The sequence below is a fragment of the Zobellia uliginosa genome, assembly GCF_900156625.1.
Taxonomy (GTDB): Bacteria; Bacteroidota; Bacteroidia; order Flavobacteriales; family Flavobacteriaceae; genus Zobellia; species Zobellia uliginosa.
This window is the reverse complement of record NZ_FTOB01000006.1, coordinates 1-55045: the sequence shown is the minus strand read 5'-3', so window position 1 is coordinate 55045 and position 55045 is coordinate 1. Positions and strand designations below refer to the sequence as shown.

The following is a 55045-nucleotide window of genomic DNA, read 5'->3' as shown; positions in this document are numbered from 1 at the left end:
TCTGCATTTCCTCTTCGGTAAATGGATCTTTGGGTAGCTTACTTTCGTCAATGGTCTCGTCTTTTCGGCTTAGCTCGTGCTCTTTTTTAATCTTTAAGCTTGAAAGGGAGAGTCCTGATACCCTTTTGCCGCCGATATTGAGTTTTTTTGCCGGAGGTGTTTCCGCTTGGGCCCCGGTTTCGGGCTTAGGCTCTGCCACTGCGGCCGAGCTTGGAACTTCTTTTGGGCTTTCTTGGGGGCGATAGTGGGCTTGTTCTTCCTTGTGCTTTGCTTCTGCGGGGGTAGGGGATGCTGCTGGCGATTGTTCTTGAGCAGTGCTTTCCCCAGGAGTTTTTTGCAGGGCATTGTTATTGTTTCCTTTAAAAAAAGAAGCGGGAGCGATAAAGTCAGGACTAGGGCCTGTTAAGACGTTGTGTTCAGAATTTTTTTTTTCAGCCTCAAAATCAATAGAAGCTAGTTTCATCAAGGTAAGTTCTACCAGTAGCCGCTGGTTCTTACTGGTCTTGTACTTGAGGTCGCAATCGTTGGCAATGTTCAAGGCTTGCAATAGAAAACCGTTGGAGGTCTTCTTTGATTGCTCTAGATAGTTCTGTTTGGCTACGTCGCCAACTTCTAGCAGGTTTATGGTGTCTTGGTGTTGGCATACCATAAGGTCCCTGAAATGCGATGCAAGGCCGCTGATAAAGTGATGGCCGTCAAAACCTAGTGACAAGGTTTTGTTGAACAAAAGCAATAATTGGGGAATGTTGTGTTCTAAAATCAAATCGGTTGCCGAGAAATAGGTGTCGTAGTCAAGAACGTTAAGGTTTTCTGTAACGGCTTTTCTGGTCAATTCCTTTCCTGAAAAACTAACGACCCTGTCAAAAATGGAGAGGGCATCCCTCATGGCACCGTCCGCTTTTTGGGCTATAATGTGCAAAGCGTCGTCATCAGCAACAATGCCTTGGTTTTCGGCTATGTATTTTAGGTATTCGGCGGCGTCTTTGACGGTAATTCGCTTGAAATCAAAAATTTGACAACGCGAAAGTATCGTAGGTATGATTTTGTGCTTCTCGGTGGTCGCCAAAATAAAAATGGCGTGCTTTGGTGGCTCTTCCAAGGTTTTTAGAAAAGCGTTGAAAGCCGATTGCGAGAGCATATGCACCTCATCGATGATATATACTTTGTATTTGCCGACTTGGGGCGGGATACGTACCTGGTCGATAAGGTTACGGATATCGTCTACCGAGTTGTTCGAAGCGGCATCGAGTTCAAAAATATTGAAGGCAAAATCTTCACCTTCACGTTCGGTACCATCTGAATTGATCTGTTTGGCCAAAATACGCGCACAGGTAGTTTTACCAACTCCCCTGGGGCCACAGAATAAAAGGGCCTGTGCCAAATGATTGTGTTCAATGGCATTGGTAAGGGTATTGGTAATGGCCTGTTGTCCCACAACATCCCTAAATGTCTGGGGTCTATATTTACGTGCCGATACAATAAAGGGTTCCAAAAGAAACTACGGTTTAGAATTTACGTTCACTCGAATGTGCAAATATAAAAATAGGATTGGTAAGAGGGTTTTATTTCGACAAGATAAAGTCTTTATTTATCAACAATTGTTCTAATTTTGCGGGTTGAGCAGGTCACCTTATCGCTGCCGTAAAAACGGGAGAGGAAAGTCCGGACACCATAGTGCAGCATAGCGGGTAACGCCCGTCGTCCGTTTAACGGAAAGGACAAGTGCAGCAGAAAGTATGTACAGGTAATGCTGTAGTGAAACCAGGTAAACTCTATGCGGTGAAACGCCATGTAAATCGGTACTTGAGGGTTGCACGCCCGAGCCGAAGGGTAGGCGGTTAGAGGCCAGCAGTAATGTTGGTACTAGATAAATGATAGGGAAGTCCCTAGGGACTTAACAGAATCCGGCTTATGGCCTGCTTTTTTATTTTTTTAGCTCAGAGGGTGACTGGTTCGGGCCAGGCAAAAAAGCTAAAAATGCTACCTCCGTACTTTCGTTTTTCCACAAAATGTTCAAGATGCGATAAGTCCATGTGGTTCGAGTGCTCAATGATGAGTAGCCCGTTATCTAACAATAGTCCGTTTTCGAATACCTTTTGGGGAATTTTTTCAAAAGACTCTATGGGAAGGCCGTAAGGAGGGTCGGCAAATATAATCGTTGCTTTTTCACGTGATTTTTCAAGATAGGTAAAAACATCGCTTTTAAATGCGGCAATGCCCATCTCAAGGGCGTCGGAGGTGTCGTTAATGAATTTTACACAGCCATAATCGGCATCTACCGCGCTTATGTTTTTGGTGCCCCGGGAGGCGAATTCATAGCTGATATTTCCGGTGCCCGAAAAAAGATCTACTACGGTGAGCTCGTCAAAATAATAGCGGTTGTTCAAAATGTTGAATAGGGCCTCCTTGGCCATATCCGTGGTGGGGCGAACCGGAAGTTTCTTGGGAGCGCTTATTCGCTTGCCCTTATGTGTGCCTGAAATGATGCGCATTAAAAAGCGTTTATAACGGTGAAATCTATGGTCTCTTCTTTAGGGTTTAAGTGAGGCTGCTCAGAGAAGGAGGGATAAAATATCGAGACGTTCTTTGCGTAATTGTAGCAAAGCGTGTAGATGTCATCGCCTTCTTCAATCTGGCCGAAAAGTTTTATGAAAACGGACTCGGTATCGAGTTCAAGTTGCTCTAAGGTAAAAAGCAGGTAGTATAAAAAATCTTCTTTGGTGATGAAGGTAAAACTGTTGTAGAGTAAAAGTTTCTTTCCGGAGATTATGGTAACGTCCATCTGTTGTTCCGAGATAAGAACGTAACATGTGGGCTCTTTAGAGGTAATATGGCTGTTCATTAGTGATTCCACCAATACAGTTCCGTTATGCTTAAAAGTAAATTCACCGAAAAGGTCGTAAATATAATTGTTGATATTTACAAAAGGAACATAGACGTTAATGATATCAAAGCTATCGAGTTCATCATAGGCCAGGTGGTCATTGGCCAGTATTTTGGTGTTGAACTTTAGGTAGTTGGCCAGTTCTTCTTCGTTGAACAAGGGTTTCGGAACTAGGCTAAAGAGGTTGTTGCGGTGTACTACCACAACTTCTGAATACCGGTTTTGTTCTATTTTGTGGGAGGAGAAAAGAAGCTTTAGGCGTTTTAATGCCTCATAGGGCGTCAATCTTTTGGCAAAGACTACGCTCTCGGCACTTACAATGGAATTTTCTACAGTATTGAGGATACAAAAAGAAAGTCCATTCAAGCTAACTTGAATGGACAGTTTTTTGAAATCTTCCACTAGTTCTCCAGTGTTATTTTTTGTCTCCTTTTTTATCATATATAGGGGGCCAGTTTCCGTTGGTACTGACTTCGTCTAAAGATCCAACTTTGATATAAGGTCCGTTTACTTCTTCAACACCAACCTCGGCTTTTTCTTTCTTAAGGAGGGTTTCAGGCTGGTCATACAATACAACAGCCTTGTCAACCTTAGCTTCAAAAACAGGGGCTTTGTAATTTCCTTTAGTAAGAATCGAAGCTTTCATTTCGAATTTCTCACCACCTTTTGCAAAAGGTACTTCCATTAGGGTTTTGTAGCGGTTGTCACTTTTGAAAAGTGAGTCTTTAACCGATACCGTACCTAGGGTGTCTATAATTCTCACTTCTCTAAGCATATCGATGCCGTAAGTCTTATCGAATTCCATATAAGATGAATCTCTCTGCTGGGTAATGGTATAATGAGCAGTATCGATAAACTTAATCAAACTGTTAAAGTCGTTAGCGTATTTTCTGTTGACTGTTTTGTAGGCCTCCTGCGCATTTTTAATGTCTTTCAATTTGGCGATAACCTGCCCGAAACGTTCTTCCTTCACTTTATTGAATTCGATGGGCCCTGTAACTGATTGGTATATAAGATATCCCAAACCTATACAAGCTATCCACAGTACAATTTGAATTATGGTCTTCATTTCTTAAGTGTTAATTATATTTTAGTGGTTGTCACAAATCTACAATTTTTTTTCAATCGCAAAAGTTTTTCGCCCAAAAATCCTGTTTATATTTGAGGTCTATGACAATGTTGACCGATGCATCTTTTTATAAAATTCTCAAGGAAAAATTTCCACACGAACCTACGCTGAAGCAGGCTATAGCCTTAGAAAAGTTGGCCATCTTTATACTTTCAAAGCGAAAGGAGGACGTATTCCTTCTAAAAGGCTTTGCGGGTACGGGTAAAACCACCCTTGTCGGAACCTTGGTCAACAGCCTTTGGAAAACCACCATGAAAGCCGTACTTATGGCCCCGACGGGACGTGCGGCCAAGGTAATGTCGAACTACGCCAATACGCAATCCTTTACGATCCATAGAAAGATCTACTTCCCTAAGAAACAGGGGGGTGGGGGAATACAGTTTGTCTTGGCGCCCAACAAGCACCGCAATACCATATTTATCGTCGATGAGGCGTCTATGATACCCGATGCACCCACCGATTCAAAGCTCTTTGAAAACGGTTCTTTGTTAGATGACCTGATACAGTTTGTGTATTCGGGACATAACTGTAAGCTTATTTTAATCGGTGATACCGCCCAATTGCCACCGGTGCACTTAGATTTGAGTCCGGCCTTGGATCCCGATAAACTGGCCTTAAATTATAATAAGGAAGTCATACGATTGGAACTTGACGAGGTGGTGCGCCAGGCTGAAAATTCCGGGATTTTGGTTAACGCCACCCTGCTTCGTGAGCAATTACAAGGAAGTTTCTTTGAAAATTTTCAATTTCACCTCGATACCTACAAGGATATCGTCAGGCTCGTTGATGGATATGAAATACAGGAAGCCATTGACAACAGTTATTCGGAAAACGGAAAGGAAGAGACCGCATTTATCGTGCGCTCCAACAAAAGGGCCAACCTCTATAATGAAAACATCCGCAGTCGGATCTTGTTTCTAGAGAACGAGTTGGCCGTGGGTGATTATATGATGGTGGTCAAGAACAACTATTTTTGGCTGAGTCCGAATACGGAGGCGGGTTTTATTGCCAATGGGGATATCATAGAGGTGCTCGAGATCTTTGCCATTAAAGAACTGTACGGCTTTCGATTTGCCGAAGTGAAGGTGCAAATGGTAGATTATCCCAATCAAAAACCTTTTGAAACGGTACTTCTGTTAGATACCATAAAGGCCGAAACGCCCTCATTGCCCTATGAAGAAGGCAATAGGTTGTATCAGGAGGTAATGAAGGACTACGCCAACGAAAGTTCAAAGTACAAGAAGTTTTTGGGAGTAAAGAATAATAAGTATTTTAATGCGCTACAGGTCAAGTTTTCCTATGCCATCACCTGTCATAAATCACAGGGAGGGCAGTGGAATACGGTTTTCGTGGAGCAGCCCTACTTGCCGAACGGTGTGGATAAAGAGTATTTGCGCTGGTTGTATACCGCCGTAACAAGGGCCAAAAAACAATTGTACCTTATCGGATTTAAGGATGATTTTTTTGTTGATTCGGAATAGGCTAAATTCGTATAGGTAAAGGGCTAGTTTTAAATCGGTTTGCCGCTGAAGGGGAGGCCTGGACTTAACGGGGCGAATGGCGGAATGAAATAATTTTAGTTGAGATGACATCAGATACCATTATCAGTATATTTTTAGGGGTAGGCTTGGCCGCTTCGGTTGGCTTTCGTGTATTCTTGCCGCTTTTCGCATTGAGTCTGGCCTCCTACACAGGAGTCTGGGAGTTGAACGAGAGCTGGCAGTGGATCGGTAGTTTAGCGGCTTTGATTACGCTGGGCGTAGCCACCTTAGTAGAAATTTTCGCCTATTTTATCCCTTGGGTAGATAATGTTTTAGATAGCTTTGCGGTACCTTTGGCCGCTATTGCGGGTACGGCAGTAATGGTGTCTACCGTAGCGGATCTTGACCCTGTGGTTACCTGGTCTTTGGCCATAATAGCCGGTGGTGGCACCGCTACGGCCATTAAAGGGGCAGGGGCGACCAGTAGATTGGCTTCAACGGCTACCACCGGAGGATTGGGAAATCCCTTGGTTTCGACCGTAGAGACGGGTACCGCCTTGGTCGTGACCACGGCCTCTATATTCGCCCCGATCTTGGCCGCGTTTTTGGTGGTTATCATTTTAGCATTGATTTTTAGGATCTATAGAAAACTAAGGCCTAGGATAAAAAGATAGATACTGTTTGAACACTAACCTCATGCAAACGGATGTTTTGGCCGTGGGTATGAAGTAAAAAAATATGTAGTTAACGATAATACTATAGTAAAGTGAAAATAATAGCCATGATACCGGCGCGTTATGCGGCATCGCGATTTCCGGCAAAGTTGATGCAAGACCTTTCGGGTAAGCCGGTTATATTACGAACTTATGAAGCTGCGGTTAAAACCGGACTCTTCGACGAGGTGTTCGTTGTAACCGATAGCGATGTTATTTACAACACCATAATAAGTGCCGGGGGCCAAGCCTTAATGAGCCAAAAAGAGCACGACTGTGGTAGTGACCGTATTGCTGAGGCCGTTACCCATATGGACGTTGATATCATTGTCAATGTTCAGGGGGATGAACCTTTTACCGATCGAGAGAGCCTGGCAGGGGTCTTGGAAGTGTTTAAGCAGGACCCCGATGAAGAAATCGACTTGGCTTCGTTAATGGTGCGTATTACCGATGCAGGGGAAATAAGCAACCCGAATACGGTCAAGGTTATAGTTGACAACCGAAATTTTGCATTGTATTTTTCGCGTTCGCCTATTCCTTATCCTAGAAATAAGGATATAGAGAGCATATATTATAAGCACAAAGGTATCTATGCCTTTAGAAAACGTGCCTTGATGGACTTCCAAAGGTTGCCAATGCTGCCCTTGGAAGCCATAGAAAAGATAGAGGCCATACGTTACTTGGAGTATGGTAAAAAAATAAAAATGGTGGAAACTACGGTTTCCGGAATAGAAATCGATACCCCTGAAGATTTGAAAAGAGCACAACAGGCATGGAAGTAGACTATAGTAATATTAAGGTCGTCGGTTTTGATGCCGATGATACGCTATGGGTGAATGAAACCTATTTTAGGGAGGCCGAAACAAAGTTTGGCAAGCTTCTCGAAGGGTACGAAACCATGAATACCATTGATCAAGAGTTGTTCAGAATGGAAATCAAAAACCTAGAGCTTTACGGTTATGGGGTTAAGGGATTTATGCTTTCAATGGTAGAGTCGGCATTGGAGCTGTCGAACAATAGGGTTTCGCAGGCAACGATCGGCGAAATCTTGAATATTGGTAAAGAGATGTTAAGGCAACCTGTAGAATTGTTAGACGGTGTAAGGGAAGTTTTACGTAAATTGAGCGTAAATTATCGGTTAATAGTATTGACCAAAGGAGACTTATTGGATCAAGAACGTAAACTGGAACGATCGGGACTTTCCGAATTTTTTCAACATGTAGAGGTTTTGAGCGATAAAAAAGAAGAAAACTATCTACATTTGTTGAACCATTTGCAGATTGATGTAAACGAATTTCTTATGATTGGAAACTCTTTGAAATCAGATGTTCTTCCCCTTGTGAATATTGGGGCCCAGGCGGTTCATGTTCCTTTTCATACCACCTGGCAGCATGAAGAGGTCAAAGTAGATGAGGATGATTATAAATATCTGAAAATAAATAGATTGACGGATATTTTGGGGTATTTGAAATAAGACTATGGAGGTTAGAAAAGATATGGGCCACAAGCCCGAAACAATTAGTGTGAATACTGAATACAAGAATTTTCCAATGGTACCCAGGGTGGTATTCGGAAGGGGGAGTTTTAATCAATTGGGAGCTATTTTAATGCCGAGAAGGAAGCATTCCGAAGCACCGTTTATTTTTTTGGTCGATGATGTTTTTGAGAATACCGAATTGGCGAAAAGAATCCCTTTGATTTTTAATGATCAGATTATTTTTATTTCGGCGGAAGAAGAGCCGAAAACGACCCAAGTAGATGTCTTGGTCGATAAGATAAAGGCCGAATTCGGGGATCTGCCCTCTGGTATCGTCGGAATCGGTGGCGGAACATTGCTTGACTTGGCAAAGGCCGTGGCCATCTTGCTGACCAACAAAGGGAGTTCTTCTGATTATCAAGGTTGGGACCTGGTTCACAAACCTGCCGTATTCCATGTCGGAATACCTACCATAAGCGGTACCGGTGCCGAGGTTTCTAGAACTACCGTACTCTTGGGGCCCGAAAAAAAATTAGGAATCAACTCCGACCATACCACTTTCGACCAAGTGCTTTTAGATCCCGATTTGACCCAAGGGGTCAGCAAAGAGCAGTGGTTCTATACGGGTATGGATTGTTATATCCATTGTATAGAGTCATTGACAGGAACTTACCTGAACGCCTTTAGCCAAAGTTATGGTGAAAAGGCCTTAGAGCTCTGCAAAGAGGTTTATTTGGGGAGTTTGTCCCCAGAAGAGTCGCGCGATAAATTAATGATGGCATCATGGCACGGGGGTATGAGCATAGCTTATTCACAGGTGGGTGTGGCCCATGCCATGAGTTACGGTCTCGGCTATTTGTTGGGGGTTAAACATGGTATTGGCAATTGTTTGGTGTTTCAACACTTGGAGGAGTTTTATCCTCAAGGCGTTGCCCTTTTTCACGAAATGAGACAAAAGCATGGTATTGCATTGCCGCAAGGGGTTTGTGCCAACCTAAGTGATGCCGATTTTGAGACAATGATTTCCGTGGCCATGAATATGGTTCCCTTATGGGAAAACGCCTTAGGTAAGAACTGGAGGGAAACCATTACTCCTGAAAAGTTGAGGTCTATTTATGAAAAAATATAACTTTCCTATCGCTTAAAGGAAAGTGGTCGGGCATTTTGATGCCTATCCGTTGTTTTCTTTAATTTAAAGTTTCCTCTATGCAAAGATTGGCCCGTTTTATTTATTTCAAGCTGATGGGCTGGAAGATGGTCGGCAAATTTCCAGGTCATTTAGATAAGTTTGTCATTGCCGTCGTTCCACATACCAGTTATGTCGATTTTTTTCTCGGCTTGTTGATACGGGAAATATGGAATGAATCCATCAATTTTGTAGGTAAAAAAAGTCTCTTTGCCTTTCCTTTCGGTTTTATATTTAGGAAGCTGGGAGGAGAGCCCATTGATCGTAGTAAGAATAACGATATGGTTTCGGCCACGGTAAAGGTATTTCAAGAGCGGAAGAAGTTTAGGTTGACCATTGCTCCTGAAGGTACCCGCAAAAAAGTGGATAAATGGAAAACGGGGTTCTATTATATCGCCAAAGGCGCCCAAGTGCCCGTTGTGCTGGTGGCCTTCGATTTCGGTAAAAAACAGGTCAAGATTTCAGAACCTTTGTATACTACCGATGATAAAGACGCCGACTTTAAAGTCTACGAAGCTTTTTTTAAAGGTGTAGTCGGAAAGATACCACGGCAGCCATAAGTTGTGCTAAGGAAGAAAAGTTTTTTGCATCGTAGAAACTTAGGTTTACCCTATTAAAAAAGCGGCCCAATAGGCCGCTTTTTTAATGTGTGAAATAACTTTCGTTATCGAATGCTATTCTTGCATCGTATGGTAGACGTTCTGAACGTCGTCGTCTTCCTCTATTTTTTCTAAAAGTTTCTCAACATCGGCAGCTTCTTCCTCTGAAAGTTGCTTGGTTACTTGTGGAATGCGCTCGAATCCTGAGGATAAGATTTCAATTTCCCTGTTTTCCAGTTCTTTTTGAATGGCTCCAAAGCTTTCAAAAGGGGCATAGATCAAAATACCGTCATCATCTACAAAAACCTCTTCCGCTCCAAAGTCAATAAGTTCCAGTTCCAGTTCTTCGGGGTCGATACCCTCTGCAGGGATTCTAAAATTACAAGTGTGGTCGAACATAAATTCTACAGAGCCCGATGTGCCCAAGCTTCCATCGCATTTATTGAAATAACTCCTGATGTTGGCAACGGTGCGGGTATTGTTGTCGGTAGCGGTCTCGATGAGTATGGCTATACCATGGGGTGCGTAACCTTCGAAGAGTACCTCTTTATAATCGCCTAGACTCTTATCGGAGGCTCTTTTAATGGCGCGCTCAATATTGTCCTTGGGCATGTTTACCGACTTGGCGTTCTGGATGACCGCCCTAAGTCTTGAGTTGGAGTCCGGATCCGGTCCTCCTTCTTTTACAGCTATTACAATATCCTTTCCTATACGAGTAAAGGCCTTTGACATAGCTGACCATCGCTTCATTTTACGTGCTTTTCGAAACTCAAAAGCTCTTCCCATAATCTGTAACTAAATATTTGTTGAAGGTAGCAAATTTAATAAAATTGACAACGGTTGCAAGTACTTGGCCCTCACCATTTCAAAAGAAGTTTGCATAAGCGGCGTTTTTGGACCGTACAGGAATATTATTTTGCCAAATAGGGCTACCTTTTATTCACTTTCAATAATCGCTTCAATACTATGCGCCAACTTAAAATCTTTTTCCGTAAGACCTCCTACATCGTGGGTGTTCAGCCGAATATGCAATGAGTTGTAAACGTTGCTCCAGTCGGGGTGGTGCCCTTGGGCCTCGCATTCAAAGGCAATACGGGTCATTACCGAAAAAGTTTCTTTAAAGTCCTTGAATTCGAAGGAGGTTTCAATGGCGCCATTGGCGTAATCCCAACCGTCAAGCTTGGCAAGTTGACTTTCGATTTCTTGTTCAGATAATTTTTTCATAGGTGTGTTGCTGTATTTGCGTGGTTACAAAAACCTGAAATTAATCATTTCAAATTTCTTCGGGGATAAAATACACCCTTATTGTGAGTTCTAGCGCATCACATGGTGGTCTATTACATCTTGATAGCTAAACTGTAGGTTTTTAGGGAGTTTGTTGTCTCGAGGCAATACGGCGAGATATCGTTCGTCGTTAGTAGTGAATACCCGCTTGTAGATTGGGGTGAAATCACCGATGCGCTCTACGATTTCTTTTGTGAAGTCTTCGTGGTGCACAAGGTCGTTACTGCCAAGATGAAAGATTCCCCTTTTATTTCTGTTGATGAGGTAATGGATCTGCTGGGTGAGTTTGTCGTCATTGGTTACGTTCAAGACCAGATTGGGAAAAACTTCAACAGGGGCATTGTCCCAAATGTATCTTTTAATATCCTTTACCCGTGGAGAGCTATTTCCGAAAACCATGGGTATACGCAGTATGCCCATTTTTTTTTGGGGAAGCCTAAGGAGCATATTTTCGATCTTGATCTTCAGTCGTCCGTATACACTCTCCGAAAGCGTTTTATCATGCTCGTAGGAAGGGTATTTGCTATAGGCGTCAAACACATTGGCGGAAGAGAGGAAGTATAGACAACAATCGTTTTCCTTTACGTATTCGACAAGGTGTCGATGGGCCACGATTTGAGATGCAAAATTTCCCCTGACGGCCGATACGATTACTTTTGGGCGTACCTTTTCGAGAATTTCATGAACATCATCCTCTTCCATATTGTATTTGAAGAACTGCTTGTTGCCTTCAAATGATCGTCTGGCCGAATTATACGTGCCGTAGGTGTCAAAATAGTTGCATAGCTCTTTGTATATGGCATGGCCCAAAAAACCACTGGCTCCTAAAATGAGAATTTTTTTACTTCCGTCGTCCATCTTTCTCCCCTCTCTTATGTGTCTGTGCCGCTTATCCTTTGTAAAAAGGCGGCTTTACAATAGTGGCCGGTACCGCATTTTTTCTGATTTGAATGTGTATTTTACTGCCTGCTTCGGCAAATACGCTAGGGACGTAACCTAGACCTATACCCTTGCCCAGCGAAGGGGACATGGTACCAGAGGTTACAACGCCAATGGTCTTTCCTTGTCCGTCCACTATGTCGTACCCCTGTCTTGGTATCCCTCTTTCGTCAAGTTCAAATCCGATCAACTTGCGTTCTGGGGCATGCGCCTTTATTTTGGCCAAGGCTTCGCTGTTTACAAAATCTTTGGTGAACTTGGTGATCCAGCCCAATCCAGCTTCAAAGGGAGAGGTGCTGTCGTCAATATCGTTACCGTACAGGCAATAGCCCATTTCAAGACGTAGGGTGTCACGTGCGGCAAGACCTATGGGTTTGATGTCGTAGGCGGCTCCTGCTTCAAAAACCTTGTCCCATACTTGCTGTACCTCGCTGTTCTTGCAATAAATTTCAAATCCGCCCGATCCGGTATAGCCGGTAGCCGAAATAATGACATTGTCGATTCCCGCGAAATCGCCCACCACAAAATTGTAGAACTTGATGCTGGCCAAATCGACCGATGTCAGCGATTGCATCGCTTCAACGGCTTTAGGCCCTTGGATGGCCAAAAGTGAAAATTCGTCAGAAATATTGCGCATGGTAGCACCTATTTCTTCATTGTATTTTGAGATATGTGCCCAATCTTTGTCAATGTTCGAAGCGTTGACTACCAAAAGGTAGGTTTCTTCTTTTATGCGATACACGATAAGATCATCGACAATCCCTCCTGTTTCATTCGGGAGGCAGCTGTATTGCGCTTTTCCAAGGGTAAGTTTAGAGGCATCGTTAGACGATACTTTTTGAATAAGGTCTAGGGCTTTCGGGCCCTCGATCAAAAACTCTCCCATATGGGAAACATCAAAAACACCCACAGCTTTGCGAACGGTCTCGTGTTCTACATTTATGCCTTCATAAGAAACAGGCATATTGTATCCGGCAAAGGGTACCATTTTTGCGCCTAAGGCTTCATGGGTCTGGGTCAACGCAGTATTTTTCATCGTACTTCTCTTTTTAGGCTTACAAAGCTATTGAAATATTTAACTATTGTATAATTGCGGTTTGATATGTTTTGCATAATCTTTGTAAATTACCCGGTGCATTGTTTCAAAGCGAAAAGATCAAACCTCTAAAAAAAATAAAATGGTAAGACTACTTTATGTAATGGTAGCGATATGTATGGCTCCTTTGTCCAGTATGGCCCAAGATGAACCTTCCGATTTCCTTTCGGCCGATTTTCACAAGAACAGAAGGGAAGCGGTCCGAAAAATGATGCCCGCCAATAGTGTGGCCGTTTTTTTTGCCAACGCTGTTAGAAATCGCGCCAATGACGTAGATTACGTCTACCATCAAGATCCCAATTTTTATTACTTGACGGGCTATAAGGAGCCGAATTCGGTCTTGCTTATTTTTTCGGAAGATCAAAAAGATGCCAATGGAGGGGTGTACAACGAAATGCTTTACGTACAGGAGCGTGACCCGAGGGCCGAGCAATGGAACGGAAAGCGTTTGGGAATAGAAGGGGCTAAAAGTAAATTGGGTTTCAAATCGGTCTTTAACGGTAGTGCGTTCAAACAAGCGGCCGTCGATTTTCAAAAGTTCGATAAGGTGCTGTTCTTTGATTTTAAGAACGATTATCGCGATTCAAGTGACGGGGCTGACCTCTTTGATTTGATACAGGCCTTTAAGGAGAAAACCAATTACCCGGCTGACTACGATGGTTCTAAAGAGCGGTTTTATTCGATGATCACAGCTACCGATGTTGAGAACAGTGCCAATGTGGCCCAAGTATTGGGGCGTTATTTGAACCGGGACGAAAAGTTACGGGAAGATGAACTTTTAAGCGGATTTGTAAATGCCGGGGACGATGAGTTACGAAATGAAATAAAGCAAAAGGTTTCCCTAAAGCTCGATGCCCATAATTTGGATTCCTCAACACTGGGCGAGATTATGGCGACTTTACGCGAGACCAAACTTGAGGAAGAAATGATGCTTTTGAAAAAAGCCATAGAAATTTCGGCAGTGGGGCAGGTAGAGGTGATGAAGGCCATGCACCCGAACATGTCGGAAACCGAAATCCAAGGGGTGCACGAATACGTCTATAAGAAATACGGTGCGGAATACGAAGGCTACCCTTCTATTGTAGGAGGGGGCAATAATGGATGTATTTTGCATTACATTGAAAACAATAAACCTCAGGTAGGCAATGATTTGGTGTTGATGGACCTAGGGGCCGAATACCGTGGGTACACGGCCGATGTTACCCGAACCATACCGGCTAACGGAAAGTTTACCAAGGAACAAAAACAGATATACAATATTGTATACGAAGCTCAGGAAGCGGGTATTAAGGCCAGTGTGGTCGGTGCCCCTTTCCAGGCCCCGGGGCAAGCCGCGAGCAAAGTGGTCGCCGAAGGTCTGTTGAAACTGGGTATTATTAAAAAGGAAGAAGAGGCCCGTATTTATTTCCCCCATGGTACTTCGCATTATTTAGGCTTAGATGTACATGATGCCGGAACCTATAGGCCTTTTCAGGAAAATACGGTAATTACGGTAGAGCCGGGTATCTATATTCCCGAAGGAAGTGATTGTGATGAAAAATGGTGGGGCATAGCGGTACGGATAGAAGATGATATCCTAATAACGAAAGACGGGCCGATAAACCTGTCGGCCATGGCACCGAGAAAGGCGGAGGACATAGAAAAAGTTATGAAGCAACCGAGTCCGTTGGACAAATTTGAGCTTCCCAAATTGAATTAATAAAAAGCCCCTAAAATTATTTAGGGGCTTTTTTATTATCGGTTCAATAGGTATTGTTTGAGCTCGTCGTATTCCTTTATGAAAATGGACTTCTTTTCTTTGTCCATCACCTGTTTGATCTGTTCGGGAATATCGACTGAACGGCCAATGGTGTCTTCCACTACATCTAAAAATTTTACGGGGTGTGCGGTTTCTAAAAAGATACCGTAGCAATCGGGGTGGGTTTCTTGGTATTTCTTCAACCCTAAATAACCGACAGCCCCATGGGGATCTGCAATGTAACCACTTTTGGCGTATACTTTTTTCATGGTTTCCCTAGTTTCCGCATCGGAGAAGGCGTACGAAGAAAGGTTTTCCTTTAACGCTTCAAAATTATCTTGGTACAAATGTCTGATGCGAATGAAATTACTTGGGTCGCCCACATCCATGGCATTTGAGATGGTCGGTGTAGAGGGCTTGGGGGCGTATTCCTTCGTTCTCATGAACTCGGGTACGGTATCGTTGACGTTGGTGGCGGCAATAAAGTGTTTTACGGGCATACCTAAACGTTGGGCTACCATACCGGCACAGATGTTTCCGAAGTTGCCACTGGGGATGGAGAAAACAATCTCCTTTCCCTTTGCTTTTGCCTGTTTGTAGGCGAACAGAAAATAGAACAATTGGGGCAGCCAGCGCGCTACATTGATAGAGTTGGCCGATGTCAGTTGCATTTTTTCCAGAAGGTCTCCGTCTATGAAAGCGGTCTTTACCATTTTCTGACAGTCGTCAAAGGTACCGTCTACTCTAAGGGCGGTTATATTTTGACCTAAGGTGGTCAGCTGTCGTTCTTGAATATCGCTTACTTTTCCGTTCGGGTATAAAATGACTACACGAACGCCTTCGACACCTAAAAAACCATTGGCTACGGCACCGCCGGTGTCACCTGAAGTGGCTACCAATACCGTTACATCTTGCTTTTCCCCTTCTGAAAAATAGCCAAGGCAATTGGCCATGAAGCGTGCCCCAACATCTTTAAAGGCCATGGTGGGACCGTGAAAAAGTTCTAAGGTTGATACGTTTTCCTCAATTTCAACTACCGGAAAATCAAAGTCAAGGACCTTGGCAATGATTTCGCGGAGCCTGTCGTTGGGAATTTCATCGGATACAAATTGGTGAATGGCATTGAACGCAATTTCATGATCGGTCAAATCTTCGATATGTTCAAAGAAACGCGCGGGAAGGGGCTCTATCCGTTCAGGAAAATAAAGTCCTTTATCGGGAGCGATTCCTTTGATTACCGCATCTTTAAACGAAACTTCTGGGGCTTTTTTATTTAGGCTGTAAAAATTCATTATTGTAGGGTCTTTATTCCTTCACGATTGATCTTAGAGACGTGAACATCGTAATCGATACCAATGTTCTTGTATACATTTTTCATGGCGGCCGCAACTTCGTTTGCGATAGCTTCGCCTTTGCTGAACGCAAAAATTGAAGGCCCGGAACCCGATATACCGCAACCTAGGGCACCGGCATTTATGGCTTCACTCTTTACTTGGTCAAAACCGGGGATCAATATGGAGCGGATGGGCTCGACAATATGGTCGACCAAAGAACGTCCGATGAGGTCGTAATCTTCGGTGAACAGTCCGGCTATGAGCCCGCCCACGTTGCCCCACTGCTTAATGCCGTCGGCCAAGGTGATGTTGGTTTTCAGTATTTTTCGCGAGTCCGATGTCTTTACTTCTATTTGTGGGTGGATTACCGTGGCGTACAATTCGGGGGGCGTATGGATCGGTATAATATCCAGGGGATCGTAACTGCGCACCAGGGTGAAGCCTCCAAATAGGGCGGGGGCTACATTGTCGGCATGGGCGACGCCACTTGCCAAGCGTTCACCTTCCATAGAAAACTGAACCAGTTCAAGGGTGGAAAACGGCCTACCCAATAGCTCGTTCATGGCCCAAACGGCCCCTGTTGAACTTGCTGCGCTGCTGCCGATTCCGCTTCCGGCCTTTATCTTTTTGTAGATTTCTATTTCAAATCCACCTTCGTAGTCGCCTTTTTCCAAAAGTGCCAAGCCTGCTACACCGGCCACATTGCGCTCGGTTTCCATGGGGAGGTCTTGGCCTTCTAGTTTGGTGATCCGTATGCCCTTTTCCGGGGTTTTTCGAACCACCATGATATCGCCAACGTTATCTAGGGCCACACCGAGTACATCAAATCCGCAAGAAACATTGGCAATCGTTGCCGGGCAGAATATTTTAATTTCTTCCATAATTAGAAATTTCCGATTCTAATGATATCGGCAAAAATGCCTGAGGCGGTAACGTCGGCCCCTGCACCGGCCCCTTTAATGATCATAGGCTGGTTAGGGTAGCGCTCCGTATAGAAAAGAACGATATTGTCACTGCCTTCCAAGTTGTAAAAGTCGTGTCCCTTAGGGATGGCCTGAAGGCCTACACTGGCTTTTCCGTTTTCGAATTGGGCCACATACTTTAATTTGCTATCGGCGTCTTGGGCCTCTTTGTACATCTTTTGAAAGTCATCTTCATGCTTGATCAACGAAGCGAAGAAATCTTCATTGTTCGTGGTGTCAAGACTTTCTTGAGGTAAGAACGATTTGTTTTCGATATCGCCAATCTCTAATTGGTTTCCGCTTTCACGGGCCAAGATCAAGATTTTTCGCATCACGTCCACACCGCTCAAATCTATTTTGGGATCCGGTTCGGTATAACCTTCTTGCTGCGCTTGTTTCACGATGTCGTGAAACGTGGTCTTGTCGTTGAAGTTGTTGAAAACAAAGTTCAAGCTTCCGGATAGAACGGCTTGTATCTTGAGGATTTTGTCACCTGAGGCGATCAAATGTTTTAATGTATCTATAATAGGTAAACCTGCCCCAACGTTCGTTTCGAATAAAAACGGAGCGTTATAAGTTCGCGCAAGCGACTTTAATTCTTGGTAATTTTCATAGGCCGAAGAACAGGCGATCTTGTTACAGGTAACTACTGAAATGCTATTGCCCAAATAGGCGTTGTAGGTTTTGGAAACTTCCTCGCTCGCCGTATTATCTACAAAAATGCTGTTGCGGTAATTCAGCTCGTTGACCTTTTTCATGAACTCGACCTTGTCGGCCTTTTGTCCCGCGGCCAGTTCAGCTTCCCAATTTTTAAGGGGGATGCCGTTTTCGTCAAAAACCATGGTGCGCGAATTCGACATGCCAATGACGCGTATGTTCAATTTTAGGTTTTCTTTTAAAAACTTCTTTTGTTGGTAGATCTGCTTCAGTAATTTGGATCCTACGTTGCCCACACCCATTACGAACAGGTTGAGCTGCTTGATGTTTTCTTCAAAAAACTCTTCGTGAAGGGCGTTGAGGGCTTTTTTAACGTCTTCTTTCTTGATAACGGCCGAAATGTTTCGCTCTGAAGCACCCTGTGCAATGACACGTAAGTTGACGTTGTTCTTACCTAAAGTACTGAACATTTTACCGCTCAGGCCTTGATGGCTTTTCATATTGTCGCCGACCAGTGCTATGATGGCCAAATCTTCTTCGGCAATGACGGGCTTTATCTTTCCGCGTTCGATTTCGTATTCAAAAGCGGTATTTACCACTTCAGTGGCCCTGTCGATATCCTCGGCCGAAATACCTACGCAGATAGAGTGTTCCGAAGAGGCTTGGGTAATAAGCACTACGCTTATTTCAGATAGGGAAAGGACTTCAAAGAAGCGTTTTGATATACCGGGTATACCTACCATTCCAGGACCTTCTAGAGATAAAAGGGCAATGTTTTCCACATGGCTGATACCGCGCACCGTCTTACCTTTTTCGTTTTTGTTCTTGGTAATTAAGGTTCCGGAATTATCGGGTTCAAATGTATTTTTGATTACGATGGATATACCTTTCGCCAGTACCGGTTGAATGGTTGGGGGGTATAAGACCTTGGCGCCAAAATGCGATAGCTCCATGGCTTCTTCGTACGATATGTGCGGAATGGCCTTGGCCTGTTTTACGATTTTTGGGTTGGCGGTAAACATACCGCTAACATCCGTCCATATTTCCAAGAACTCGGCATTGATGGCCGCGGCTACAATGGCGGCCGTATAATCTGAACCTCCACGGCCTAAGGTGGTAGAGTTGCCGTTTTCAGATGAAGCTATAAAACCTCCCATAACAATGACTTGGTGGTCGTCTTTATCGAAAAACTTTACGCAATTATCATTGGTCAGGTCGAAATTGACCGCAGCCTTACCGTTTATGTCATTGGTCTTGATCAGTTCCCTGCTATCGATATAAGCGGAATTTAAACCCTCTTGGATAAAATATTCGTCGATGATATACGATGATAGAAGCTCCCCGTAACTTACAATTTTATCGGAAAGACGCGGGGTAATTTCCCCAATGAGAAAAGCACCTTCCAGAAGGGTTTCCAAAGTGTTGATTTCACTTTTGACCTTGCTTAGTACCTTGCTTTGGGCACTTACATGAATAAGTGACTTAGCCGTATCTAAGTGTCGAGCTTCGATTTCTTTTAAAATAGATTTGTAACCTTGGTTTTGGGCAGAGGCTTGTTGCGCCGCATTCAACAAGAGGTTGGTAACACCACCGAAAGCAGATACCACAACAATAGCTTTTTTGGCATCTGATTGGGATACGATATTTTTTACTAATGATATGTTGGAGGCGTTGGCTACGGATGTGCCGCCGAATTTTAAAACTTTCATGTTAGAGGAAATTAACTCTTAAAAATAGATTGGGTGCGAAATAACGCGATAACGAACTGATATGTTTTTGCCTACCCCAAAGGGGTGGTGGTGCCAAATGTGTTGATAGAACCATTGGTCGTGAAGAAAAGTTCAGTTGATATGTTTGCGATATGCTGGTACATTGTAAAAATGAAAGCATCAAAAGTAGTACTTTTGGACTCTTAATCAAATTTTTGTTGCTAGTTATTGGGCTATAATGTTAATTACTTACATTATTGAAAATTTTGTGAGATTTTTACAAAAAATTATAGCTATTGTGCCATTGTTTCAAGCGGCTAGCTAACAGGTGAAAACCATATACATACTTAACAACCAGATAATTCTACAATCGTATACATGAAAATTTTCTCAGCAAAGCAAATCTATGAAGCCGATAAGGCTACGATAAAAAAGAACGGCATAAGCAGTGATGAATTGATGGAAGGCGTTGCCGTTCAACTTTTCAATTGGCTGCACTATAGAATTCAGGGCGCCCCGGTCAAAATTCACCTCTTTTGTGGTATTGGTAATAATGGGGGCGATGGCATTGCATTGGCGAGGCACTTACTCGAACACGGTTATAATATTGAGGTGTACGTTGTAAATTATAGCAAGAAACGCTCCGATGATTTTTTGGTGAACCTAGACCGTTTGAAAGACCGGAAAGTATGGCCCGAGTTTTTGGAGGAAAGCTCCGTTTTACCCGAAATAGGACGAGATGATATTGTGGTAGATGCCATTTTTGGTATTGGCCTGAACCGTGCCCCCGATGCCTGGGTGGTAAAATTATTTGACCATATCCAGCAATCGGAAGCCTTTGTGCTTTCTGTTGATATTCCTTCGGGATTGTTCACCGATAAGGTGCCACAAGATGAAAGTGCAGTGATAAAAGCGAACCATACCCTAAGTTTTCAAGTGCCGAAATTGGTGTTTTTCTTACCTGAAACGGGTGTCTTTACCGAGCAATGGGAGGTTTTGGATATTGGTCTAGACCCTGAATTCCTAAGTAATACGGAAACGGATTATGAGTTGATAGGAAAGAATGAAATGCTTCCGGTCTATATCCCCAGGGAAAAATTTTCGCATAAGGGCAGTCACGGACACGGACTCATCGTTGGGGGCAGTTATGGTAAGATCGGTGCGGTGCATTTGGCTTCTAAGGCGTGTTTGTATGCGGGTAGCGGCTTGGTAACGGCCTATGTTCCCAAATGTGGCTATATGCCCCTGCAGACGAATTTTCCCGAAGCCATGGTCATAACCGATGCCGAAGAAGATGTTCTATCTAAAATTGAGTTTGATATCGATCCTACGGTAATAGGTATCGGTGTAGGAATGGGGAAAGACGAACGTAGCGCAGAGGCTCTCGATGATTTTTTGATAAACAATAAAAAGCCCTTGGTAATCGATGCCGATGCCCTGAATATACTTGCGGAAAACAAGCATTTGTTGGAAAAAATCCCCGCGCGAAGCGTGTTGACCCCCCATCCCAAAGAATTGGAAAGATTGATCGGTACTTGGAAGGATGATTTTGATAAATTGGATAAGGCAAAAGCATTTTCAAAGAAATACGATTGTGTTTTGGTAATCAAAGGCTCGCATACGATTACCCTTTATGATGAAAAGGGGTATATTAACACTACGGGCAATCCGGGTATGGGAACCGGTGGAACGGGTGATCTGTTGACCGGTATGGTAACGGGACTTATAGCTCAGGGATACAATCCGCTTAATGCCGCTGTTTTTGGGGTGTATCTACATGGAAGGGCAGGGGATATAGCCGTTGAAAAAACAGGCTACCAGGCATTGACTGCTGGTGCGGTTGCCGAAAGTATCGGTGCGGCCTTTATCGACTTGTTTGCCGTACCTGAAAATAGGCCTCAGTCGAACGAAAACGAAGCTGCTCAGCAATAGGGGAATATTTCATGACATAAAAAAAACTCAAGATTCTAAATCTTGAGTTTTTTTTTATGTCGATTGCTGGCTCTAGCTATGCTATTTAGCTTTTGCGCGACGCTTTACCCACGCTACCGCGTTGTCGTATTCAATAAAGAATTTCATTGGTTTTTTATAGAATAGCTTTTCGATCTTGAAATTGTGCATGTCTATTTCTTTTACCGATACTATGGCAAAAGCCTTCAGGTTGTCCAATTGACGTAGATACGTATATATAGTTGGGTCAACGGCATACGACTTTTTTCTTAGGCTGATATAGCCGAAGTTTTTATCCCTGAAATGGATTTCTGAAATGCCTATGATTTGATAAACTCTTTCTAAAGTGAGTGTAGCACCTTCATCGAACAGCGAAACCATGTAGTTTTCGTAAACTTGTATTTTTCCAACATCTAATTGATACTCCCTGACTATAACAGTCTTCTTTGGTCGCCTCACTTTCATTTCAAATTTATTATAATGTCCTGTGACGAATGTAGATGTATCGTTATCTATTGAGAAAAATAATAGATTAAAAGCGTAAATATCGTTTATAGTGCTGTTGTTGAAGCATTATTGTATTGGGGTATTCGTGTCTAATTCTTGGAAAAATAAAAAAGGGAGCCCGTATAATAGGCTCCCTTGATAGAATTTATGGCGGTAAAAATTAGGTGTTCGATGACTTTTCCGCTTTTTTGATTTCTATGGTAAGTTCCTCGTTTTTCTCGTCGAGGTCCATGATAATACTGTCGCCATCTTCAAGTTTTGAGTTTACGATCTCTTCGGCCAGTGCATCTTCAATATATTTTTGAATAGCCCTTTTTAAAGGTCTGGCGCCATATTGTTTGTCAAAACCTTTATCGGCAATGTAGTCTTTGGCCTTTTCGGTAAGGCTTAAATCGTAACCGATATCTTTAATTCTGGCGAACAATTTGCGTAGCTCAATATCGATAATCCTGTGGATGTCTTCCCTTTCAAGTGCGTTAAATACGATCACATCGTCGATCCTGTTCAAGAATTCCGGTGCGAAGGCTTTTTTAAGGGCTCCTTCTATAACGCTCTTTTGGTGACTGTCTTCTTGAGACTTCATGGCCGATGTGCCGAAGCCGATACCTTGTCCAAAATCTTTTAGTTTTCTCGCGCCAATGTTTGAGGTCATAATGATAATGGAGTTTCTAAAATCAATTTTCCTGCCCAAACTATCGGTAAGGTAGCCGTCATCTAGCACTTGTAGCAACATATTGAATACATCGGGATGTGCTTTTTCTACTTCATCGAGAAGAATGACGGAGTAAGGCTTGCGTCTTACCTTTTCGGTCAACTGACCGCCTTCTTCGTAGCCTACGTATCCTGGAGGTGCTCCTACCAATCGGGAAATGGCGAATTTTTCCATGTATTCGCTCATATCGATACGGATCAAGGCATCTTCGGAGTCGAAAAGTTCCTTGGCCAATACTTTTGCCAATTGGGTTTTGCCCACTCCGGTCTGACCTAGGAAGATGAACGAACCAATGGGCTTGTTCGGATCTTTTAACCCGGCACGGTTTCTTTGAATGGCCTTGGCTACTTTCGCCACCGCCTCGTCTTGACCGATTACGTTCGATTTGATCAAGCTGGGCAGTTCGGCAAGTTTGTTGCTTTCCGTTTGTGCAATTCGGTTTACGGGTATGCCGCTCATCATGGAAACTACATCGGCCACATTGTCTTCCGTTACCGTTTCTTTATGAAGCTTACTGTCTTCTTCCCATTTTTCTTGCGCGGTAGCCAGGTCTTTTTCAAGACGTTTCTCGTCATCGCGCAATTTAGCGGCCTCTTCGTATTTCTGTTTTTTGACCACGCTGTTCTTTAACTCGCGAACATCTTCAAGTTGTTTTTCGAGTTCAAGGATCTGCTTGGGTACATCCATGTTTACAATATGTACGCGAGAACCTGCTTCGTCAAGGGCATCAATGGCCTTATCGGGCAAGAATCGGTCCGTCATATAACGGTTCGTAAGCTTGACACAGGCTATAATAGCTTCGTCGGTGTAGTGTACGTTATGGTGGTCTTCGTATTTCCCTTTGATATTGTGAAGAATTTCAATGGTTTCCTCAACCGTAGTCGGTTCAACGATTACCTTTTGAAAGCGTCTTTCGAGCGCCCCGTCTTTTTCAATGTACTGTCGGTACTCATCTAGGGTAGTGGCTCCTATACATTGGATTTCGCCCCTGGCCAAAGCCGGTTTGAACATGTTGGAGGCATCTAAACTGCCCGTAGCACCGCCTGCACCTACAATGGTATGTATCTCGTCAATGAAAAGGATGACATCGTCATTCTTTTCAAGTTCGTTCATTACCGCCTTCATGCGCTCTTCGAACTGGCCACGGTATTTTGTGCCGGCTGCCAAAGAAGCTAGGTCAAGGGTAACTACCCTTTTATTGTATAGGATGCGGGAAACCTTCTTGTTGATAATCCTTAAGGCCAAGCCTTCGGCAATGGCACTTTTACCAACACCGGGCTCTCCGATCAAAAGCGGGTTGTTTTTCTTTCTTCTACTAAGTATTTGGGAAACGCGTTCAATCTCCTTGTCCCTTCCCACAACGGGGTCTAGCTTGTTTTCCTCGGCCATGAGTGTAAGGTCTCGGCCAAAGTTGTCCAGTACGGGAGTTTTTGATTTTTTGTTTCCTTTTGGTCCTGCCGTAGTGCCAAAACTTCCTTCTTTTCCTTCGGTGTCGTCGCTATCGCTCGGAAACGATTCGGAAGTTGGGGCGTCTACAATATCGTCGTCGCTTGTAATCATAAATTTAAACTGTTCCTTTACACCGTCGTAATCTACTTTTAACTTGTGAAGCAGTTTCGTGGTGGGGTCATTTTCGTTCCTTAGAATGCACAATAGCAAATGGGCCGTATTGATCGAGGAACTCTGGAAAAGCTTGGCTTCTAAAAACGTAGTTTTTAGGGCACGCTCCGCCTGTCTCGTCAAGTGCAAGTTCTTTTTATCTTTTTGTAAGTTGTTCGGGTTTGGATTGGAGGGGCTGAGAATTTCGACCTTTCGCCTGAGGTGATCTAAATCCACCTCCATAGCGTCAAGAATACTAATTGCCTTGCCGTTACCATCCCGTAAAAGCCCCAACATCAAGTGCTCGGTACCAATGAAATCATGGCCCAACCGCAGCGCTTCTTCTTTGCTGTAAGCAATTACGTCTTTTACCCTCGGTGAAAAATTATCATCCATAAAATTATCCTTTCATCTATAAAATTAGTAAAACTATACCAATCTAACGCAAATAGTGTACCTAATATTAGAGAAAGTATTCTTAAATAAGAAAAAATGGGGCGGGTCTTGGGGATAAGCGGTAAATCAAGCTGTATACTTGGGTCTTGTAAAAAGTGTTGATAAATTATTTAATAAAGAAGGCGGTATGTGCTTTAAAGGCTATCATTTTATGTATATTGGCATGTTTTTTTTAACTAAAATAATTCTAGGATTTAAAAATGGCAGAAGGAGAAAAATTGATTCCGATTAACATTGAAGAGGAAATGAAATCTGCTTACATCGACTACTCGATGTCGGTCATTGTGTCACGTGCTTTACCTGATGTCAGGGACGGTCTAAAACCGGTTCACAGAAGGGTTCTTTACGGGATGTACGAACTAGGGGTTCGTTCCTCTAGCGCACACAAAAAATCTGCGCGTATCGTGGGTGAGGTTCTGGGTAAGTACCACCCTCACGGTGATACATCGGTATATGACTCTATGGTGCGTATGGCCCAGGAGTGGAGTTTGCGTTACATGCTCGTAGATGGGCAGGGTAACTTTGGGTCGGTAGATGGCGATAGCCCTGCGGCAATGCGTTATACCGAGGCCAGAATGCGAAAAATAGCCGATGACATGTTGGCGGATATCGATAAGGATACCGTCGACCATCAGTTGAACTTTGATGATTCTTTACAGGAACCTACAGTACTTCCCACGCGAGTGCCCAACCTTTTGGTGAACGGTGCTTCGGGTATTGCGGTAGGTATGGCTACCAATATGCCTCCCCACAACCTTTCGGAAGTGGTAGACGGTACGGTAGCATATATTGAAAACAACGATATAGAGATCGATGAGATTATGACCCATATCAAGGCCCCCGATTTTCCTACCGGCGGTGTCATTTACGGTTATGATGGGGTAAAAGAAGCCTTTCATACCGGAAGGGGAAGGATCAAGATCAGGGCCAAGGCCATTGTTGAAGAGGTTCAGGGTAGGGAGTGTATTATCGTAACCGAGATACCTTACCAGATCAACAAGGCCGATATGATCAAGAAAACGGCCGATTTGATCAACGAAAAGAAAATCGATGGGATATCGAGTATCCGTGATGAGTCCGATAGAAACGGAATGCGTATCGTTTATATTTTAAAACGTGATGCTATTCCTAATATCGTACTTAATACCTTGTACAAATACACGGCATTGCAATCTTCCTTCAGTGTCAACAATATCGCACTGGTAAACGGTAGGCCTAGGTTGCTGAACGTAAAGGAAATGATTCATTATTTCGTCGAGCACCGTCACGAAGTGGTGGTAAGGCGAACCAAGTTTGAACTTAAAAAAGCGGAAGATCGTGCCCACATCTTAGAGGGCTTGATCATTGCTTCCGATAATATCGATGAGGTAATTGCCATTATCAGGGCATCGTCCAATGCGGATGAAGCTAGGAATAACCTGATGGAACGCTTTAAGCTGACCGAAATTCAGGCAAAGGCCATCGTTGAAATGAGACTCCGTCAGTTAACGGGTCTTGAACAAGATAAATTACGCTCCGAATACGAAGAAATTCTTGAGACCATAGCGGACCTTAAGGATATCTTGGCCAGAAAAGAGCGCAGAATGGAAATCATCAAAGAAGAACTTCTTGAGATAAAGGACAAGTATGGTGATGAGCGTCGCTCCGAAATCAATTTGGCCGGAGGGGATTTGAGTATCGAAGATATGATCCCTGATGAGCAAGTGGTTATTACCATTTCGCATGCCGGATATATTAAGAGAACACCCGTTTCCGAATATAAAACGCAAAATAGGGGCGGTGTTGGTCAAAAGGCTTCCTCTACGAGGAATGAGGATTTCTTGGAATACCTCTTCGTGGGAACCAATCACCAGTACATGCTCTTCTTTACCCAGAAAGGAAAATGTTTCTGGATGCGTGTCTATGAAATTCCGGAAGGAAGCAGGACTTCAAAAGGTAGGGCCATACAGAACCTTATCAATATAGAGCAAGATGATAACGTCAAGGCCTTTATTTGTACACAAGACCTTAAGGACGAAGAATACGTAAACAGTCATTATGTAATCATGGCCACCAAGAAAGGTGTGGTCAAGAAAACGAGCTTGGAACAATACTCACGCCCACGACAAAATGGTATTAATGCTATCGGTATTCGTGAAGACGATGAGTTGCTAGAAGCAAAATTGACTACGGGAACCAGTCAGATCTTCCTTGGTTTGAAATCAGGTAAAGCCATCCGTTTTGAAGAAAGCAAGACTCGCCCAATGGGTAGAAATGCTTCAGGGGTGCGTGGTATTACCTTGGCAGACGATAAAGATGAGGTTATCGGTATGGTATCCGTACACGATTTGGAAGACAATATCTTGGTCGTTTCCGAGAACGGATACGGAAAACGGTCGAATATTGATGATTACCGAATCACCAACAGAGGTGGTAAGGGGGTTAAGACCATTTCCATTACGGAAAAAACCGGAGGCCTTGTAGCTATAAAGAACGTTTCAGATTCAGATGACCTAATGATCATTAACAAGTCGGGTATAGCCATTCGTATGAGTGTCGAAGACCTACGTGTTATGGGTAGGGCTACCCAAGGGGTGCGTCTCATCAACCTGAAAGGCAACGATTCCATTGCGGCCGTGGCCAAAGTAATGAAGGATGAAGACGATCTTTCGGAAAGTGATGTACTGGATATCGACGTAAACGCCGAAGAAGGTGGCACGGCTCTTGATAATGATGGAGGGGAAGAAACAACGGAAGAATAGATTTGAACTATAATTATAACGCTAATACTTAATTAAATTGAAAATGAAACGTAGATTTTTAATAGTTGCGAGCCTTTGTTTTTGCATGGTGGGATTCGCACAGAAGAACGAAATAAAAGCAGCCGAAAAGGCAATGAAGGCCGGCGATGCGGCATCGGCTAAAAGTGCCCTTGAAGCGGTTTCTGGATCTATCTCCGGAGCTGATGTAAAATTACAGGCCCAGTACTACTTCGTAAGTGGTAAGGCTTATGCCGATTTGGCTAAAAAAGGAGATGGCAGTGCTTTTCAAAAGGCGGCCGATGCCTTTCAAAAAGTCTTGAAGATCGAGGAAGAAAGCGGAAAGAAAAAATATTCTGCCGAAACCCAGCAGCATATGTCGGCTTTGAGTGCCGATTTGGTCAACTCTGCGGTTGAGGATAACGGTAACAAGAAATTCAAGGAAGCTGCCGAGAAATTGTATACCAGCTATAAAATTAGCCCTAAGGATACCTCTTACCTCTATTATGCGGCCAGTAGTGCTGTAAACGGAGGTCACTACGAAGAGGCCTTAAAGTATTACAACGAGCTTCAGGAGATAGGATACGATGGTAGCGGTGTTGTCTACAAAGCTACAAATGTAGAGACCGGTCAGGAAGAGGAAATGGACAAGACCCAGAGAGACCTTATGGTGAAATCTGGAACTTACAAAGATCCCAAAGATGAAAAAACACCATCTAAAAAGGCTGAAATCGTTAAAAATACCGCTTTGATCTATACTCAGTTGGGTCAAGACGATAAAGCATTGGAAGCTTACAAAGTGGCAAGGGCCAACGATCCTAAAGATGTGAACTTGATCTTGAACGAGGCCAACCTATACTACAAGATGGGCGATAAGGACAGGTTTAAGGAGTTGATGGCCGAAGCGGCAGCTGTGGCTCCCGATAATCCAGATTTGCATTATAACATTGGTGTAATCAATATGGAGCAAGGTAACTTGGAAGAAGCAAGGGCTTCTTACAAAAAGGCATTGGAAATCAACCCTGGTTATACCAACGCTCAATTGAACCTTTCTACAACCTATGTAAACGAGGGTAACGGTCTTATCGATGAGATGAACTCATTGGGTAACTCTAAGAAAGATATCGCTCGTTACGACGAATTGAAAGAGAAAAAAGATCAACTTTTTAAAGAAGGGGCCAACATCTTGGAAGACGCTTTAAAAACTAACCCTGATAACCAAGGTATTTTGACCCAATTGAAAAATATCTATGGGGCTATGGGAGACAATGAAAACTTCATGAGAATCAAAAAGATTCTAGGCGAGTAATCGTTATAGCGATACAATATCTAAAATCCCCCAAGGAATTTCCTTGGGGGATTTTTTGTTTATAAGGCTTTCTTGGGAATGGGGAGTGCGTCGATCTATGTCTCGGAAAGAAGGTGAAATAGGATCAGATCGATTTTTTAATGGTCAATTTCAAAAATGGGGAGAGCAGGTGATTTAAGATAAAGGTTGCCTGTTGAACTGTTGTGATTACGATATTTTGTTCTATGGAAAGCGTATGGTCGGGTAGATGCACCTTCATCGGTCGACCGATATGACTGTTGAGACGAGGAGGTACAATAAAACCAAAGAGCGAAGAAGTTGTTCCTTTGAGGTGATTTCGCCCTAGAGGATCCGATTTTTAGTATAGGAAAAGGCTAGATGATCTTTTTAATGACCCTTAGTTTGTGGGAGTAACTACCGTTCTCCGCATTGAAAATTCCCGTGTGGTCGATACGGTCTATGCGGACCTTTCCGTCGACATGGATAATGTAATTGTTTTCCATGATAATGCCTACGTGGTAAATCTCGCCATCGGAATTGTCGAAAAACGCCAGGTCGCCCGCCTCGGTTTCTTCGATAAAGCTTAGGGGATTTCCTTGTTTGGCCTGTTGGTCGGCCTTTCGCAATAAGCGATAACCATTGATTTTATAGACCATTTGGGTAAACCCGGCCGCATCGATGCCGAAGGGTGTTTTTCCGCCCCAAAGATAAGGGGCGTTAAGGTAGAGCAAGGCGGTTTGTATAAGCTGTGTTTTGTCTTTTTGTTGACCGGTAGATTTACCGTCGAACGTATGGGAGAGTACTGCGCAATTGCCGGTAGACGAACCAAGGATGACCGGTAGCAGCACTGAGTTTTCGGTTTCTACAAAGGAGATAAGGTCGGAACTGTAGCCTACCTTATCTGAAGATTCTATGTGGTTATAGGTCTCTTCCGAGATCAAGGTCATCTGATGATTGCTCACCCATCCTTCAAATTTATCAAAGGCCACACGAATGCGGCTCCATGCTTTTCTTCGTTCCAAGACTTTGAAGTGTTCGCCATAGACCAATTGTGAAACCATTTCTGAGGTTTCATCGGCATTTGCGCGAACGGAGACTATACTTAGGGGACAAATTCCGTATTGCATAAGACTGGTTGGTTCGGGTATGGATTATCGTTCTACGATTATTGCAGAAGCGCCACCTCCGCCATTACATATTGCGGCAGCCCCTATTTTGGCATTGTTTTGTTTCAAGACGTTGAGCAGTGTAACGAGGATACGCGCGCCTGAGCAGCCCAATGGATGCCCTAGGGATACCGCTCCTCCGTTTACGTTCACCTTGTCGTCCGTGAGTCCCAATAACTTCATATTGGCCAGCCCGACCACTGAAAAGGCTTCGTTGAACTCGAAAAAGTCGATATCGTTGATTGATATGCCCGCTTTGGCGATGGCCTTTGGAAGGGCCTTTGCCGGTGCGGTGGTAAACCATTTGGGTTCTTGTGCGGCATCGGCATAGCTTTTTATGGTAGCCAAGGGTGTGAGTCCGAGTTCTTTTGCCTTGTCGGCACTCATGAGTACCAAGGCGGCGGCTCCGTCGTTTATCGTGGAAGCGTTCGCGGCGGTAACCGTACCATCTTTGGAGAAGGCCGGACGTAAGGCCGGAATTTTGTCCATTCTAACATTCTTGAACTCTTCGTCCTCGGAAATAATTATAGGTTCCCCACGGCGTTGCGGTACTTCAACGGGAGTCACCTCGTTGCTGAATTTTCCGTCTTTCCATGCGTTTGCCGATCGTTCGTACGATTGTATGGCAAATTGATCTTGGTCTTCCCTAGAGAATTGGTATTCGGTAGCACAGGCATCTGCACAGACTCCCATGGCCTGTTGGTCATATGCGTCGACAAGACCGTCTTTTTGCATTCCGTCCTCTAGGGTTGCGGGACCGAATTTTTGACCGTTTCTCATATGAACGTAATGGGGAATAAGGCTCATGTTTTCCATTCCTCCGGCAACTGCAATGGAAATATCGCCCAAGGCGATTGCCTGAGCGGCCAACATGACCGATTTCATACCCGAGGCACAGACTTTGTTGATGGTAGTGCAGGGGACCGAATCAGGAATGCCCGCAAAGATAGCGGCCTGTCGGGCGGGTGCTTGGCCCGTGCCCGCTTGAACCACATTTCCCATAAAAACTTCTTCTACCGAATTGGGGGCAAGATTGATTTTGGCGAGTGCCGCCTTGATGGCCACAGCGCCCAACTTAGGGGCTGGAATGCTCGATAATCCCCCCATAAAGCTGCCAATTGGAGTTCTTGAGGCAGATACTATAACTACATCGTTCATAATTATACAAGAATTTCTGTTTCGCAAAACTAAGAAATTAATAGGCAAGGTTTTTCGTTGTTGCCAGAAAAGCCTTCCGTAAGTTTATTATTTTCTATTTTTGACTCATATACTAAGCTCATGCGCAAATTTTTGGACAAACTTTTTAAGAACCAATCCCTCCTGTATAAGTATTTTTTGTATTTGGTTTCGGTGGCATGTATTGTTTTTTTCTTTCCTAAGGGAGGAAAGTTCAAGTATGAGTTTCAAAAAGGAAAGCCGTGGCAGTATGAAAACCTCTATGCACCTTTTGATTTTTCCATACAGAAAAGTACCGAAGATATTGCAAAGGAGAAAAACGAACTGTTGAGTAACCAAATCGATTATTATCGATTTGATGAAACGGTAGAAGATACCGTTTTGAAGGCGTACAATGAAAAGTTCACTTCCGTATTCAATGAAGAAAGATATAGTGCGAGTGCCCGTGAAGCTTTGTATTCGGCAGGGAAGGATATTTTAAGGCGCTTGTACAAAACGGGTGTTTTGGAAAAGTTGAACGGAAAGGTTGAAAAACAACGCCTTTACCTGGTAAAAAACAATGAAGCCGAGAGTATACCGCTCAATAGTCTGGTCCGGATAAAGAATTTACGGCCCGTATTGAAAAGAATACTTAGGGAGAAGGACCTTTCCATGTACGAACAGGAATACCAAGGCCTTTTTCTTGATTTGGTAAGGCCCAATGTGGCATATGATAAAAATCTCTCGGAGAAGGCCCTGAACGAAGCCTTGTCGAATATTTCGCACACGCGGGGTACTGTAGATGAGGGGAAACTTATAATAGCTCGGGGGGAAGTGGTGGAGGCCGAGAACCTGAACATCTTAAACTCCCTGAAGACCGAGTACGAGTCTGAGTTATGGACTTCCAATAACTACTATTTTATTTTATTCGGATATACCGTGCTCGTAGCCTTGGTGCTGATGATGCTGTTCCTGTTTTTAAAGAAGTACAGAAGGGAGAATTTCGATAACAATACGAAGGTTACCTTTATATTCTTCAATATTCTTTTTATGGTCTTGGTCACGACCATGGTGGTCAAATATAACGAAGCTTACGTATTCGTGGTTCCGATTTGTATTTTGCCCCTGATTCTAAAAACCTTTTTCGATGCCCGTTTAGGACTGTTCGTTCATGTCTTGACGGTGCTTATACTCGGTTTTGTGGTACCCAATAGCTTTGAGTACATTTTTTTACAGATCATAGTTGGTATTGTTACCATTTTAACGGTATCGGAACTTTATAAGAGGGCCAATCTTTTTATATCGGTCGGTCAGATTACCCTGATCTACGTGGTGGGGTATTTGGCGTTTCACATTATACACGAAGGTAATTTAGACAATATACAGTGGTTTACTTTAGGGCTTTTCTTTTTGAACGGAATGATCACCCTATTTGTGCAGCCTTTGATCTATGTTTACGAGAAGGTGTTTGGACTGGTTTCCGATGTTTCCCTATTAGAGTTGTCCGATACCAATTCGAAGCTGTTGAAAGAACTGTCTAACAAGGCGCCAGGCACGTTTCACCATTCTTTGCAGGTGGCCAACCTAGCGGAAGCCGCAGCCAATGAAATTGGGGCGAATGCCATGTTGGTGAGGGTAGGGGCCCTCTACCATGATATAGGCAAAATGTTGCACCCTACCTATTTTACCGAAAACCAGATTACGAACGTGAATCCCCATGATGAACTTTCACCCAAAGACAGTGGAAAGATTATTATCAACCATGTGATCGACGGTATTGAGTTGGCCAGGAAGAACAATTTGCCCGATCGGGTAATCGATTTTATCAGGTCTCACCACGGTACAACTTTGGTCTATTATTTTTTTAAGAAGCAACAGGAGCTAGAGGAGGGCGTAGACGAATCTTTTTTCAGGTATCCTGGTCCTATACCCTTTTCGAAGGAAACGGCCATTCTGATGATGGCCGATTCGGTAGAGGCGGCATCAAAGAGTTTAAAAAACCCTACTTCGGGAATAATAGAAGAATTTGTAGATAAAATTATAGCGGGACAGATGGCCGCTGGACAATTTTTAAATGCCAATATCACCTTCAAGGAGATAGAAGCCATAAAAAAGATTTTTAAGCAGAAGTTGATCAATATTTATCACCTTCGAGTGGAATATCCTGAATAATAGGGGGGTATGGCGGATTAAAAGTCCGGTTTTTTTTATTTTTGAGAGAAGGAAAATGGCGGCGATAAAACTTCTTGAAAAAAATGTAAAAAATAGTTGCGATCTCGAATTCTAAGCGGTACATTTGCAACCGCAATTTTAGTCATGGAGACGTGCTAAAATAAGTTCTTTGAAGAAATTATTAGGAGAGGTGCCGGAGTGGTAACGGAGCAGATTGCTAATCTGTCGACGCGTAAGTGTCGCATGGGTTCGAGTCCCATTCTCTCCGCAATTTTCTTTGTAATAATAGATAACCGAATTATCGGGGTGTAGCGTAGCCCGGTTATCGCGCCTGCTTTGGGAGCAGGAGGTCGCAGGTTCGAATCCTGCCACCCCGACGAACCTAGAAATAGGTAACAACAAAACACTGTTAATCGTATGATTTTCAGTGTTTTTTTTGTTTTTATGGATTTTAGTTGATGCGAAATGAATCCATTATAAACCAATAAAAAGGTGTGCAATCGTTTACCAAAAATACACTAGCTTTAAAGAGCTTTTTGGGCATGATCTGACTTTCGGCTTTATAAATTATTGCTAGTCAAAAGTCAATGAGACATAAAAGCAAAAAGCACGTTCATAGTGATTTTCTTCACAAGAAAATATAGAAGTAATCTCGACCAACTTGCCTTCTATGTACGTATTACCGTTGCAGTCAAACGGGCCAAAATCAGTTAAAAAGAAGCATTTTGTTATCCAATACAATGGGATGCCACTAAATACAAAGGCGGGGGAAATACAGCTAAGATATGGGTGTCGGTTCGGGTGGCATTGAAATATAAATCGTTTTACTTTTCATCAATTAAACAACAAACTCAATACCCCGCCCGACAGAGCTTCACGCATATTTGTGGCACCGTAGGGGTTGAAAGAGTCCCGAACCCGATATGTCGCATCTTCGTCCCATATAAAGGGATGGTTCGGCATAAGGGAATTACTTTCCATAAAAGAATCGTTTCCTAAAAACAGGTCGATAAAAAAATTGGACTTGTTATCAAAAAAGATGGTCGAATTGGTATACGTATAACCGTTCCTGTCACCTAAATAGTTGTCGTACATATTCGTAGTAGGATTATAGAGCGAAAGGGTTGGTATGTTCTTAGGAAAACTTAAACTTTTAAAATTAAGGGAGTGGTTTGTTGCATTGAAATTTGGAACATGAAAGTGAAATGTCGTTCCCTTTGTGACCAATGAATCTTTTGATTGGGCATAAAGGGATATGCTCAAGAAAAGACATATTGATAATAGTATTGATTTTATACTGTTCATCTTATGACCATTAGTTATAGGCTTAAAGTTCATATTTTAGAGTTGAATAAGTAATGATACATTGTGCTTTAATTTTTCATCTTGTTTAAAACCGATAACCGATTCTCAAATGTAGATTTGCTGCGACCTCTCCTTCATTTTTCATGTACCCAACGCTTTTGGCAAAAATATATCTATACCCTATCCCCACCCCGGTTTTATAGATAAAATGGTTTTCGGTATTTCTTTTTATTCCCCATGTTGGGATTATCGAAACTGTAAGCTCCCCCTAGATAGAACTGCTTCGTTTTCTAAAACTTCATTAAATAATATTTATGGTATTGAAAAATGCCATAAATATCAAGAGATATGCGTTAGTTTGAAAAATAAATTTCATGGAATAAGGCCGTTTTAAAATTATTTTTATGGCGTTTATTCCGTGAAATTTGTTATTGAAAACTGGTTTACAGTTAGCTTTTACTTTTTTAAATAGGGTAGAAAGTTATTTGTTAATTAATTTAAAAGTACGTATGTAATCTACGTAGCAAGTTCTATCTTTTAAACTGGCACTTGCCACTTTACCACCATCTGCAGGAATAGGATTCCAATCGTAACTCTCTATAGAAAATTGTAAATACATTTGTTGATTGAATGGAACAGGAGGCCTTAAAGTGTATTGTTCTTTTCCATCTAGGAAGAAAACAAGTTCTGTAGCACTTTTCCACCAAAAACCATAAACATAATACCTTTCATGATTTTTAGTACGGGTCGTTACCGCTCCTTGAGCTCTTTCTGAATCCTCCTGGCATTTATTTTCTCTACGGATAGCATTTGAATGGTAAATTTCATCCCATTTTGCTCTTTTTGCCCATTCTGCGGTTAACGGCGTGAGAACCCCTACAGACTCTGTAATGTCAATTTCATGTTTTTTATTACAATTATTATTAAAGCCCATTAGCCAAAAGCCGCCACCCATTTCTGTTTTGCTCATTTTCATTCTACATTCATAGTAGTTTCCTACTGTAGAGGTTACTTTAGAACGCAAAATACCTCCATAATAGGTATAAGTTAATGGTTCTCCATAAGGACTTATTGTTTTTGGTTTTCCAAGTTTCCCTACTTCAATAGTCATTTTACCATTATTTGCTTTTATTCTTTTGGATTGGAATAAAGCGGGTAAACGACCAGGCCATTTTAAGTGAGGATGGGCGTTCGGGTCTGTATACCATTTTTCTAAGTTTATTTCGTTGTCACTAAACTCATCGGTTAATTTGTAAACAGTTTTCCATTTTTTTCCGTTTGGCGTGGGGTTTGTTCCAACAAAATATGGTTTTTTTTCAACTTTTTGACTAGTTAATGTAGCGCTATCGATTTCTGCTTCGATTTCTTCAATGTCGGAACTTTTATCGGCACTGCACGACATAAGCCCCAATAGTACAAATAAATACAAAAACTTTTTTTGATTTTTTAGCATAATTTTCCGTTCTTAATGTAAGATTTAGATTACGGTTAAATTATGCTTTTTTTTTAAATAAAAGATTAGATATGTTTTTTTTTAACATAACATATTAACAAAGCGGTGTATATTTATCGCGAAAAAACACTTTTTAGTTAGTTGTATGCTGTTGTGAAGGCTTTATTTTTAGGGAAGGCTACATGATGAAAGCGTCAGCGTTCCGAATACGGGTTCCTCCGCACTCTGTCATTTGCCTTTTATATACCTGCCCTGACCGCACCTGTTTGATGTTATGCTAGTACTGGCCCCGTAATAGGTGACGCTGAACTTTTTTTCCTGTGATTGATGCCCTCTCTCTTTGAATCTGACAACTTAAAAATTGGTCATTATAGCGTTTAGGGCTTTTTAAACCGTAGTTGCTTACATCATTACTCAACAAAAGGTAGGTTCATTGGGCAATCCATAAAATAAATCCAAGAACCATCTTTTCTCTGTTTTAGTACTTCGGTAGATTCTCCTTCACTAACTATGTTTCCGTTTGTATCTTTAATATGCCATTTTCAGTTTCGAATTCTTTTTTAATTTCAAGTTCATTTTTCAATTTACCCAACCATATATTTAGGCCAGAATTGGAAAACAAGAAATCCCAAGCCTTTTCACTCGAAACACGAAAAGTTTTCCTAATTCCAAATTGAAATCCTACATCTTTGGTTTTTCCGATTTAATTTTCCATTTTCTTATTTTTTTCGCTTGTAATACAATTGCACCAATCCCGTATCAAATGTTTTGGCACTTCATAGCTATGTTTTATACACGTTGCTGTAAATAGTGCTTTCTAAATAGGTTTTTATTCCGACTTTTTATCTGTTATAATTCAGTCAATTTTTTTCAGAGCAAACCGAAACATAATAATTGTCTAAATCTCGAATTGAAAATTCCATTCTTCCTGAATTCGGGTTTAATTTCGGCTCGTTTTCAATTCTCGCGTTTAGTTTTTTGGCGTTATCCCAAATCGGCTCAATATTGTCGACCAAAAAATATAAAATCAGCCCATTTCCCGCATTTTTTGGGTCGGTAAAAGTTGGATGTTCGTGTTCGCCCCATTTATGCAGAGACAGGATTTGTTCACCACTTTTGTCAGCTAGAATTTCAAATACACTTCCTCCGTGATTACTTACGCAGCCTAATAATTTTTGATAAAATTCCGAGCTTTTTTCTACGTTGTCAACCGCAATAATAGGTTCCGTCTTTATCATCTTATTGTACTTTATTTTGAGTTTAAATATTTATTTCGCAATCCAATCGGCTTTTGTTGTCTATTGGTCATTTTATTTTTCACTTTATAAGTGGTCAATAGGTAATGTAATCAAAACGATATTTTTCAATTTTAGAAAAGATTTGAAAATCGTAATTTGGACCAACCTTCCAGCCGTTTTGTAGTTTATTTTTTTCGCTTGTAATACAACTGCACCAATCCCGTATCAAATGTTTTGGCACTTATAAATTCCAATAGTTGCTCTGGTCTACCTTCTTTAAACAATCTTGTACCATTACCTACAAGAATGGGCACAATGGAAATAGTAAGTTCGTCTATGAGATCGTTTTTAAGTAGTTCGTTAACCACTTCGGCACCACCATCACAATAAATATCCTTTCCCGCTTCGCTCTTAAACTTGGTTACAAGGTCTTTTATGTTACCTGTATGAAATTTAATTCTACCGTTATCAGAACGTTCTGTTCTTGTCATGACATACACATCCCTTTCTCCATTGTCGTAGTGGGAAGCACCAATCTCTTTTACCACATAATCATAGGTTTTACGGCCAATTATAATAGTATCTATGGTTGAAGTAAATGCGGCATAACCATAATCTTCCCCTTCTTTTTCAACTGACTTTAAAAAACTAAGGTCATCATTGGGTTGGGCTATAAATCCGTCTAAACTGGTTGCTATAAATAGTTTTATTTTTCTCATTTGGGGTGCAATTTTAGTTTTCTGCAAAAATAGGAAGTTGCCTATAGACTTTCTTTGGAAAAAAACGACATTTTAAAGTTCGGAGGGTAAATACCCTGTATGACGTTTTATGGCATTGGTGAGATGGGAATGGTCATAATATCCACATTCAAATGCAATATCCAATAATGAGGTGTGTTCCTTTTGTGATGCGATTAAATTTAACGCGTATTGTAGACGAATTATGTTTGCGTATTCTTTTGGGGTCAAGCCTATAAAGCTGTTAAACAACCTTTCCAATTGCCTTATTGAAATGCCATTTTGTTTTGATAGTTCATCAATGGTAATTAAGCCCCTTGATACCTGTATGTCATTTATGACCGAACTTAATCTTGCGGCCTTATGATTTTTTCTATCCGTAAAAAATTGATTTAAATAATTGGTGTAGTCATCCTTAAAAAAACGTTCTCTATCAAAAGATAGATTTTTGTCAAATAGAATGGTGTTATTTTTTATCTCGTTGAGAGAGGTAAAAGAGAAAAATGATCCAAAAGCGGAAGGTTTAAGACAAACTCCTATAAGGTGTGTATTTTCATTGATGTAACTTTCTTTAAAAGTAGTCATAGCACCTACTACGTAGGTTTTACCGTGCTCCATTTTTACAGCACCATTATCGGTAGTGCAGCTATCTCCAAGGTTCATAATCAAACCTGGGCAACCATCAGGAAAAATACGTTCCCAATGATTACTTGATGTATCACCTCTTAATTCCCAATAGTTGTGAATTTCATTTTGGAGATTATGACTTGGATTAACTTCTTTATACACCATTGATAAAACTATAAGACGTTAATTATTGTTTAACTTGTTTTGTTCTAATTTCTAAAGTTATTCATTTTTTTCAACCTCACTTTCTATAAGTTCTATAGCAATTTTGAGAGCCTCAATTCTATTCTTTAGCAAAGTATGTTGTGATGTTCTATTCGTAAGTTTTAGCATGGACTTTTCACATTTATGTAATAGCGACTCAATAACTGTTGTGGCTTGTATTAATTTGTCTTTAGGATAGTTTTTCATATCTAATTGGATGTTTTAGACTTTTCTGTCATTTAAACCTTTTCCCTCCAGTATTTTAGGAATTGACTTTTCAATTCTTGAAATCCGTGTTTTGGATTGCTTTGCCTGTGAAAAGTAGAGTAAATACCCTCTTTGTCTTCCTGGGGTCAGGTTATAAAATGCGGTTTCTAATTCAGGATTGTTTTCAAATGTTTCGTCAAGTTCGTGAGGTACTTTATATTCAGAAGTCTTTTTCATTTTTACTTCCAGTCCTGTTTTTTCGACTTCGATAGCTTCAAAAATATAGGTTTTAATAATGGTCTTTAAGTCAATAACTTCTTGTTTGTTGATGAATCGAATTTGACGAGCTGACTGAACGTTTTCGGTTTGTTGAATTAAAAGGCTGTTAGCATCATTCAGTAAAGCTCCTTTATGAAATAATAAGGCACAATACTCCTTAAAACCGTGAATAAGTACAATGTTTTTACCTTGAAAAGTATAACAAGGATGCATCCATTTAAAATCCTCTTCGAGACCACATTCTAAACAGATTTCTCGCAATATAATGGTTTCTTCTTTCCAGTTCTTTATCTTTTCGATGTATCGGTCTACTTTTTCCATATTTAACTTATTTTCTTAAAAATATTCGCTTGCGGTTTTCAGGACGCAAATACCAGGATAAAACTGTTACCATCATTAATATTAACGAAGGAAGTGCATCTGTAAATGATTGATTAACTGCTAAATGGGAAATGAATGCTCCTGACATTACAAAGAAAAAACCTGCATACGCCCATTCTTTTAAGAGTGGATATTTAAGAATGAGAATGGCAATGACACCTAGTATTTTCCAGGCTCCAAGAATACTTAATAAGTATAAGGGATAACCCAACTCTGTCACAATTTCGTTATAGCCCCCAATTTGAAATAATTGCTGTATTCCACCAGCTAACATTCCAAAGGAAAGAAAGATTGTAACTACCCAATACACTATTTTATTTCTATTTTTCATTTTGAATTACATTAAGTTTTTCAGAATTTCCTCGAGTCTGTTATGGGCCATATTTAGGCCATATGCAAATGGTAATTTCAGCTGCTTTGCTCGGTGTTTCTCTGATTTGTAAATAATCTGTATGGTTAACTTACTTTTATTTGCAGTGACTTTTTCAAAATTTAAAAACTCCAACTGTATGCCTATCGGCATATTCTCCATTTCAAAAGTTCTAACTATTTCTTGATTGGGAACTACTTTATGTATGGTTCCATTAGCTTTAAATATCACATTTCCTTCGTGTGAGGTTTCAAAAGCATAGCTCCCGTGATCCCTGTTTTCCAACTTTATCACTTTTGTTCCCATCCATTGTGCTACAAATTCTGCTTCGGTATAGGCTTTGTAAACAAGTTCTACTGGAAGATCGAATTCTCTAGTAATGGTTAGCTCTTGCTTACCTTCTAGGGCATTGATTTTTGTTTTTTGGTCCATAGCTTATTTTTTATTCGATTGGTAATTCTTCATAACTGCTTCTAAATTATTAAACCTATTATCCCACAGTTTTCTAAAAGGCTCAATAAAATCGGCAATTTGTTTCATTCCGTTTGGGTTAAGATGGTAGTAGATTTCTCGCCCTTTTTGTTCCTGTTCCAAAATTTCACATTCGGTAAGAATTTGGATGTGTTTGGAAATAGTTTGTCTTGAATAGTCAAAGTTTTCGGCAATAGCACTTGGTGTCATTGCGCTTGTCGCGACCAATGTTATAATGGTTCTTCGTGTTGGGTCGGCTATGGCTTGAAAAACGTCTCTTCTTAATTTCATTACGCAGTTATTTGACTGCAAATATAAGTGCAGTTATTTAGTTGCGCAAATAATTCTTGGTTAAATTACTAAAAGCAGGTGATGAAATTGAGAAAGGTTAAACAAAAAAATAGCACATATTAGTAGACTTAATACTATGTTAATAATCGATAAGTTCTATTTGAATATTATTGCTATTTCCATAATCAATGATTCTTGATATGTGAATAGAATTATCGCTTTCAATCCTTAATACTTTATCACAATCCTCTAAATCAAAATTAATAATATAATCAGGATATAACTGATTGAGGTCATTTACTATTTTGTTAGCTAACTGTTGGCTGCCGACATTCGTTTTAAAAATCTCAACGATGGTAGAGGTAGTATTTAGTTGCTCATTAGTTTTCATTTTCTTCGAGCGATTTATACTTCCAAACAGTAGGAGGTAATGGCATTTATTTTTTCGCCCTTTGTGCTTTGAAAAATATAAAAATCTGAAAATGCATATCGCTTCCCGTTTTCCATGGTCATCCATCCATTTGCAGCCCCTTCCTTTCCATGGGACAGTATTTGGTCTAATATCAGTTCTGAGGCTTTGACGGATTGTATTTTTTCCAACTCCTCGGCAAACACTTCTATTCCTTCAATTGTCTTGTCCCCGATAATGTTCCAAACTATATCATCCGTAACATTTTCAATTAAAAAGGCTATATCTCCTTTGGCAAAGGCAATATTAAACTGTTTTAGAAATTCCATTTTGGGCGAATTGCCACAATTGGGACTGGATATTATTTTGGTCATTTAGAGTCATTTTAATATTCCCTAGTTCATCGAATGAAATCCAATGGAGTTCCCTTCTGTATCTTTAATAATGGAAATAAATCCGTGTTCACCAATAGCCATTTTGGGTTGAATAACTTCGGCTCCGTTTTCAGCTGCCCTATTTTCTAAAATCTTACAATCTTCACAACCAAAATAAACGAGACTTCCATTGGCCGAGGGCTTTACGGCTTCCATTTTTACCAAAGCACCATTTGCTCCATAGTTTTCCATATCTCCCCGAAAGCCTTTCATTTGAATAGAACCATTTGTTGGGTCGCTCATATCTTCCAAGGTAACTTGAAGTACATTTTGGTAAAACGTTGCAGCTCTATCTATGTCATTTACATAAATTTCAAACCACACTACAGGATTAAATTTTTTCATCTTTTATATTTTCTAATTGCTATGATTACAAAAATGAAAAAAGGAAAGCTAAAAAAACTTGTCCTATGGCAAGTTCTCTGTTTGAGATAATACTTCTTTTCTTATCCTGCTTAAAGAAGTGTCGGTAACCCCTAAATAAGTAGCAATGTGTTTTAAGGCGACCTCTTTAATAATTTGTGGCTTATCTTTCACCAGGTTTAAATAGCGTTGTGTGGCACTTTGTACGTGCATATTAACGGCACGGTGTTTTGCCATAAAAAGTTGGTGGGACATCCAGTTACGACCCCATTCAGTAAAACCTCCAATAGTCCCATATAACCTTTGAAAATCATTAAACTCGATTTTATAAATTTCACAGTCCGTTAATGCCTGAATGGTTTCTTTTGAAGGTGTGCGAAGAAATAAAGAAGCTACTTCAATGAGGATGTCATTAGGGCCAAAAAAATCGGTCGTAATTTCATTACCATTATAATCAATAACAAATGAACGAAACATTCCTTTTTTTATTAAATAATAGGCGTTACTAACTTTACCTTCTTTAAGTATGGTTTCGTTTTTTGAAAACTCAACTTCCGTATGGGCATTAATAATGCTTTTATAATCCTCTTTTTTAATATTAGGGTGATTGTATATGCTTTCAAAAAAGGAGATTTTCATTCTTTTACATTTTGTTTAAAAATAATAAAATAGAATCTGCTAAGTTCTAAGAATGTAGGGTTTATGCTTATTTTTTGATCTTTTTGTTTTCAAAAGTCTCATCGCATTCTATGTTACCTTGCTTGTCATAACGAATCCAACGACCATTTTTCGTCCCCTTTTTAAAGTTTCATACTTGCCATAATTGTCCTGATTCTCTATAAAATTTCCATTCACCTTCCATTTCTTTATTAATAGATAGCCCTTGTGCTTTTGTTTTTCCTTCTCTAAAAAAATAAGTCAAAATATCTCTTTTTTGCTCATAGATTTTCTGACCGTTGGCATATTCTTTTTTCTTCATCATAGCATTTGTACTAATTGAATACGATTACCACAAGTATTTAAAAAAGGCGCCATTTCTTTGGGTTTTATTCTGAATTTTACGCCTAATTCGCTTAGCCTTTTATACTCTTTATTAACATTGTCTACCGTAAAAGATGTGGAAGGAGTTCCAGTACCTTTCAATTCTTTTTGATAAATTTTCATTCATTTCGATGTACTCGCTGTGATGGTCAGGGGCACTTTGCCCCAATATTTTTAATGGGCAGGTTTCTAAATGGCAAGGATGGTGGTAATCTATTCCAAGTTTACTACCTGTCCCTTAGAGTCGCTCCATTTCTTCACTTTTATAAAGATGGCCTTACCAATCAATTTTTTTCGCTACTATGCTGTTTTCAGGTCGGTGGGGTCAGAATGAAATGGGATTCTCTCCACAATGGTTTCTACGAAGTGAACGGGGCGAAATAATGGGTAACATTACAAACATTGCGAACGGTAAAACAATTATTTTGTTCAGTATAACGAAAAAATTGTGTAAACGAGACCATAGGTGATACCTTTGTAGGGCTATATGTTTAAATGGCAAGGTAGATTATCCCAAATTACCTTAAAAACCTACTTGTTTATGAAATTGAAATGGATGTTTTTCATTTTGTTCATTGCATATACTACAGTGGCAGTGAAAGCAAGTAATTTACCCATACCTGTATCGGTAAATGAAAGCATAACGATTACGTTATTTTTTCCCTCAGAAATCAAAAAGGTCGTAAAACCTGCTTCTCACTATAAGTTCGAGTATGAGCCCAATGGAAAAATAGCTGCCCTCGTAGCCAGAAAGGGGGCGACCAGTAACCTCACCGTAATTACCAAGAATGGATATATTTATTCGTTTTTACTTCAATATGATAACGAGGTCAATAGCTTCACCTATGTGCTGACAGAGGATCAAGCCATTGGGAAATTGAACAGATCTAGTGTTGCTGAGGTAAGTAATACAAATGGGAGTCTAGCCGGTCATGACGAAGAAACTGTCGAAAGGCAATCTGTTGCGGAGAAAACTGTTGAGGAGAAAACTATTGAGGAGGAAGCTATTGGGCAGACCGACGTCGATACCTTTGAAGAGCCATCTTCGAATGAAAATAACGATACGGGCAAAAAGATAGAAGCTGATTTAAGACCGAATGACCTAGCCAGCGGGGAAACCCCTGAAACAATGGAAAGCAGTCTTTACGAATCGGATAGGGAGGGCTATTATCGGATTTTTTGTGAAAATAGTTATTTGCAAAAAACCAAGTTCAAAAAAATCTCGAATACGGTAAATTTAATCGGGCTACAGCTAAACAATATAATAAAAGACCATAACGACCTGCACTTTGTATTAGAGGTAAAAAATGATTCTTGGAGCGATTATAAGGTAAAGTCGTTGAGATTCTTTATCAAATCCTTGGAAGGGAACCGCGAAATACAAATAAAGGATTTGTTTATATACAATCTGCAAGAATCCATTCCCGCGCACAGTAACAATCATCTTGTATTTGTTTGCAAAAACTTTGTTATGGGCAAAGGCCAAAATATTTATGTATTGCTAGAAGAGGATGGGGGCAGGGAACGCTCTGTAATGTTAGGGTTGACCTCACAGCAAATCAAGCGGGGCAGATAGGCCGTAAGCTACAGTATATTTTGTATGGCAAAGTTTGTTGTTTTAGTTTACCCGCTAGCTTGGTTTATTTTTGGTCCCATCCGGTAAAGCCACCCGTAACAAAAGAGTGGCCGGTCGGAAGAGGACTATTAGGGTATTGGGTGTTCTTTTATTTGCAAGTCTCTGCTAGTGCTTTAATATCTTCAACACCCATTTTTTGTGATTCGATCATGGTGGGATAGTTTTCCATCATTTTGTCAAGAACACAAGAGCATAATTCAGTTGCTTTTTCTTCGGAAACTTTGGCATTGTTTGCACCAATGCAACCTTTTAGAAATCCGTTTTTATCATCTTCGGACCATCCTTTGGTTTCTTGGCAGGAAATTCCTAGAATGACCAATAATAGTAAGACGAAACCTTTTACTGTTACGATTTTCATGTTAACGTTTTATTTATAGATTATTTCTTACAAGTAACGGTGAGGTTGATTGTTTAGTGCATTGCCAAATAGAAAAATAAGTATTTGTGTTCTATGGTCTCTTCTAGATTTTTGTAAGGGAAACTATAATTGAAAAATGCGATGTCTCTTCTGCTGGCGGGGCGGATACGAACGAATGTTTACGTTTTTTTTACGGCGCTTTGATCTTTAGATCCGAAAATGGCTGAAGAATAAGCCCAAATACCAATGAGCATTCCGCCGACAAAGAACAGCACCAGAAAGGGAAGCCAATCGGGGTGATTGTCGGGGTTTTCTAAAAGGATCCATCTCTTGTACAAATAACTTAAGAGTCCTAAAGTAAAGCCTAGCATCATCAAGGGTATTATAAGCTTGAGTCCCAGAATGCCCAAAATATTCCTGGGCCTGGCAGTAGGTTTTCCTATGGCGTAGTTGTACCCGGCCCACAGCAGTGCCAATAGCCAGACACAAGTAAGCCAGGCCACGAGTTTTGTTCCAACGGAAATTATTCCGAGGGTAAGTATTTTGTCGTTCTCGGTATCGTAGAAGATGGTAATATTGCTTCCTATTTTGGTTCTATCCCCAGAGCTATAGTCGAGTTTGCGCTCCAGTTTTTGTCCGTTTTCCAATTCAATTTCTACAATGGGCGTAAACATTGCGACTTCTCGTTCATTGCCATCGCTGTCCTTAACGGTATCGTAATGCATTTCTTCAAAAACAATGGGTACCTCCATTCTATTTCCTGTAAAAAGGGGGGAGAAAGTGTAGGGTATAATGAGTGTAAACGGAATGGCAAGGTTTGAAATAATTACGGTCAGGATAAGGATATAGATTGCGGAACAGCCTGACTTTTCCCCTTTGTTCTTTGTTTTGCGTCGGCTTATGATGCCCCAGCCCAATACCAAGCCGAAAAGACTGCTGAAAATGAAGAGAGATGCATAAAGGGACATAGAATATATTTTGGGGTGTCGGAGGTTTTATGAGCCTAAAAAGCGACTCATTCCTCATTACTTATTTCTTTTACTTTAGTTTGATAAATCTTGTACAAGAGGGAATGATTGGTCAAAACAAATATGAGGTTGACGAAGGCTATAGCGGCCCAAACTAAAAACAATTTCAGCGTTGCTTGGTCATTGTACTGCATAATACCAATGATGATAGCACCGAGGAACCATGTAGCAATGAAATAGAGTAGGCCCAAGATATTCATTTTGCCATCAGGTGCTTGTTTGAAGAGGCTAATCAAGAACCTGTAGGGTATATACAATACCAAAATACCGATATACGCCAAGGATTGAATAACATCAATATTGTTGTTGATCCCTTTTAGAAAATCAACATACTCAAAACTGAACTCCATCGTACTGTTTTTCTTTTTCTGAAATCTGCAATAGTTCTTTTTTACCGTATCCCATGGGTTTGGCCAACAACAGGGCGGGGAATTCCTTGATGCCAATATTGTACAGGTTGACACTATCGTTGTAAAGTTCCCTCCGGTCGGCCAAGTGGTTTTCGAGTTCCGATATCCTTTGCTGTAGGGAGAGGAAGGAGGCATTGGCCTTTACATCGGGATAGTTCTCAGAAACCGCCAAGATATGGGCAAAGGCCTTGTTCAGCTCATTGGCCGCCTTTACCTTGTTGTCGTTATTGGTAGCGTTCAAATATCGGGTCCTCAATTCGGTCACTTTGGTGAGCAGGCCTTCCTCGTACTCCATGTATTTTTTGACGATTTTTACGAGCTCGGGTATTTCATCTGCACGTTGTTTTAAAAGGACGTCGATATTGGCGAAGTTCTTGTCAATGTTTTGGTTCAACATCACAAGACGATTGTAGATCTTGACACCGCTGGAAACGATGTAAACCAAGATCAGGGCCAGTACTATGATTAAGATTATGTGGTTCATATATGTATGTATTACAATTCAAATGGTAAAAATGGGTTTAGGTCAAAGGCTTTAAAAAGAGAAGAAAACCTTACGATTACCTTTTCTCCCTCTATATCTATATCGCAAAGTAGTATAATACTGATTATCGCGATTAAAAATATAAAATGTCTTATCAGCGAATTACGTAGCGGTCGTAAGACGTTCCAACGTTGAACATAATCAAAAGGGGCGATTGCAAAGATGTTTTTCGAAGGTTCTTTTTCTATGAATACTTGCTGTCCCCTGTTGGTAGCCTTACCGACCAAGAGTACATCCATGCCTTCTTTTAATAAAAATAGCTGATAACGTTTGCTATTGGATTCATAACTGTGTTCCGATTCGGGAAAATTCAATATACTTATATCTTCTCCCTTAACGGTTGCCGTACCCGTATCATCGGTTATTTCAAAGGTATTGCATTGGGTCTCCATGGAGATGTTGGTATAGCTTTTTTTGCCATCCTTGTCCTTGCTGATCGTGTCGATTTTATACACATATCCGATGCAGGGTTCTTTTTTTATTCTGGATATTACGGGGTCGATCATTCTGGTCTTTTCGGAAATTTCTACCAGCCCCATGGCCATTGAACGTATCTTGGAGGTGGCGAGGGTGCCTTGTAAATCGTAAAAAACATTCTTCTTGCTAGGTTTGACGATATCCAAGAAAAGAGGAACCGCAAACAACAGAAAAATACCCCAAGGCCATGTGAGCATTATTAGGGGCATTCCCAATAAAAAAAGCAAAATACCTATGATTGATTCCTTTTTACGAATTGAATTATATATCCCTCCGCAGATCATAAGGAGTACAAGAAGGGGGAAATTGACCAAGCAAGCGAAGAGAACGTAACCAGGGTCGAAAAAAGCCGTAATCAAGACCACGGCAGGGGAAACGGCGAATAAAGGCCAGCCCGGTTTAACGGTGATTTTATAAATACTGTTTAATACCAAGAAATAGAAGATACCGAAAGCACTTGAAAATAATACCATAAAAATGATTATCGGGGTATCTACGATATCTAATCTGAAGGTTTCCAGCACGGACTTGTTTTATTTTCTATTGTAGTAACGATATGTTGATTATATAAATTATTAGAAAAGCGACTATTTGTCGAAAATGATATTTTAATAATGGGTGCACTTATATGATATAAGATGAAGCAAGTTATAAAAGAGGGCAAAGAAGTTACATATGAAATCTACAATGCCTAGATATTTCGGAGTTTATGCCATTTTGTAATAATTGATCTAATGTGAAGGCTTACTCGATTCACGATTATATTATATGTCGCAGGAATCAAAGCGATTGATTTCTTCACCGCAACCTAAAATTTAAAAGGAGCTGAATTTTGGGGAGGGTATCGATATCTTCGAATTCTTGGACTTAGTGCCCTTTATGGCTTTTAAGCATATTATTGGCGCTTTGTCCATGCTTTTTTGAGGTTGAAAAAGCTGAATATAATTCCCGCACCGATCAATAAGTACATGGCATAAGACTCGATAAAAGATTTTGATGGCGTTTTGGCCAATTGCGGTGTCTCGGGGTTGTACAAGATGGTAATCTTATCGTTGACGGCCTTAGTAGTGCCGAATATCGGAATGGCCAGCAGTTCCACTTGGGTTTCATATTGATTGCCATCATTGGCGGTAAAAGATACCATGGCAAAAGCCCTAGTGCTTTTCGCCTTGACTTTATTGTGAACTTCAAGAATGGTAGCCTCTGTTTCGACCCAGTTTTCAGTGGCTTCCTGAGCCATAAGAAGAAAGGGCGATACTAGAAATAATACACTAAGCAAGATTGATTTCATATGTAATTTTAATTGAATTATGTTCAAGATGGCTTCGTTTTATAACAGCTCCCCTTTATTCGATAGATCTTTGATACCTAAACGAAAATTTATAGGAATTACCGATAACAAGTTTACATACTTTTCTGTAATTATTATATTCAATTTTTAAGTTTTGTCGTTTTTCTACATGGAAATTGAACATTTTTTGGGTTCGTGAAACTGTATAACGTTCTGCAATAAAAAACCACTACAATTCATATTGTAGTGGTTCTTTGCTTTTATCAGTTCTTGTTGTTTACTCGCCATAGGGGAGAGTGTGACGATTGCACTTGGGGCATCCATTTTAAAAATAGTTTTTTATCGGCAATGTTTTTTGCACTGCAATAGGCCCATTTTTTTTAGAAATACAAAAGCTATCTAAATGTTTAGATAGCTTAGTTTGTTGTTTCTTATGCTGTACGGCACTCGTTACGAACGAGTGCTAGCCGGGGGGATTTTAGCAATATTATTAGCCTGATATTATATCGTTAAAGATGCTTTTCACAGAACCCATTCCATGTTTATTTTTGTCATTTGCAAAAGCTAAATATTTTTTAATTATATTTTTCAAATCGATATTATTTTTTCTTGATAATTTTTTTAATTCATCGATTTCAAGCAAAGCGTCTCTTGTATCATCGCCCAAGTCGTTTAAAATGAAAAATAGAATCTTTTCATGAAACCAATCTATCGAACTTTTATCATTTAAATTAGTAGAAGAAACAAGAGATTTTAAATTTTCTAGATTAGAGAATGTATTTATTATTTTATTTCTCTGTATTGCATCATATTTTGGAAAGTTTTCAATTAGTTTTTTACTAATCAATTCTATAATATTTCTATTTTCATTATAAAAAGCATTTTTTTGTTTTTTAGCAATATCAAGCCAATCATCATCGTTTATATCAATTGAATTGGAATATTTTTCCTTCTTTGATTTTACTAGTATTCTTTCCGTATTTAGCATTTCTTCAATCAAATTATTACACTCTATCATCTTAACCGCATTTGATATTATTCTTAGGGACCATATGTCCATCTTTTTCAATATATCCAGCTTTTTTCAACTGTGCTAATTCATCAGCAAACACAGTAGGGGCACCACGTTTAGCATCCCATAAATTATCCGCAATTCTAGGACTTGTTAGTTTAAAAGCTGCTCCTCTGTCTATTCCTCCCTGAATCCAGGCCTTATGACCTGGACTACCAGGAGACATGTCATCAACTTTATTTAAAACAGGCCCAAGTTCCTCAGGTACCTTCGGTAATTTAGTCCCATCAGAAATATCCTCCAACTTATCGGCAGCTTTTGCGGCATCGCCAAGGTCGTCTAATTTGTCGAGCACTCTAGCGGCGTCAACGGTTCTATCTGCTACCTTTGCTGCAGTCAAAGCCGCAGCACTTTCAGCCGTTCCTATTTCCATAAGTATTTCAAAGGCTACTTGTCCGGTAAAGTCGCCCCATTCCTCGGCGCTCATGTTGGTGGCCTTGTCCATCAATTGCTGCGCCATTACGGCGTTTTCGGCCTATTGAGTTTATATTGAGAAAAGCCATCAGTTTAATTAGAGAACAGTGTTTTTGGCTACTATTTTTTACGTTCAGCTAAAAACACAAAAGCTATCTAAGATTTTTAGATAGCTTTTATTTAAGTCTAGTTTGTTTCTTGCTCTGGACGGCACTCGTTACAAACGAGCGCTAGCGGGGGGGGTAATGTGATTCATTACAGATTAGCTAAAGTTTCGTCTAAATCACTTTCCATAATGTTCACTTTTACAAAGCCTTCGATTTTATCGGAAGCTTGACCATCAAAAAGAGATTTGATAATTTCAACACACTCATCGTAACTCGCATATTTTTGAAGACAAATGAAGTTTTTCATATCGTATAGAACGTCTACTAACCATTTGTCTTCCTCTTCCCAAGTGAATTGAATGGTTTTGGGAACGTTTTTGATGCCGAAAAAGGATCCTTTGATATCAGATAACTCGTAAAATTCAGTAATAGCTTGCTCTAGATTTAACTCTTCATCTTGAAGTTCATAATCCGATTCTGCATCGTATAAGAATATTTTCATCACTTTAATTTTTCAAGCATTTTAATGGTTTTAAGCTTTGCTTTCTGAACATCACCAGATATATCTCCGTAGTTTGACTCTTTAACACCTAACTTCTTTTTATGAAGGTCTTGAATAGTAATAATCATACCTGTCAAAGCTTCTGTATTACTTTCGTTAACAATAGCTTCTTTGATATATCTCGTCACTCTGTTTTTAACCGATTTCTTATTGTACCATATCTGACGCATGGCCGTGGCCGCATAACCTCTCAGTTGGCCATCCTCGTCATTTAACATCCTTTCGTTTAAGATATTCAAATCCTCCACTGAGGTCCCAACCCAGCCCATAACGATTAAACATCGGTAACGAATATCTCGGATTGGTGATTTGATTTCCTTTTCGACAATTTCTTTGACCAGAGGACTTCTCAAATGCCCTAATATTTGTATTAGCCTAGCCTTCTTTTCTAAATCTGATTCTGTTTTATATTTTTCATATAAAAAATCCGACACAACCGTTTTGTCCCTTTTGTTTACAACATCTGAATAGAAGAATGAAATAATCATGTTTTTGGGGCCTTCAGGTATGGAGTTATCATCTAAAATAGAGTAGTGGAATTCCAAAAACTCCTTTGAATCGCTAGATAAAAGGTGCTCCTTCAATTCAAAAACATTATCCATCAAAGTTCCCTCATTTTTATAGGTATTGTATTCATGTTTAAGTTCTTCTATCGAAATCATTTATTCCTCAATTTAATTAATCAATAATTTTATCGGGTCTTGGTTTATTCGCTGGACCGAATTCATGATATTGGTCTCCACAAACTTTATGTCTTTTGCGATGTGTTGATTTTCTCTGGGTTTTCATGTTTCCAGATTTGTCAAGACTTTTTTTGCCTGCATTTGTCTTTGCGGTGTAGAGCGGCGTTTCATGCGAAACCTCATAACCCTTTGGAACACTTTTACCGTCAGAATCTAAAATATGTTTTCTTGCTCTGTCCGATAAACCACTCTTGGGGTCTTTTGCATCCCGTAATAACGTTTTCCTCCGTTCTGCAGAACTCCTTTTATAAGCGTTCGGATTTTTCCCTTTCGCCTTGGGATCTTTTGCAAAAGTGCCATCTTTATTTCTTAATTTTCCATTTTTATCTCTAAAAGTACCTGGTGGATCAGCAATTTCGTCAAGTTGTTCAACAACGTCGTCAGCACCCTTAGTTCCAGCTTCCAATACTTCATCGCCACCCTTAGTAAAAAGTTTAACAATATCGTCGGCATAATGGCCTATAACTTTTCCTGCTCCCAAAAATAAGAAACCTAGGGCAACTTCTTTAAATAAAGCTTCTTCATCTCCGTCTTGGGAGTAATCGTACAATGCTTTGACGGTTAATAAACAACCGGCGACCTCCAAAGCGGCCACCGTTACAGCTATACCCGTAGCCAATGCTCCTGAAGCTGCTGCTACGGCCCCAATGGCGGCAATGGCCGCACCTCCGGTAACCACGATCAAGGCGACCGCGGCGACGACCAACACCGCTTTGCCCAAGGTGTCCCAAAAATTGGATTCCTCTTCGGCACAGGCGGCCGTGGCAGCTGCCGGGGAATAAAAATCTTAACGGTACCACCTAAGGTACAGGGCAATAGCGAGTCTTCCAACAAAGGGGTGAAGAGGCCTACGAAGATGCGATCTTCAAAACCGTCCCACATGATCGGGGCGGGTACGCAGGCGCTGCTGGTTGCCGTGCAAACTCCCATGGGTTGTACGTTTACCATAGGAATCATATCTCCCGTGTTGGCTACAGGATCGTCAAACAAGAAGGTGTTGTTATTGATTGTTGGTAATGGTGAACTCTACCGGAACGGTACCTTTATCACAGGCCAGATAGGTGCCTTGCGATACGTACTTTTTAGCTTCCATAGTATTTGGACATTGAAATTATCATAAAATTAAATTTTACAATCTATTTTTCTTCATTAAGGTTGTTATTTCTACTACTTCATAAATTAAGTTTGCAAATTTTTCATAGTTAGATTCGAATTCTCTTACAGCAAAAACACCTATTGTCAAATCAGTTAGTCTTGTACGTTCTCCTGCGTTTTTCAATGCTTCTAGAATGTATTTTAACTGAATTCGGGTAGATACGATGGGTTCCCAATCAGAATTGGGGCTAAAAAGCTCTTCCGACATTTGAATCGTTTTCTCAACAGTTTCTATTGCTTTTAGTTTATTCATTTTACTGTTTTTATTTGGGAATAAAACATCAATATTATCCGTAAAGTATTGTGTTCCTCCACCTGTTGTTTCTTATTCTAAGAAACCGATATCGTCCATTTTAACAACATTGGGACATTTACAAAATTTCTTGAGTTACTATAATCTCATGGTATTAAAAATACAAAAGCTATCTAAATGTTTAGATAGCTTAGTTTGTTGTTTCTTACTCCGTACGACACTCGTTGCAAACGAGCGCTGTCTAACTTTTTTATTCAGACTTGTTTTTATAAATCAATTCCAGCCCGTAATTCAAGATATTGCTTGAAAAAAAGCTCGAAATTGTCAGCTATAACATTTGTAACTTTTCGTCTAAACAGATCGTAAGAAACTATGGGACATTCGTTTTCATTATTTCTCGAAGAGCAATCTATACACCATGCAAGCTCTTGGTATTTATAAAAAACTACGACTAAATGGTTAGGTAAATCAAAATTTTCACGGCATTCTAAAGTGTCCCTTAATATTGTTCCACCAGTTTTTAATTCGGCATTATTACTTTCAATACCTGAAATTTCGTCATCGATTACGCCGCCGCCGCCATATTCATTTAAGAAATTTTTAAAGGAAATAGGGAGTTTAACTTTAAGTTTTTCTTCAAGAATTTTAATTTGATCATTATCAGCACCACCTTGCCAAAAAAGTTCTTCTCCAGATTGTTCTATTTTATCGATTAGTTCTTTATAGTCTTTCATCTAATAAAATCTTTTAATTTTTCTATCCAATATTTTTTTCTGTATTTATTATACTGATATTCAAGTTTCTGATTATTTCTAAAGCTTGCGCCATCCTCTATAATACTATGTAGTGGTTTGTGATGGGTTTTATGAAATGATGTAGTAAGCTCAACCATCGAGCTAGGCTCTTTACCGATTAAATGATGTAAATTTATTTGTTACCCCCTCCCGCTAGCGCTCGTATTTTACGAGTGCCGTCACAGTTCCTTCCTACTGAAAACCTGAATATCAATTATAAAGCCAAGGCTTATATTGGTTAGGTTTCTTGCATTACCATTCTCTGCTCATTGCTTAAAAATACAAAAGCTATCTAAGATTTTTAGATAGCTTTTTTTTAATTCTGGTTTGTTTCTTACGCTGTATGGCACTCGTTACGAACGAGTGCTAGTGGAGGGGCATGAGTTTCAGAAAAGAATGACAAAACATTAACTTCCCTGCACTACAAAATAAAGTGGGACATCCGGATTATTTGGGTTTTCTCCTTCCCAAAGTAAAAGTCCCTCAAAAAAAGAATTGTCTTGATCTTGTAACTTTTCCTGAACTTGGTTATGCACTTTGAAAAGTAGTTCGCCTTGGAGGAAAAATTCGCCATTGTCTGCTGTAAGTAAAAAATCAGGTTCTATATCATCTTCCTTTTCTTCGCTCCAATATGAATATTGAACAACGACTTGTGGACTCCCCAGTACTTTTTTGTCCTTGTCAAACTCAAAATCCTCTCCGAAGATGTCTTCGTTATACGTCAGAAGGGCAATGAGGAATTCTGAAAGAGAGGAATAGGCCTTGTCTTTAAAATTCCAGAGGACATCATTTAATAGTCTTTTTGGATGTTGCATAGTTTTTATTGGTAAAAGCGACCGAGGTCATAACCATGTTTTAAAGCCATTTCGTAGTAGCTTTGGTTCATATCTTCACCTATTTGGTCGTATATTTCTTTTCTGAAATTATTGTTAAGCCGAATATCGTTGTTGTCTAAGAAATAAGTTCTATCTGATTTCATCAAATCATCTCTATCTTGTAAATGAAAAGATTCGTCTACCATTTGATAAAATGAGCTGCAAATAGTTCCGGTATATTTTTGATTGCCATTGCCTTTATTTTTTGGAAAATCTTCACATACAATTTTTGTGGGTAATGAAACGTCAAATTTTCTAAAATTTATTAATCCTTTATCCCCTGTCTCTAAAGTTTCAGGAAAATCTAACTTATAGTATTCTACAGGTTCATGTTCATGAAAAGTCCATTCAATATTATAATTTTTTGAATAGAAGTACTTTTTGAATGTGTACTGACTTGGTAATATAATTTCCTTAGAAGTCAGATTTGGAGTTTCATAAATGTAAGCTTCCCCTAATTAGAACTGCCTAGTTTTCTAAAACTTCATTAAAGTTATTGTTTTTAATTCTTTTGGGGCTAGCCCCAAAAGAATTAAGTTCCGCATATTTTACGGGCGGTATTTT

Annotated in this window: 62 protein-coding genes, 2 tRNA genes and 1 other RNA gene (1 of these 65 cut by a window edge); 16 read left to right on the top strand and 49 right to left on the bottom strand. The window is 40.5% G+C overall.

Annotated elements, in window-relative coordinates; all coding sequences use genetic code 11:
- Positions 1–1492, bottom strand: the 5' portion of a protein-coding gene (locus BW980_RS17950; RefSeq protein ID WP_076456548.1) for a DNA polymerase III subunit gamma/tau. Its footprint begins 335 nt before the window's first position; 1492 of the gene's 1827 nt are visible here — the first part of the coding sequence; its start codon is at positions 1490–1492; the stop codon falls past the left edge of the window.
- 125 nt (positions 1493–1617) lie between these two features.
- On the opposite strand from BW980_RS17950, the gene rnpB reads away from it, so the two are divergent.
- Positions 1618–1927: RNase P RNA component class A (rnpB, locus tag BW980_RS17945), an RNA gene on the top strand.
- Positions 1928–1937: 10 nt separating this feature from the next.
- Here rnpB and BW980_RS17940 read toward each other — a convergent pair.
- The 3 genes from BW980_RS17940 to BW980_RS17930 are packed head-to-tail and all read right to left on the bottom strand — an operon-like array spanning position 1938 to position 3953.
- Positions 1938–2492, bottom strand: coding sequence for an RsmD family RNA methyltransferase (locus BW980_RS17940; RefSeq protein WP_076456547.1), 555 nt, complete (start codon positions 2490–2492; stop codon positions 1938–1940).
- Positions 2492–3325: a DUF3822 family protein gene (locus BW980_RS17935; RefSeq protein WP_076456546.1), complete on the bottom strand. Its 834-nt coding sequence runs from the start codon at positions 3323–3325 to the stop codon at positions 2492–2494. Before BW980_RS17935 ends, BW980_RS17940 begins: the two co-directional genes overlap by 1 nt.
- Positions 3300–3953 carry a hypothetical protein gene (locus tag BW980_RS17930; protein ID WP_076456545.1) on the bottom strand — a complete coding sequence of 218 codons (654 nt, stop codon included), beginning with the start codon at positions 3951–3953 and terminating at the stop codon, positions 3300–3302. The genes BW980_RS17935 and BW980_RS17930 overlap by 26 nt, the downstream gene beginning before the upstream one ends.
- Positions 3954–4054: 101 nt before the next feature.
- Here BW980_RS17930 and BW980_RS17925 point away from each other — a divergent pair, with 101 nt between their 5' ends.
- The 6 genes from BW980_RS17925 to BW980_RS17900 all read left to right on the top strand — a co-directional run bounded on the left by BW980_RS17925 (position 4055) and on the right by BW980_RS17900 (position 9430).
- A complete protein-coding gene (locus BW980_RS17925; RefSeq protein ID WP_076456544.1) occupies positions 4055–5494 on the top strand; it encodes an ATP-dependent DNA helicase in 1440 nt (479 codons plus the stop codon).
- 104 nt (positions 5495–5598) lie between these two features.
- The gene (locus BW980_RS17920) at positions 5599–6168 is read left to right on the top strand and encodes a DUF4126 domain-containing protein (RefSeq protein WP_076456543.1); all 570 of its coding nucleotides are present in this window, start codon (positions 5599–5601) and stop codon (positions 6166–6168) included.
- Positions 6169–6275: 107 nt separating this feature from the next.
- Positions 6276–6989 carry a 3-deoxy-manno-octulosonate cytidylyltransferase gene (gene kdsB, locus BW980_RS17915; RefSeq protein WP_175609915.1) on the top strand — a complete coding sequence of 238 codons (714 nt, stop codon included), beginning with the start codon at positions 6276–6278 and terminating at the stop codon, positions 6987–6989.
- Positions 6980–7681 (top strand): HAD family hydrolase, encoded by a 702-nt coding sequence (locus BW980_RS17910; protein WP_076456541.1) that lies wholly within the window; start codon positions 6980–6982, stop codon positions 7679–7681. Before kdsB ends, BW980_RS17910 begins: the two co-directional genes overlap by 10 nt.
- 4 nt (positions 7682–7685) lie before the next feature.
- Positions 7686–8813 (top strand): iron-containing alcohol dehydrogenase family protein, encoded by a 1128-nt coding sequence (locus BW980_RS17905; protein ID WP_076456540.1) that lies wholly within the window; start codon positions 7686–7688, stop codon positions 8811–8813.
- A gap of 77 nt (positions 8814–8890) precedes the next feature.
- Positions 8891–9430: a 1-acyl-sn-glycerol-3-phosphate acyltransferase gene (locus BW980_RS17900; protein ID WP_076456539.1), complete on the top strand. Its 540-nt coding sequence runs from the start codon at positions 8891–8893 to the stop codon at positions 9428–9430.
- 114 nt (positions 9431–9544) lie between these two features.
- On the opposite strand, the gene BW980_RS17895 is transcribed toward BW980_RS17900, so the two are convergent.
- The 4 genes from BW980_RS17895 to gcvT all read right to left on the bottom strand — a co-directional run bounded on the left by BW980_RS17895 (position 9545) and on the right by gcvT (position 12728).
- Positions 9545–10255 carry a YebC/PmpR family DNA-binding transcriptional regulator gene (locus tag BW980_RS17895; RefSeq protein ID WP_013991862.1) on the bottom strand — a complete coding sequence of 237 codons (711 nt, stop codon included), beginning with the start codon at positions 10253–10255 and terminating at the stop codon, positions 9545–9547.
- A 150-nt stretch (positions 10256–10405) separates the two neighbouring features.
- Positions 10406–10693: a 4a-hydroxytetrahydrobiopterin dehydratase gene (locus tag BW980_RS17890; protein WP_013991861.1), complete on the bottom strand. Its 288-nt coding sequence runs from the start codon at positions 10691–10693 to the stop codon at positions 10406–10408.
- Between the two features lie 90 nt (positions 10694–10783).
- On the bottom strand, positions 10784–11611 hold the full coding sequence (locus tag BW980_RS17885; protein ID WP_076456538.1) for a sugar nucleotide-binding protein: 828 nt from the start codon (positions 11609–11611) through the stop codon (positions 10784–10786).
- A 31-nt stretch (positions 11612–11642) separates the two neighbouring features.
- Complete coding sequence (gcvT, locus tag BW980_RS17880) at positions 11643–12728, bottom strand: glycine cleavage system aminomethyltransferase GcvT (protein WP_076456537.1); 1086 nt, start codon at positions 12726–12728, stop codon at positions 11643–11645.
- A gap of 142 nt (positions 12729–12870) precedes the next feature.
- Between gcvT and BW980_RS17875 the strand changes: the two genes are divergently transcribed.
- Positions 12871–14487, top strand: coding sequence for an aminopeptidase P family protein (locus BW980_RS17875; RefSeq protein ID WP_076456536.1), 1617 nt, complete (start codon positions 12871–12873; stop codon positions 14485–14487).
- A 35-nt stretch (positions 14488–14522) separates the two neighbouring features.
- On the opposite strand, the gene thrC is transcribed toward BW980_RS17875, so the two are convergent.
- The 3 genes from thrC to thrA are packed head-to-tail and all read right to left on the bottom strand — an operon-like array spanning position 14523 to position 19188.
- Positions 14523–15818: a threonine synthase gene (thrC, locus tag BW980_RS17870; RefSeq protein ID WP_076456535.1), complete on the bottom strand. Its 1296-nt coding sequence runs from the start codon at positions 15816–15818 to the stop codon at positions 14523–14525.
- Positions 15818–16741, bottom strand: a complete 924-nt coding sequence (locus tag BW980_RS17865) for a homoserine kinase (protein ID WP_076456534.1) — start codon at positions 16739–16741, stop codon at positions 15818–15820. Before BW980_RS17865 ends, thrC begins: the two co-directional genes overlap by 1 nt.
- Positions 16742–16743: 2 nt before the next feature.
- The gene (gene thrA, locus BW980_RS17860) at positions 16744–19188 is read right to left on the bottom strand and encodes a bifunctional aspartate kinase/homoserine dehydrogenase I (protein WP_076456533.1); all 2445 of its coding nucleotides are present in this window, start codon (positions 19186–19188) and stop codon (positions 16744–16746) included.
- A 378-nt stretch (positions 19189–19566) separates the two neighbouring features.
- On the opposite strand from thrA, the gene BW980_RS17855 reads away from it, so the two are divergent.
- Positions 19567–21120 carry a bifunctional ADP-dependent NAD(P)H-hydrate dehydratase/NAD(P)H-hydrate epimerase gene (locus tag BW980_RS17855; RefSeq protein WP_076456532.1) on the top strand — a complete coding sequence of 518 codons (1554 nt, stop codon included), beginning with the start codon at positions 19567–19569 and terminating at the stop codon, positions 21118–21120.
- An 81-nt stretch (positions 21121–21201) separates the two neighbouring features.
- Here BW980_RS17855 and BW980_RS17850 read toward each other — a convergent pair whose 3' ends face one another.
- Positions 21202–21603, bottom strand: a complete 402-nt coding sequence (locus BW980_RS17850) for an STAS/SEC14 domain-containing protein (protein ID WP_076456531.1) — start codon at positions 21601–21603, stop codon at positions 21202–21204.
- Between the two features lie 202 nt (positions 21604–21805).
- Positions 21806–24352, bottom strand: a complete 2547-nt coding sequence (locus BW980_RS17845) for an ATP-dependent Clp protease ATP-binding subunit (RefSeq protein WP_076456530.1) — start codon at positions 24350–24352, stop codon at positions 21806–21808.
- A 260-nt stretch (positions 24353–24612) separates the two neighbouring features.
- Here BW980_RS17845 and gyrA point away from each other — a divergent pair, with 260 nt between their 5' ends.
- Both gyrA and BW980_RS17835 read left to right on the top strand, forming a co-directional pair.
- Complete coding sequence (gyrA, locus tag BW980_RS17840) at positions 24613–27153, top strand: DNA gyrase subunit A (protein ID WP_076456529.1); 2541 nt, start codon at positions 24613–24615, stop codon at positions 27151–27153.
- Between the two features lie 43 nt (positions 27154–27196).
- Entirely contained in the window at positions 27197–28459 is a 1263-nt protein-coding gene (locus tag BW980_RS17835) for a tetratricopeptide repeat protein (RefSeq protein ID WP_076456528.1), read from the top strand.
- Positions 28460–28583: 124 nt separating this feature from the next.
- Here BW980_RS17835 and BW980_RS22960 read toward each other — a convergent pair whose 3' ends face one another.
- The 3 genes from BW980_RS22960 to BW980_RS17825 all read right to left on the bottom strand — a co-directional run bounded on the left by BW980_RS22960 (position 28584) and on the right by BW980_RS17825 (position 30783).
- Positions 28584–28718, bottom strand: a complete 135-nt coding sequence (locus BW980_RS22960) for a hypothetical protein (protein WP_262508154.1) — start codon at positions 28716–28718, stop codon at positions 28584–28586.
- A gap of 115 nt (positions 28719–28833) precedes the next feature.
- A complete protein-coding gene (locus BW980_RS17830; RefSeq protein WP_013991849.1) occupies positions 28834–29586 on the bottom strand; it encodes a C40 family peptidase in 753 nt (250 codons plus the stop codon).
- A gap of 24 nt (positions 29587–29610) precedes the next feature.
- Positions 29611–30783, bottom strand: a complete 1173-nt coding sequence (locus BW980_RS17825; protein WP_076456527.1) for an acetyl-CoA C-acyltransferase — start codon at positions 30781–30783, stop codon at positions 29611–29613.
- 120 nt (positions 30784–30903) lie between these two features.
- Between BW980_RS17825 and BW980_RS17820 the strand changes: the two genes are divergently transcribed.
- From BW980_RS17820 to BW980_RS17810, 3 genes are all read left to right on the top strand, one after another.
- Positions 30904–32952: an HD family phosphohydrolase gene (locus BW980_RS17820; RefSeq protein WP_076456526.1), complete on the top strand. Its 2049-nt coding sequence runs from the start codon at positions 30904–30906 to the stop codon at positions 32950–32952.
- Positions 32953–33136: 184 nt separating this feature from the next.
- Positions 33137–33220 (top strand) — tRNA-Ser (locus BW980_RS17815).
- Positions 33221–33254: 34 nt separating this feature from the next.
- Positions 33255–33329, top strand: a tRNA-Pro gene (locus BW980_RS17810).
- Positions 33330–33786: 457 nt separating this feature from the next.
- Here the strand turns inward: BW980_RS17810 and BW980_RS17805 are convergent.
- From BW980_RS17805 to BW980_RS17725, 16 genes are all read right to left on the bottom strand, one after another.
- Positions 33787–34215 carry a hypothetical protein gene (locus tag BW980_RS17805; RefSeq protein ID WP_076456525.1) on the bottom strand — a complete coding sequence of 143 codons (429 nt, stop codon included), beginning with the start codon at positions 34213–34215 and terminating at the stop codon, positions 33787–33789.
- 523 nt (positions 34216–34738) lie between these two features.
- Positions 34739–35710 carry a LamG domain-containing protein gene (locus BW980_RS17800; protein ID WP_083690524.1) on the bottom strand — a complete coding sequence of 324 codons (972 nt, stop codon included), beginning with the start codon at positions 35708–35710 and terminating at the stop codon, positions 34739–34741.
- A gap of 860 nt (positions 35711–36570) precedes the next feature.
- Positions 36571–36948 (bottom strand): VOC family protein, encoded by a 378-nt coding sequence (locus BW980_RS17790; RefSeq protein WP_076456524.1) that lies wholly within the window; start codon positions 36946–36948, stop codon positions 36571–36573.
- A gap of 185 nt (positions 36949–37133) precedes the next feature.
- Positions 37134–37667, bottom strand: a complete 534-nt coding sequence (locus BW980_RS17780; RefSeq protein WP_076456522.1) for a dihydrofolate reductase family protein — start codon at positions 37665–37667, stop codon at positions 37134–37136.
- Between the two features lie 72 nt (positions 37668–37739).
- Positions 37740–38477: a helix-turn-helix transcriptional regulator gene (locus BW980_RS17775; protein ID WP_076456521.1), complete on the bottom strand. Its 738-nt coding sequence runs from the start codon at positions 38475–38477 to the stop codon at positions 37740–37742.
- A gap of 57 nt (positions 38478–38534) precedes the next feature.
- Entirely contained in the window at positions 38535–38723 is a 189-nt protein-coding gene (locus BW980_RS17770; RefSeq protein ID WP_076456520.1) for a hypothetical protein, read from the bottom strand.
- A 15-nt stretch (positions 38724–38738) separates the two neighbouring features.
- On the bottom strand, positions 38739–39323 hold the full coding sequence (locus tag BW980_RS17765) for a YdeI/OmpD-associated family protein (RefSeq protein WP_076456519.1): 585 nt from the start codon (positions 39321–39323) through the stop codon (positions 38739–38741).
- 7 nt (positions 39324–39330) lie between these two features.
- Entirely contained in the window at positions 39331–39714 is a 384-nt protein-coding gene (locus BW980_RS17760) for a DoxX family protein (protein ID WP_076456518.1), read from the bottom strand.
- Positions 39715–39720: 6 nt separating this feature from the next.
- Positions 39721–40185, bottom strand: coding sequence for an SRPBCC domain-containing protein (locus BW980_RS17755; protein ID WP_076456517.1), 465 nt, complete (start codon positions 40183–40185; stop codon positions 39721–39723).
- Positions 40186–40188: 3 nt separating this feature from the next.
- Positions 40189–40515, bottom strand: coding sequence for an ArsR/SmtB family transcription factor (locus tag BW980_RS17750; RefSeq protein ID WP_076456516.1), 327 nt, complete (start codon positions 40513–40515; stop codon positions 40189–40191).
- Positions 40516–40654: 139 nt separating this feature from the next.
- On the bottom strand, positions 40655–40906 hold the full coding sequence (locus tag BW980_RS17745) for a hypothetical protein (protein WP_076456515.1): 252 nt from the start codon (positions 40904–40906) through the stop codon (positions 40655–40657).
- 14 nt (positions 40907–40920) lie between these two features.
- Positions 40921–41298, bottom strand: a complete 378-nt coding sequence (locus tag BW980_RS17740) for a nuclear transport factor 2 family protein (protein WP_076456514.1) — start codon at positions 41296–41298, stop codon at positions 40921–40923.
- Positions 41299–41319: 21 nt separating this feature from the next.
- Positions 41320–41703 (bottom strand): VOC family protein, encoded by a 384-nt coding sequence (locus BW980_RS17735; RefSeq protein WP_076456513.1) that lies wholly within the window; start codon positions 41701–41703, stop codon positions 41320–41322.
- A gap of 63 nt (positions 41704–41766) precedes the next feature.
- Positions 41767–42360, bottom strand: a complete 594-nt coding sequence (locus tag BW980_RS17730) for a Crp/Fnr family transcriptional regulator (protein WP_076456512.1) — start codon at positions 42358–42360, stop codon at positions 41767–41769.
- Between the two features lie 169 nt (positions 42361–42529).
- Positions 42530–42703 (bottom strand): hypothetical protein, encoded by a 174-nt coding sequence (locus BW980_RS22630; protein WP_175609912.1) that lies wholly within the window; start codon positions 42701–42703, stop codon positions 42530–42532.
- The gene (locus BW980_RS17725) at positions 42700–42885 is read right to left on the bottom strand and encodes a VOC family protein (RefSeq protein WP_076456511.1); all 186 of its coding nucleotides are present in this window, start codon (positions 42883–42885) and stop codon (positions 42700–42702) included. The genes BW980_RS22630 and BW980_RS17725 overlap by 4 nt, the downstream gene beginning before the upstream one ends.
- Positions 42886–43303: 418 nt before the next feature.
- Here BW980_RS17725 and BW980_RS17715 point away from each other — a divergent pair, with 418 nt between their 5' ends.
- Positions 43304–44338 (top strand): DUF4138 domain-containing protein, encoded by a 1035-nt coding sequence (locus BW980_RS17715; RefSeq protein WP_175609911.1) that lies wholly within the window; start codon positions 43304–43306, stop codon positions 44336–44338.
- A gap of 148 nt (positions 44339–44486) precedes the next feature.
- Here BW980_RS17715 and BW980_RS17710 read toward each other — a convergent pair whose 3' ends face one another.
- The 11 genes from BW980_RS17710 to BW980_RS17660 all read right to left on the bottom strand — a co-directional run bounded on the left by BW980_RS17710 (position 44487) and on the right by BW980_RS17660 (position 51954).
- The gene (locus tag BW980_RS17710) at positions 44487–44756 is read right to left on the bottom strand and encodes a hypothetical protein (RefSeq protein WP_076456508.1); all 270 of its coding nucleotides are present in this window, start codon (positions 44754–44756) and stop codon (positions 44487–44489) included.
- 179 nt (positions 44757–44935) lie between these two features.
- Complete coding sequence (locus BW980_RS17705) at positions 44936–45724, bottom strand: hypothetical protein (RefSeq protein ID WP_076456507.1); 789 nt, start codon at positions 45722–45724, stop codon at positions 44936–44938.
- 47 nt (positions 45725–45771) lie between these two features.
- Positions 45772–46134, bottom strand: coding sequence for a hypothetical protein (locus BW980_RS17700; RefSeq protein ID WP_076456506.1), 363 nt, complete (start codon positions 46132–46134; stop codon positions 45772–45774).
- Entirely contained in the window at positions 46118–46678 is a 561-nt protein-coding gene (locus tag BW980_RS17695) for a LemA family protein (protein ID WP_076456505.1), read from the bottom strand. Before BW980_RS17695 ends, BW980_RS17700 begins: the two co-directional genes overlap by 17 nt.
- An 11-nt stretch (positions 46679–46689) precedes the next feature.
- A complete protein-coding gene (locus BW980_RS17690) occupies positions 46690–47688 on the bottom strand; it encodes a hypothetical protein (protein WP_076456504.1) in 999 nt (332 codons plus the stop codon).
- 422 nt (positions 47689–48110) lie between these two features.
- Positions 48111–48506, bottom strand: a complete 396-nt coding sequence (locus tag BW980_RS17685) for a DUF3592 domain-containing protein (RefSeq protein ID WP_139327726.1) — start codon at positions 48504–48506, stop codon at positions 48111–48113.
- A 490-nt stretch (positions 48507–48996) separates the two neighbouring features.
- Positions 48997–49524 (bottom strand): hypothetical protein, encoded by a 528-nt coding sequence (locus BW980_RS17680; RefSeq protein ID WP_076456502.1) that lies wholly within the window; start codon positions 49522–49524, stop codon positions 48997–48999.
- Between the two features lies 1 nt (position 49525).
- Positions 49526–50038 (bottom strand): hypothetical protein, encoded by a 513-nt coding sequence (locus BW980_RS17675; protein WP_076456501.1) that lies wholly within the window; start codon positions 50036–50038, stop codon positions 49526–49528.
- 209 nt (positions 50039–50247) lie between these two features.
- Positions 50248–50601, bottom strand: coding sequence for a hypothetical protein (locus BW980_RS17670; protein WP_076456500.1), 354 nt, complete (start codon positions 50599–50601; stop codon positions 50248–50250).
- The gene (locus BW980_RS17665; protein ID WP_076456499.1) at positions 50601–51323 is read right to left on the bottom strand and encodes a HEAT repeat domain-containing protein; all 723 of its coding nucleotides are present in this window, start codon (positions 51321–51323) and stop codon (positions 50601–50603) included. The genes BW980_RS17670 and BW980_RS17665 overlap by 1 nt, the downstream gene beginning before the upstream one ends.
- 16 nt (positions 51324–51339) lie before the next feature.
- The gene (locus BW980_RS17660) at positions 51340–51954 is read right to left on the bottom strand and encodes a hypothetical protein (RefSeq protein WP_175609909.1); all 615 of its coding nucleotides are present in this window, start codon (positions 51952–51954) and stop codon (positions 51340–51342) included.
- A gap of 4 nt (positions 51955–51958) precedes the next feature.
- Between BW980_RS17660 and BW980_RS22625 the strand changes: the two genes are divergently transcribed.
- Positions 51959–52186: a hypothetical protein gene (locus BW980_RS22625; protein WP_175609908.1), complete on the top strand. Its 228-nt coding sequence runs from the start codon at positions 51959–51961 to the stop codon at positions 52184–52186.
- Here BW980_RS22625 and BW980_RS23025 read toward each other — a convergent pair.
- The 6 genes from BW980_RS23025 to BW980_RS22620 form a co-directional block, all read right to left on the bottom strand.
- Positions 52086–52352 (bottom strand): PAAR-like protein, encoded by a 267-nt coding sequence (locus BW980_RS23025; RefSeq protein WP_394333505.1) that lies wholly within the window; start codon positions 52350–52352, stop codon positions 52086–52088. The genes BW980_RS22625 and BW980_RS23025 overlap by 101 nt on opposite strands.
- Positions 52353–52533: 181 nt before the next feature.
- Positions 52534–52812: an immunity protein Tsi6 family protein gene (locus BW980_RS17650; RefSeq protein WP_076456496.1), complete on the bottom strand. Its 279-nt coding sequence runs from the start codon at positions 52810–52812 to the stop codon at positions 52534–52536.
- A 266-nt stretch (positions 52813–53078) separates the two neighbouring features.
- Positions 53079–53546 (bottom strand): SMI1/KNR4 family protein, encoded by a 468-nt coding sequence (locus BW980_RS17645; protein ID WP_076456495.1) that lies wholly within the window; start codon positions 53544–53546, stop codon positions 53079–53081.
- Positions 53543–53743 (bottom strand): HNH/ENDO VII family nuclease, encoded by a 201-nt coding sequence (locus tag BW980_RS23020; RefSeq protein WP_394333504.1) that lies wholly within the window; start codon positions 53741–53743, stop codon positions 53543–53545. Before BW980_RS23020 ends, BW980_RS17645 begins: the two co-directional genes overlap by 4 nt.
- A 270-nt stretch (positions 53744–54013) precedes the next feature.
- Positions 54014–54421 carry a hypothetical protein gene (locus tag BW980_RS17635; protein WP_076456494.1) on the bottom strand — a complete coding sequence of 136 codons (408 nt, stop codon included), beginning with the start codon at positions 54419–54421 and terminating at the stop codon, positions 54014–54016.
- Positions 54422–54426: 5 nt separating this feature from the next.
- A complete protein-coding gene (locus BW980_RS22620; RefSeq protein WP_175609910.1) occupies positions 54427–54585 on the bottom strand; it encodes a hypothetical protein in 159 nt (52 codons plus the stop codon).
- Between the last annotated feature and the right edge of the window lie 460 nt (positions 54586–55045).

Bases quoted from the DNA above. Each gene is read 5' to 3' on its own strand.
- BW980_RS17940 (WP_076456547.1), bottom strand. From the start codon at position 2,492: ATGCGCATCATTTCAGGCACACATAAGGGCAAGCGAATAAGCGCTCCC.
- BW980_RS17935 (WP_076456546.1), bottom strand. From the start codon at position 3,325: ATGATAAAAAAGGAGACAAAAAATAACACTGGAGAACTAGTGGAAGAT.
- BW980_RS17930 (WP_076456545.1), bottom strand. From the start codon at position 3,953: ATGAAGACCATAATTCAAATTGTACTGTGGATAGCTTGTATAGGTTTG.
- BW980_RS17925 (WP_076456544.1), top strand. From the start codon at position 4,055: ATGACAATGTTGACCGATGCATCTTTTTATAAAATTCTCAAGGAAAAA.
- BW980_RS17920 (WP_076456543.1), top strand. From the start codon at position 5,599: ATGACATCAGATACCATTATCAGTATATTTTTAGGGGTAGGCTTGGCC.
- kdsB (WP_175609915.1), top strand. From the start codon at position 6,276: ATGATACCGGCGCGTTATGCGGCATCGCGATTTCCGGCAAAGTTGATG.
- BW980_RS17910 (WP_076456541.1), top strand. From the start codon at position 6,980: ATGGAAGTAGACTATAGTAATATTAAGGTCGTCGGTTTTGATGCCGAT.
- BW980_RS17905 (WP_076456540.1), top strand. From the start codon at position 7,686: ATGGAGGTTAGAAAAGATATGGGCCACAAGCCCGAAACAATTAGTGTG.
- BW980_RS17900 (WP_076456539.1), top strand. From the start codon at position 8,891: ATGCAAAGATTGGCCCGTTTTATTTATTTCAAGCTGATGGGCTGGAAG.
- BW980_RS17895 (WP_013991862.1), bottom strand. From the start codon at position 10,255: ATGGGAAGAGCTTTTGAGTTTCGAAAAGCACGTAAAATGAAGCGATGG.
- BW980_RS17890 (WP_013991861.1), bottom strand. From the start codon at position 10,693: ATGAAAAAATTATCTGAACAAGAAATCGAAAGTCAACTTGCCAAGCTT.
- BW980_RS17885 (WP_076456538.1), bottom strand. From the start codon at position 11,611: ATGGACGACGGAAGTAAAAAAATTCTCATTTTAGGAGCCAGTGGTTTT.
- gcvT (WP_076456537.1), bottom strand. From the start codon at position 12,728: ATGAAAAATACTGCGTTGACCCAGACCCATGAAGCCTTAGGCGCAAAA.
- BW980_RS17875 (WP_076456536.1), top strand. From the start codon at position 12,871: ATGGTAAGACTACTTTATGTAATGGTAGCGATATGTATGGCTCCTTTG.
- thrC (WP_076456535.1), bottom strand. From the start codon at position 15,818: ATGAATTTTTACAGCCTAAATAAAAAAGCCCCAGAAGTTTCGTTTAAA.
- BW980_RS17865 (WP_076456534.1), bottom strand. From the start codon at position 16,741: ATGGAAGAAATTAAAATATTCTGCCCGGCAACGATTGCCAATGTTTCT.
- thrA (WP_076456533.1), bottom strand. From the start codon at position 19,188: ATGAAAGTTTTAAAATTCGGCGGCACATCCGTAGCCAACGCCTCCAAC.
- BW980_RS17855 (WP_076456532.1), top strand. From the start codon at position 19,567: ATGAAAATTTTCTCAGCAAAGCAAATCTATGAAGCCGATAAGGCTACG.
- BW980_RS17850 (WP_076456531.1), bottom strand. From the start codon at position 21,603: ATGAAAGTGAGGCGACCAAAGAAGACTGTTATAGTCAGGGAGTATCAA.
- BW980_RS17845 (WP_076456530.1), bottom strand. From the start codon at position 24,352: ATGGATGATAATTTTTCACCGAGGGTAAAAGACGTAATTGCTTACAGC.
- gyrA (WP_076456529.1), top strand. From the start codon at position 24,613: ATGGCAGAAGGAGAAAAATTGATTCCGATTAACATTGAAGAGGAAATG.
- BW980_RS17835 (WP_076456528.1), top strand. From the start codon at position 27,197: ATGAAACGTAGATTTTTAATAGTTGCGAGCCTTTGTTTTTGCATGGTG.
- BW980_RS22960 (WP_262508154.1), bottom strand. From the start codon at position 28,718: ATGAAGGTGCATCTACCCGACCATACGCTTTCCATAGAACAAAATATC.
- BW980_RS17830 (WP_013991849.1), bottom strand. From the start codon at position 29,586: ATGCAATACGGAATTTGTCCCCTAAGTATAGTCTCCGTTCGCGCAAAT.
- BW980_RS17825 (WP_076456527.1), bottom strand. From the start codon at position 30,783: ATGAACGATGTAGTTATAGTATCTGCCTCAAGAACTCCAATTGGCAGC.
- BW980_RS17820 (WP_076456526.1), top strand. From the start codon at position 30,904: ATGCGCAAATTTTTGGACAAACTTTTTAAGAACCAATCCCTCCTGTAT.
- BW980_RS17800 (WP_083690524.1), bottom strand. From the start codon at position 35,710: ATGCTAAAAAATCAAAAAAAGTTTTTGTATTTATTTGTACTATTGGGG.
- BW980_RS17790 (WP_076456524.1), bottom strand. From the start codon at position 36,948: ATGATAAAGACGGAACCTATTATTGCGGTTGACAACGTAGAAAAAAGC.
- BW980_RS17780 (WP_076456522.1), bottom strand. From the start codon at position 37,667: ATGAGAAAAATAAAACTATTTATAGCAACCAGTTTAGACGGATTTATA.
- BW980_RS17775 (WP_076456521.1), bottom strand. From the start codon at position 38,477: ATGGTGTATAAAGAAGTTAATCCAAGTCATAATCTCCAAAATGAAATT.
- BW980_RS17770 (WP_076456520.1), bottom strand. From the start codon at position 38,723: ATGAAAAACTATCCTAAAGACAAATTAATACAAGCCACAACAGTTATT.
- BW980_RS17765 (WP_076456519.1), bottom strand. From the start codon at position 39,323: ATGGAAAAAGTAGACCGATACATCGAAAAGATAAAGAACTGGAAAGAA.
- BW980_RS17760 (WP_076456518.1), bottom strand. From the start codon at position 39,714: ATGAAAAATAGAAATAAAATAGTGTATTGGGTAGTTACAATCTTTCTT.
- BW980_RS17755 (WP_076456517.1), bottom strand. From the start codon at position 40,185: ATGGACCAAAAAACAAAAATCAATGCCCTAGAAGGTAAGCAAGAGCTA.
- BW980_RS17750 (WP_076456516.1), bottom strand. From the start codon at position 40,515: ATGAAATTAAGAAGAGACGTTTTTCAAGCCATAGCCGACCCAACACGA.
- BW980_RS17745 (WP_076456515.1), bottom strand. From the start codon at position 40,906: ATGAAAACTAATGAGCAACTAAATACTACCTCTACCATCGTTGAGATT.
- BW980_RS17740 (WP_076456514.1), bottom strand. From the start codon at position 41,298: ATGACCAAAATAATATCCAGTCCCAATTGTGGCAATTCGCCCAAAATG.
- BW980_RS17735 (WP_076456513.1), bottom strand. From the start codon at position 41,703: ATGAAAAAATTTAATCCTGTAGTGTGGTTTGAAATTTATGTAAATGAC.
- BW980_RS17730 (WP_076456512.1), bottom strand. From the start codon at position 42,360: ATGAAAATCTCCTTTTTTGAAAGCATATACAATCACCCTAATATTAAA.
- BW980_RS22630 (WP_175609912.1), bottom strand. From the start codon at position 42,703: ATGATGAAGAAAAAAGAATATGCCAACGGTCAGAAAATCTATGAGCAA.
- BW980_RS17725 (WP_076456511.1), bottom strand. From the start codon at position 42,885: ATGAAAATTTATCAAAAAGAATTGAAAGGTACTGGAACTCCTTCCACA.
- BW980_RS17715 (WP_175609911.1), top strand. From the start codon at position 43,304: ATGAAATTGAAATGGATGTTTTTCATTTTGTTCATTGCATATACTACA.
- BW980_RS17710 (WP_076456508.1), bottom strand. From the start codon at position 44,756: ATGAAAATCGTAACAGTAAAAGGTTTCGTCTTACTATTATTGGTCATT.
- BW980_RS17705 (WP_076456507.1), bottom strand. From the start codon at position 45,724: ATGTCCCTTTATGCATCTCTCTTCATTTTCAGCAGTCTTTTCGGCTTG.
- BW980_RS17700 (WP_076456506.1), bottom strand. From the start codon at position 46,134: ATGGAGTTCAGTTTTGAGTATGTTGATTTTCTAAAAGGGATCAACAAC.
- BW980_RS17695 (WP_076456505.1), bottom strand. From the start codon at position 46,678: ATGAACCACATAATCTTAATCATAGTACTGGCCCTGATCTTGGTTTAC.
- BW980_RS17690 (WP_076456504.1), bottom strand. From the start codon at position 47,688: ATGGTATTATTTTCAAGTGCTTTCGGTATCTTCTATTTCTTGGTATTA.
- BW980_RS17685 (WP_139327726.1), bottom strand. From the start codon at position 48,506: ATGAAATCAATCTTGCTTAGTGTATTATTTCTAGTATCGCCCTTTCTT.
- BW980_RS17680 (WP_076456502.1), bottom strand. From the start codon at position 49,524: ATGATAGAGTGTAATAATTTGATTGAAGAAATGCTAAATACGGAAAGA.
- BW980_RS17675 (WP_076456501.1), bottom strand. From the start codon at position 50,038: ATGGCGCAGCAATTGATGGACAAGGCCACCAACATGAGCGCCGAGGAA.
- BW980_RS17670 (WP_076456500.1), bottom strand. From the start codon at position 50,601: ATGAAAATATTCTTATACGATGCAGAATCGGATTATGAACTTCAAGAT.
- BW980_RS17665 (WP_076456499.1), bottom strand. From the start codon at position 51,323: ATGATTTCGATAGAAGAACTTAAACATGAATACAATACCTATAAAAAT.
- BW980_RS23025 (WP_394333505.1), bottom strand. From the start codon at position 52,352: ATGGTAAACGTACAACCCATGGGAGTTTGCACGGCAACCAGCAGCGCC.
- BW980_RS17650 (WP_076456496.1), bottom strand. From the start codon at position 52,812: ATGAATAAACTAAAAGCAATAGAAACTGTTGAGAAAACGATTCAAATG.
- BW980_RS17645 (WP_076456495.1), bottom strand. From the start codon at position 53,546: ATGAAAGACTATAAAGAACTAATCGATAAAATAGAACAATCTGGAGAA.
- BW980_RS17635 (WP_076456494.1), bottom strand. From the start codon at position 54,421: ATGCAACATCCAAAAAGACTATTAAATGATGTCCTCTGGAATTTTAAA.
- BW980_RS22620 (WP_175609910.1), bottom strand. From the start codon at position 54,585: ATGAAATCAGATAGAACTTATTTCTTAGACAACAACGATATTCGGCTT.